General features: G+C 73.4%; 48 protein-coding genes and 1 pseudogene (2 of these 49 running past the window's edge). 31 read left to right on the top strand and 18 right to left on the bottom strand.

Going from position 1 to position 57,671, the window contains the following annotated elements; genetic code table 11:
- Window positions 1-114: the 5' portion of a DUF2631 domain-containing protein gene (locus tag ACFUUZ_RS01610; RefSeq protein ID WP_378691252.1), read on the bottom strand. The gene continues 156 nt to the left of window position 1, outside the view; 114 of the gene's 270 nt are visible here — the first part of the coding sequence; its start codon is at window positions 112-114; the stop codon falls past the left edge of the window.
- A gap of 90 nt (window positions 115-204) precedes the next feature.
- On the opposite strand from ACFUUZ_RS01610, the gene dxr reads away from it, so the two are divergent.
- The 5 genes from dxr to ACFUUZ_RS01585 all read left to right on the top strand — a co-directional run bounded on the left by dxr (window position 205) and on the right by ACFUUZ_RS01585 (window position 6,680).
- Complete coding sequence (gene dxr / locus ACFUUZ_RS01605) at window positions 205-1,353, top strand: 1-deoxy-D-xylulose-5-phosphate reductoisomerase (protein ID WP_378691249.1); 1,149 nt, start codon at window positions 205-207, stop codon at window positions 1,351-1,353.
- A 90-nt stretch (window positions 1,354-1,443) separates the two neighbouring features.
- Window positions 1,444-2,646 (top strand): M50 family metallopeptidase, encoded by a 1,203-nt coding sequence (locus tag ACFUUZ_RS01600; protein ID WP_378691246.1) that lies wholly within the window; start codon window positions 1,444-1,446, stop codon window positions 2,644-2,646.
- A 123-nt stretch (window positions 2,647-2,769) separates the two neighbouring features.
- Window positions 2,770-3,900: a flavodoxin-dependent (E)-4-hydroxy-3-methylbut-2-enyl-diphosphate synthase gene (gene ispG, locus ACFUUZ_RS01595; RefSeq protein ID WP_378691508.1), complete on the top strand. Its 1,131-nt coding sequence runs from the start codon at window positions 2,770-2,772 to the stop codon at window positions 3,898-3,900.
- Between the two features lie 60 nt (window positions 3,901-3,960).
- On the top strand, window positions 3,961-4,824 hold the full coding sequence (locus ACFUUZ_RS01590) for a GNAT family N-acetyltransferase (protein ID WP_378691243.1): 864 nt from the start codon (window positions 3,961-3,963) through the stop codon (window positions 4,822-4,824).
- 62 nt (window positions 4,825-4,886) lie between these two features.
- A complete protein-coding gene (locus tag ACFUUZ_RS01585) occupies window positions 4,887-6,680 on the top strand; it encodes a penicillin-binding transpeptidase domain-containing protein (RefSeq protein ID WP_378691239.1) in 1,794 nt (597 codons plus the stop codon).
- 71 nt (window positions 6,681-6,751) lie between these two features.
- On the opposite strand, the gene ACFUUZ_RS01580 is transcribed toward ACFUUZ_RS01585, so the two are convergent.
- The 5 genes from ACFUUZ_RS01580 to ACFUUZ_RS01560 form a co-directional block, all read right to left on the bottom strand.
- Window positions 6,752-7,237 (bottom strand): peroxynitrite isomerase, encoded by a 486-nt coding sequence (locus ACFUUZ_RS01580; RefSeq protein WP_378691236.1) that lies wholly within the window; start codon window positions 7,235-7,237, stop codon window positions 6,752-6,754.
- A gap of 26 nt (window positions 7,238-7,263) precedes the next feature.
- A complete protein-coding gene (locus ACFUUZ_RS01575) occupies window positions 7,264-8,640 on the bottom strand; it encodes an APC family permease (RefSeq protein ID WP_378691233.1) in 1,377 nt (458 codons plus the stop codon).
- Between the two features lie 57 nt (window positions 8,641-8,697).
- Window positions 8,698-9,570 (bottom strand): helix-turn-helix domain-containing protein, encoded by an 873-nt coding sequence (locus tag ACFUUZ_RS01570; RefSeq protein ID WP_378691230.1) that lies wholly within the window; start codon window positions 9,568-9,570, stop codon window positions 8,698-8,700.
- A 158-nt stretch (window positions 9,571-9,728) separates the two neighbouring features.
- Window positions 9,729-10,760, bottom strand: coding sequence for a hypothetical protein (locus ACFUUZ_RS01565; RefSeq protein WP_378691227.1), 1,032 nt, complete (start codon window positions 10,758-10,760; stop codon window positions 9,729-9,731).
- Entirely contained in the window at window positions 10,757-11,776 is a 1,020-nt protein-coding gene (locus ACFUUZ_RS01560) for a helix-turn-helix domain-containing protein (RefSeq protein ID WP_378691224.1), read from the bottom strand. The genes ACFUUZ_RS01565 and ACFUUZ_RS01560 overlap by 4 nt, the downstream gene beginning before the upstream one ends.
- A 483-nt stretch (window positions 11,777-12,259) precedes the next feature.
- Here ACFUUZ_RS01560 and ACFUUZ_RS01555 point away from each other — a divergent pair, with 483 nt between their 5' ends.
- Together ACFUUZ_RS01555 and ACFUUZ_RS01550 are read left to right on the top strand one after the other, a co-directional pair.
- The gene (locus ACFUUZ_RS01555; protein ID WP_378691221.1) at window positions 12,260-12,592 is read left to right on the top strand and encodes a hypothetical protein; all 333 of its coding nucleotides are present in this window, start codon (window positions 12,260-12,262) and stop codon (window positions 12,590-12,592) included.
- Between the two features lie 16 nt (window positions 12,593-12,608).
- Entirely contained in the window at window positions 12,609-13,532 is a 924-nt protein-coding gene (locus tag ACFUUZ_RS01550) for a TIGR03564 family F420-dependent LLM class oxidoreductase (protein WP_378691218.1), read from the top strand.
- Here ACFUUZ_RS01550 and ACFUUZ_RS01545 read toward each other — a convergent pair.
- Window positions 13,517-14,179, bottom strand: coding sequence for a hypothetical protein (locus ACFUUZ_RS01545; RefSeq protein ID WP_378691216.1), 663 nt, complete (start codon window positions 14,177-14,179; stop codon window positions 13,517-13,519). The two genes, ACFUUZ_RS01550 and ACFUUZ_RS01545, sit on opposite strands and share 16 nt — an antisense overlap.
- A 102-nt stretch (window positions 14,180-14,281) precedes the next feature.
- On the opposite strand from ACFUUZ_RS01545, the gene ACFUUZ_RS01540 reads away from it, so the two are divergent.
- The 4 genes from ACFUUZ_RS01540 to ACFUUZ_RS01525 all read left to right on the top strand — a co-directional run bounded on the left by ACFUUZ_RS01540 (window position 14,282) and on the right by ACFUUZ_RS01525 (window position 17,472).
- Window positions 14,282-14,875: a TetR family transcriptional regulator gene (locus ACFUUZ_RS01540; protein WP_378691213.1), complete on the top strand. Its 594-nt coding sequence runs from the start codon at window positions 14,282-14,284 to the stop codon at window positions 14,873-14,875.
- Window positions 14,876-14,971: 96 nt separating this feature from the next.
- Window positions 14,972-15,958 carry a TauD/TfdA dioxygenase family protein gene (locus ACFUUZ_RS01535; protein WP_378691210.1) on the top strand — a complete coding sequence of 329 codons (987 nt, stop codon included), beginning with the start codon at window positions 14,972-14,974 and terminating at the stop codon, window positions 15,956-15,958.
- 35 nt (window positions 15,959-15,993) lie between these two features.
- Window positions 15,994-16,977: a glycine betaine ABC transporter substrate-binding protein gene (locus ACFUUZ_RS01530; protein WP_378691209.1), complete on the top strand. Its 984-nt coding sequence runs from the start codon at window positions 15,994-15,996 to the stop codon at window positions 16,975-16,977.
- A 45-nt stretch (window positions 16,978-17,022) separates the two neighbouring features.
- On the top strand, window positions 17,023-17,472 hold the full coding sequence (locus ACFUUZ_RS01525; protein WP_378691207.1) for an SRPBCC family protein: 450 nt from the start codon (window positions 17,023-17,025) through the stop codon (window positions 17,470-17,472).
- On the opposite strand, the gene ACFUUZ_RS01520 is transcribed toward ACFUUZ_RS01525, so the two are convergent.
- From ACFUUZ_RS01520 to ACFUUZ_RS01510, 3 genes are read right to left on the bottom strand one after another with little or no spacing between them, the layout of a single operon-like run.
- Window positions 17,473-18,837 carry an FAD-binding oxidoreductase gene (locus tag ACFUUZ_RS01520; protein ID WP_378691205.1) on the bottom strand — a complete coding sequence of 455 codons (1,365 nt, stop codon included), beginning with the start codon at window positions 18,835-18,837 and terminating at the stop codon, window positions 17,473-17,475.
- Window positions 18,834-20,567: an AMP-binding protein gene (locus ACFUUZ_RS01515; RefSeq protein WP_378691202.1), complete on the bottom strand. Its 1,734-nt coding sequence runs from the start codon at window positions 20,565-20,567 to the stop codon at window positions 18,834-18,836. Before ACFUUZ_RS01515 ends, ACFUUZ_RS01520 begins: the two co-directional genes overlap by 4 nt.
- The gene (locus ACFUUZ_RS01510) at window positions 20,567-21,739 is read right to left on the bottom strand and encodes a thiolase domain-containing protein (RefSeq protein ID WP_378691201.1); all 1,173 of its coding nucleotides are present in this window, start codon (window positions 21,737-21,739) and stop codon (window positions 20,567-20,569) included. The genes ACFUUZ_RS01515 and ACFUUZ_RS01510 overlap by 1 nt, the downstream gene beginning before the upstream one ends.
- A 106-nt stretch (window positions 21,740-21,845) precedes the next feature.
- On the opposite strand from ACFUUZ_RS01510, the gene ACFUUZ_RS01505 reads away from it, so the two are divergent.
- From ACFUUZ_RS01505 to ACFUUZ_RS01495, 3 genes are all read left to right on the top strand, one after another.
- Window positions 21,846-23,051, top strand: coding sequence for a PucR family transcriptional regulator (locus ACFUUZ_RS01505; RefSeq protein WP_378691199.1), 1,206 nt, complete (start codon window positions 21,846-21,848; stop codon window positions 23,049-23,051).
- A 90-nt stretch (window positions 23,052-23,141) separates the two neighbouring features.
- Window positions 23,142-24,053 carry an NAD(P)-dependent oxidoreductase gene (locus ACFUUZ_RS01500; protein ID WP_378691197.1) on the top strand — a complete coding sequence of 304 codons (912 nt, stop codon included), beginning with the start codon at window positions 23,142-23,144 and terminating at the stop codon, window positions 24,051-24,053.
- Window positions 24,054-24,095: 42 nt separating this feature from the next.
- Entirely contained in the window at window positions 24,096-25,457 is a 1,362-nt protein-coding gene (locus ACFUUZ_RS01495) for an MFS transporter (RefSeq protein WP_378691194.1), read from the top strand.
- 138 nt (window positions 25,458-25,595) lie between these two features.
- Here the strand turns inward: ACFUUZ_RS01495 and ACFUUZ_RS01490 are convergent, their stop codons facing one another.
- Together ACFUUZ_RS01490 and ACFUUZ_RS01485 are read right to left on the bottom strand one after the other, a co-directional pair.
- Entirely contained in the window at window positions 25,596-26,471 is an 876-nt protein-coding gene (locus tag ACFUUZ_RS01490) for a serine hydrolase (RefSeq protein ID WP_378691505.1), read from the bottom strand.
- Window positions 26,472-26,719: 248 nt separating this feature from the next.
- Entirely contained in the window at window positions 26,720-27,601 is an 882-nt protein-coding gene (locus ACFUUZ_RS01485) for a LysR family transcriptional regulator (RefSeq protein WP_378691191.1), read from the bottom strand.
- Window positions 27,602-27,759: 158 nt separating this feature from the next.
- Between ACFUUZ_RS01485 and bla the strand changes: the two genes are divergently transcribed.
- The 3 genes from bla (at window position 27,760) to ACFUUZ_RS01470 (ending at window position 30,664) form a co-directional block, all read left to right on the top strand.
- Window positions 27,760-28,842, top strand: coding sequence for a class A beta-lactamase (bla, locus tag ACFUUZ_RS01480; RefSeq protein ID WP_378691188.1), 1,083 nt, complete (start codon window positions 27,760-27,762; stop codon window positions 28,840-28,842).
- 82 nt (window positions 28,843-28,924) lie between these two features.
- Window positions 28,925-29,797: a TIGR03619 family F420-dependent LLM class oxidoreductase gene (locus ACFUUZ_RS01475; RefSeq protein WP_378691185.1), complete on the top strand. Its 873-nt coding sequence runs from the start codon at window positions 28,925-28,927 to the stop codon at window positions 29,795-29,797.
- A gap of 423 nt (window positions 29,798-30,220) precedes the next feature.
- Window positions 30,221-30,664, top strand: a complete 444-nt coding sequence (locus ACFUUZ_RS01470; RefSeq protein ID WP_378691183.1) for a DUF4254 domain-containing protein — start codon at window positions 30,221-30,223, stop codon at window positions 30,662-30,664.
- 45 nt (window positions 30,665-30,709) lie between these two features.
- Here ACFUUZ_RS01470 and ACFUUZ_RS01465 read toward each other — a convergent pair whose 3' ends face one another.
- From ACFUUZ_RS01465 to ACFUUZ_RS01440, 6 genes are all read right to left on the bottom strand, one after another.
- Window positions 30,710-31,801 carry an NAD(P)/FAD-dependent oxidoreductase gene (locus ACFUUZ_RS01465; RefSeq protein ID WP_378691180.1) on the bottom strand — a complete coding sequence of 364 codons (1,092 nt, stop codon included), beginning with the start codon at window positions 31,799-31,801 and terminating at the stop codon, window positions 30,710-30,712.
- 125 nt (window positions 31,802-31,926) lie between these two features.
- A complete protein-coding gene (locus ACFUUZ_RS01460) occupies window positions 31,927-33,309 on the bottom strand; it encodes a hypothetical protein (protein ID WP_378691178.1) in 1,383 nt (460 codons plus the stop codon).
- 116 nt (window positions 33,310-33,425) lie between these two features.
- Window positions 33,426-34,196, bottom strand: a complete 771-nt coding sequence (locus ACFUUZ_RS01455) for an SDR family NAD(P)-dependent oxidoreductase (protein ID WP_378691175.1) — start codon at window positions 34,194-34,196, stop codon at window positions 33,426-33,428.
- A 73-nt stretch (window positions 34,197-34,269) separates the two neighbouring features.
- Entirely contained in the window at window positions 34,270-34,764 is a 495-nt protein-coding gene (locus tag ACFUUZ_RS01450; protein WP_378691172.1) for a DUF4254 domain-containing protein, read from the bottom strand.
- Window positions 34,765-34,856: 92 nt separating this feature from the next.
- Window positions 34,857-35,474 (bottom strand): hypothetical protein, encoded by a 618-nt coding sequence (locus ACFUUZ_RS01445; RefSeq protein ID WP_378691169.1) that lies wholly within the window; start codon window positions 35,472-35,474, stop codon window positions 34,857-34,859.
- 119 nt (window positions 35,475-35,593) lie between these two features.
- Entirely contained in the window at window positions 35,594-35,830 is a 237-nt protein-coding gene (locus ACFUUZ_RS01440) for a hypothetical protein (protein ID WP_378691166.1), read from the bottom strand.
- A 545-nt stretch (window positions 35,831-36,375) separates the two neighbouring features.
- Between ACFUUZ_RS01440 and ACFUUZ_RS01435 the strand changes: the two genes are divergently transcribed.
- The 14 genes and pseudogenes from ACFUUZ_RS01435 to ACFUUZ_RS01370 all read left to right on the top strand — a co-directional run.
- On the top strand, window positions 36,376-37,572 hold the full coding sequence (locus tag ACFUUZ_RS01435) for an alkane 1-monooxygenase (protein WP_378691164.1): 1,197 nt from the start codon (window positions 36,376-36,378) through the stop codon (window positions 37,570-37,572).
- A complete protein-coding gene (locus ACFUUZ_RS01430) occupies window positions 37,559-38,605 on the top strand; it encodes a hypothetical protein (RefSeq protein ID WP_378691161.1) in 1,047 nt (348 codons plus the stop codon). The genes ACFUUZ_RS01435 and ACFUUZ_RS01430 overlap by 14 nt, the downstream gene beginning before the upstream one ends.
- A gap of 134 nt (window positions 38,606-38,739) precedes the next feature.
- Window positions 38,740-39,225, top strand: coding sequence for a hypothetical protein (locus ACFUUZ_RS01425; protein WP_378691158.1), 486 nt, complete (start codon window positions 38,740-38,742; stop codon window positions 39,223-39,225).
- Between the two features lie 26 nt (window positions 39,226-39,251).
- Entirely contained in the window at window positions 39,252-39,989 is a 738-nt protein-coding gene (locus ACFUUZ_RS01420; RefSeq protein ID WP_378691155.1) for an ABC transporter ATP-binding protein, read from the top strand.
- Window positions 39,986-40,771, top strand: a complete 786-nt coding sequence (locus ACFUUZ_RS01415; RefSeq protein ID WP_378691152.1) for an ABC transporter permease — start codon at window positions 39,986-39,988, stop codon at window positions 40,769-40,771. The genes ACFUUZ_RS01420 and ACFUUZ_RS01415 overlap by 4 nt, the downstream gene beginning before the upstream one ends.
- A 10-nt stretch (window positions 40,772-40,781) precedes the next feature.
- A complete protein-coding gene (locus tag ACFUUZ_RS01410; RefSeq protein ID WP_378691150.1) occupies window positions 40,782-43,652 on the top strand; it encodes an ABC transporter ATP-binding protein/permease in 2,871 nt (956 codons plus the stop codon).
- Window positions 43,649-45,388, top strand: a complete 1,740-nt coding sequence (locus ACFUUZ_RS01405) for an ABC transporter ATP-binding protein (RefSeq protein ID WP_378691147.1) — start codon at window positions 43,649-43,651, stop codon at window positions 45,386-45,388. The genes ACFUUZ_RS01410 and ACFUUZ_RS01405 overlap by 4 nt, the downstream gene beginning before the upstream one ends.
- Window positions 45,389-45,551: 163 nt before the next feature.
- A pseudogene (locus tag ACFUUZ_RS01400) lies at window positions 45,552-48,935 on the top strand (amino acid adenylation domain-containing protein); the annotation flags it as partial.
- Between the two features lie 33 nt (window positions 48,936-48,968).
- Window positions 48,969-49,529, top strand: a complete 561-nt coding sequence (locus ACFUUZ_RS01395) for a GNAT family N-acetyltransferase (protein ID WP_378691502.1) — start codon at window positions 48,969-48,971, stop codon at window positions 49,527-49,529.
- Between the two features lie 9 nt (window positions 49,530-49,538).
- Window positions 49,539-51,320, top strand: coding sequence for an IucA/IucC family protein (locus ACFUUZ_RS01390; RefSeq protein ID WP_378691145.1), 1,782 nt, complete (start codon window positions 49,539-49,541; stop codon window positions 51,318-51,320).
- On the top strand, window positions 51,317-53,563 hold the full coding sequence (locus ACFUUZ_RS01385) for a penicillin acylase family protein (RefSeq protein ID WP_378691142.1): 2,247 nt from the start codon (window positions 51,317-51,319) through the stop codon (window positions 53,561-53,563). Before ACFUUZ_RS01390 ends, ACFUUZ_RS01385 begins: the two co-directional genes overlap by 4 nt.
- Window positions 53,560-54,954 carry a peptide synthetase gene (locus ACFUUZ_RS01380; protein WP_378691139.1) on the top strand — a complete coding sequence of 465 codons (1,395 nt, stop codon included), beginning with the start codon at window positions 53,560-53,562 and terminating at the stop codon, window positions 54,952-54,954. Before ACFUUZ_RS01385 ends, ACFUUZ_RS01380 begins: the two co-directional genes overlap by 4 nt.
- 15 nt (window positions 54,955-54,969) lie before the next feature.
- Window positions 54,970-56,508: a pyridoxal phosphate-dependent decarboxylase family protein gene (locus tag ACFUUZ_RS01375; protein ID WP_378691137.1), complete on the top strand. Its 1,539-nt coding sequence runs from the start codon at window positions 54,970-54,972 to the stop codon at window positions 56,506-56,508.
- A protein-coding gene (locus ACFUUZ_RS01370; RefSeq protein WP_378691134.1) for a lysine N(6)-hydroxylase/L-ornithine N(5)-oxygenase family protein crosses the window boundary here: on the top strand, window positions 56,501-57,671 show its 5' portion. Its footprint extends 134 nt past the window's final position; 1,171 of the gene's 1,305 nt are visible here — the first part of the coding sequence; it begins with the start codon at window positions 56,501-56,503; its stop codon lies beyond the right edge, outside the window. The genes ACFUUZ_RS01375 and ACFUUZ_RS01370 overlap by 8 nt, the downstream gene beginning before the upstream one ends.

Raw genomic sequence — 57,671 nt, 5'->3', positions numbered from 1 at the left:
GGTCCTCGGCGATTCACCGCTCCAGCCCCAGGCGGCCGACGGCACCTCGGCGGTGTCGACGCGGGGAACGACGGCGCGCTCGTTGTCGGCGGGTTCGAGTTCCGTGGCGGCCACGATCGCTCCTTCTGGCAGTGATACGGCTACTGCCCGTTATCGTGGCATACGACCGCATGTCGTAGCCAGCAGGGCTGCCACAATGGGGCGGTGTCCGACATCGTGAGAGTCCTGCTGCTCGGCAGCACCGGATCCATCGGAACCCAGGCGCTGGAGGTGATCGCCGCCAACCCCGACCGGTTCGAGGTGGTCGGGCTCGCCGCCCGCGGCGGGAACCCCGAGCTGCTCGCCGCGCAGATGGCGGCCACCGGCACCCGCAATGTCGCGGTCGCCGACCCGCGCGCCGCGCAGGCGCTGGAGCTGGAGCTGGCGGGCCCCGCCGCGGTGACCGAGCTGGTCCGCCGCACCGAGGCCGACGTGGTGCTGAACGCGCTGGTCGGCTCGCTCGGCCTGGAGCCGACGCTGGCCACGCTGGAGTCCGGCACCCGGCTCGCGCTGGCGAACAAGGAGTCGCTGGTGGCGGGCGGCTCGCTGGTGACCCGCGCGGCCGCGCCCGGGCAGATCGTCCCGGTCGACTCCGAGCACTCGGCGCTCGCCCAGTGCCTGCGCGGCGGCCGCGCCGACGAGGTGGACCGGCTGGTGCTCACCGCATCCGGCGGGCCGTTCCGCGGCTGGACCGCCGAGATGCTGGCGAACGTGAACCCGGCCGAGGCCAAGGCGCACCCCACCTGGGCCATGGGCCTGATGAACACGCTGAACTCGGCCTCGCTGGTGAACAAGGGGCTGGAGCTGATCGAGACGCACCTGCTCTTCGGCGTCCCGTACGACCGGATCGACGTCACCGTGCACCCGCAGTCCATCGTGCACTCCATGGTCACCTTCACCGACGGCTCCACGCTGGCGCAGGCCAGCCCGCCGGACATGAAGCTGCCGATCGCGCTGGCGCTGGGCTGGCCGGACCGGATTCCCGGCGCGGCGCCCGCCTGCGACTTCGGCACCGCCGCCACCTGGACCTTCGAACCGGTGGACAACGAGGTCTTCCCCGCGGTCGAGCTGGCCCGCCGGGCGGGCACGCTCGGCGGCAGCGTGACCGCGGTGTACAACGCCGCCAACGAGGTCGCGGTGCAGGCCTTCCTGGACGGCGCGATCCGCTTCCCGGAGATCGTGCGGATCGTCACCGAGGCCGTGGAGGGCGCGGAGCGGTGGCGGGCCGAGCCGGGCTCGCTCGCCGAGGTGCTCGCCGCCGACGGGTGGGCGCGCTCCTTCGCCGCCGCGGCGGTGCGCGGCCGATCGGCCTGATCGGCCGGGCTGGTACGGTGCCGCACCGCTACTGTTGATCGCAGGCGTCCGGCGCCGCGGGGCAGAATTCGCAGGAGGACTGGAGTTCAGATGGTGTTCGCGTTGGGCTTCGCCCTGTTCGCCCTCGGCATCACGATCTCGGTCGCGCTGCACGAGTGCGGCCACATGTGGGCGGCCAAGGCGACCGGCATGAAGGTGCGGCGCTACTACATCGGCTTCGGCCCGAGGATCTTCTCGTTCCAGCGCGGCGAGACCGAGTACGGCCTCAAGGCGCTTCCGCTCGGCGGCTTCTGCGACATCGTCGGGATGACCGCGCTGGACGAGGTGGAGCCGGAGGATCTGGACCGGGCCATGTACCGGCAAGCCACCTGGAAGCGCATGGTGGTGATGTTCGGCGGGATCGCGATGAACTTCCTGCTCGGCTTCCTGCTCATCGTGGTGCTCGCCGTCGGCTGGGGGCTGCCGCAGCTGGACCCGGTGGAGACCAAGCTCGGCGCGATGAGCTGCGTGGCGACCGCCAACCCGGACGGCACCCTGCAGGAGTGCACCGGCACCGGCCCGGCGCAGCGGGCCGGGCTGCAGCGCGGCGATGTCGTCACCGCGGTGAACGGCGTGCCGGTCAGCACCTGGAAGGACTTCCAGCGCGAGACCCAGAAGCAGACCGGCACCTTCGACTACACGATCGAGCGTGACGGGGCCGAGCTCACCGTCGCGGTGACGCCCGAGCGCACCACCCGCTACGACGAGCAGGGGCAGAACCCGCGCGAGGTGAGCGCGGTCGGCGTCGGCTCGTACGGCGCCGAGCCGCCGCAGAAGTACGACCTGCTCGATTCGGTCCCGGCCTCGCTCGTCTTCACCGGCGACATGTTCGTGCGCACCCTGGAGTCGCTGGCCCAGATGCCCGCCAAGGTGTCGGCGCTGTGGACCGCGGTGACCGGCGGCGAACGCGACCCGGAGACCCCGGTCAGCGTCTACGGCGCCAGCCGGATCGGCGGCGAGACCGCCGAGCGCGGGCTCTGGGGCATCTTCATCCTGGTGCTCGCCAGCCTGAACTTCTTCCTCGGCGCCTTCAACCTGCTCCCGCTGCTTCCCCTGGACGGCGGGCACATGGCGGTGGTGCTGTACGAGAAGGCACGCAACTCGCTGCGCGCCTGGCGCGGGCTCGCCCCCGGCGGCCCGGTCGACTACCTGAAACTACTGCCGCTCACCTACGCGGCGGTGGTCATCGGCGGGGCGTACATGGTGCTCACGCTCACCGCCGACATCGTGAACCCGGTGAAGCTGTTCCCCTGATCACGCCTGTCATCGGCCTCACACCGAGCGCACTTCCGGAGCGCGACTAAGCTCGATGGCGCAACGGCTCGACCACGCACGTGAGGAAGAAGGCAGCCGACAGTGACCACCATCGGATTGGGGATGCCCGCCGCGCCGGCGGCCGTCCTCGCACCCCGTCGCAAGACCCGCCAGCTCATGGTCGGCGGTGTCGGCGTCGGCAGCGATCATCCGATCTCGGTGCAGTCCATGACGACCACCAAGACGCACGACATCAATGCCACGCTGCAGCAGATCGCGGAGCTCACCGCCTCCGGCTGCGACATCGTCCGGGTCGCCTGCCCGCGCCAGGAGGACGCCGACGCGCTGCCGACCATCGCGAAGAAGTCGCAGATCCCGGTGATCGCCGACATCCATTTCCAGCCGCGCTACATCTTCGCCGCGATCGACGCCGGGTGCGCCGCGGTGCGGGTGAACCCCGGCAACATCAAGGAGTTCGACGGCCGGGTCAAGGAGGTCGCCAAGGCGGCCGGTGCCGCGGGCATCCCGATCCGGATCGGCGTGAACGCGGGCTCGCTCGACCAGCGGATGCTGGCGAAGTACGGCAAGGCAACGCCGGAGGCGCTGGTGGAGTCGGCGCTCTGGGAGGCGAGCCTCTTCGAGGAGCACGGCTTCGGCGACATCAAGATCTCGGTCAAGCACAACGACCCGGTGGTCATGGTGGAGGCGTACCGGCAGCTGGCCGCGCAGAGCGACTACCCGCTGCACCTCGGGGTGACCGAGGCGGGGCCCGCGTTCCAGGGCACCATCAAGTCGGCGGTGGCGTTCGGCGCGCTGCTCGGCGAGGGGATCGGCGACACCATCCGGGTCTCGCTCTCCGCCCCGCCCGCCGAGGAGATCAAGGTCGGCGGGCAGATCCTGCAGTCGCTGAACCTGCGGCCGCGCAAGCTGGAGATCGTCTCCTGCCCGTCCTGCGGGCGGGCCCAGGTCGACGTCTACACCCTCGCCAACGAGGTGACCGCCGGGCTGGAGGGCATGGAGGTGCCGCTGCGCGTCGCCGTCATGGGCTGCGTCGTGAACGGCCCCGGCGAGGCGCGCGAAGCCGATCTCGGCGTCGCCTCCGGCAACGGCCGCGGCCAGATCTTCGTCAAGGGCGAGGTCATCAAGACCGTCCCCGAGGCGCAGATCGTGGAGACGCTCATCGAAGAGGCCATGCGCATCGCCGAGGAAATGGGCGACGCCCAGTCCGGCGAGCCGGTGGTGACCGTCGGGTAGAAGGTCAAGGTTCGGTACTAGCTGTACCGCTGTGGCCCGGTTCGTGGCAGGCTGGGCTTCGTGCGGAGTCTGCTGGAGCCGGCGCGTCGGGCGCGGCACCCGGCCGCGCGACAGCTCGCGAACCGGGATCTCGCGCAGGTGCTGCGCGTCCTGGATACCGATCCGGTCGCGTCGTGCATGGTTGCGGCCCGATTGCAGGAGTACGGCCTGGACGCCAGGTACGGCTACGGGGAGCTGTGGAGCCGGGGCGACCCCGGCGAGTCGCTGTGCTTCTCCGGCGCGAACCTGGTGCCGCTGCGCGGCGACGCCGCCTCGGTGAAGGCCTTCGCCGAACGGGCGCTGCGCTTCCCGCGCATGTGCTCGTCGGTGGTCGGCCGCCGCGAGCTGGCGCTGCCGCTGTGGGAGGCGCTGGCCGGTCACTGGGGGCCGGAGCGCGAGGTGCGCGGCGTGCAGCCGCTGCTCGCCATGGCCGGGCAGGCGACCATCCCTGCCGACCCCGAGGTGCGCAAGGTGCGCCCGGACGAGCTGGACCGCTACCTCGAGGCCGCCATCGCCATGTTCATCGAGGAGGTCGGCGTCGACCCGAGGGCGGGCGACGGCGGCCGCGGCTACCGCAGGCGGATCGCCGGGCTGATCGAATCCGGGCGCGCGTGGGGGCGTTTCTCCGACGGCGAGGTCGTCTTCAAGGCCGAGGTCGGCGCGCTCTCCCGGCGCACCGGGCAGATCCAGGGCGTGTGGGTGCACCCCGAGCACCGCGGGAAGGGGCACGGCGCCGCGGGCACCGCCGCGGTCGCCAACGCGGTGGTCGCCTCCGGCCGCACCGCGAGCCTCTACGTGAACGACTACAACGGCGCAGCCCGCCGCGCGTACCGGAAGGTCGGCTTCCAGCAGATCGCCACCTTCGCCACCGTTCTGCTGGACTGAGCGGGCGAAACCCCGGTGTGTAACCGGGGTTTGCCGGGCGATCGCCGATTACCATCGGGCCGATGTGGATCCGGATGGTCACCACGCTCGCGGCGACGGTCTGCACGGTGCTCGCGGCCGTCGGCTGCTCGGCGGGCCCGCAGGGCCCGATCCCGGTCGCCGACGCCTTCGTCGCGGCCTTCGCCGAACGCCGCACCGACGACGCCGCCGCGCTCACCGGGCTCCCCGAGAAGGCCGCGGCCGCACTGGCCTCGGCGTGGAAGAACCTGCAGGCCGAGCGGCTCACCGCGACGACGGGGCAGGCCAGGGTCAGCGGCGACACCGCGACGGTCGAGTACACCTACGAGTGGACGCTGCCGAAGAACCGGATCTGGACCTACAGCGGCCAGCTGCAGATGGGCAAGATCGACGGCCGCTGGGCGGTGCGCTGGACCTCCGCCGACATCCACCCCAGGCTCGGCGACACCCAGACCATGGTGCTGCGCGCCGACGCGGCGCCCAAGGCACGGGTGAACGAGTCGTCGGGCAGCGACGTGCTGGTGCCGGGGAAGGTCTCCCGCGTCACCTTCGACACCGGCGCCGCCACCGACCCGAACAGCACCGCCACCGCGCTGGCCCGCGCGCTGCTGCGCTTCGACGCCGAGCTGACCCCGCCGAAGATCCTCGCCGCGGCCCGCGCCGCCCGCGGCCCGCACACCCTGATCGCGCTGAACGAGGTGGAGGCCAACCAGGTCACCAACGAACTCATCGGGCTGCCCGGCGTCACCCTGGTCCCGGAGTGGGACATGGTGGCGACCGACCGGAAGTTCGCCCCCGACCTGATGACCCAGGTGCGGCAGGCGGTGATCAGCGAGGTCGACGGGCGGGCCGGGTGGAGCGTCGTCACGGTGAACGCCAACGGCGCCGACACCGACGTGCTCACCGAGGTGGCCGCGCAGCCCGCGCCCTCGTTCGCGCTGAGCGTGGACCGGTTCGTGCAGAACGCGGCGCAGCGCGCGGTGGACGTGCGCCGCGACGAGCAGACCATGATGGTGGTGGTCCGGCCGTCGACCGGCGCGATCCTGGCGGTCGCGCAGAACGAGGCCACCGACCGGGACGGCCCGATGGCGACGATCGGCCAGTACCCGCCCGGCTCGATCTTCAAGACGGTGACCGCGACCGCCGCCATGACCGCCGGGCTCGCCGACCCGGACACCGTGCTGCCCTGCCCGAGCCGGATCACCATCGGCGAGCGCACGATCCCGAACTACAACCTCTTCACCGTCGGCAGCGTGCCGATGGCCACCGCGTACGAGCGGTCCTGCAACACCTCGTTCGCCAAGCTCGCCAGCGAGCTGCCCGGCGACGCGCTGCACAGCGCCGCCGCCTCGCTCGGGGTCGGCGCGACCTACACCGTGCCCGGGCTGCCGACCTTCTCCGGCTCGGTGCCGCCCGCCGACGAGCTGGTGCAGCGCACCGAGGACGGCATCGGCCAGGGCCGGGTGGTGGTGAGCCCGTTCGGCATGGCGCTGATGGCGGCGACGGTCGCCACCGGGCGGGCGCCGACGCCGTGGCTGATCGGCGGCCGCACCACCGAGGTCGAGGGCGAGCGCCCCGACCCCGCGCCGGAGGCGATCGACGGGCTGCGGACCATGATGCGCAAGGTGGTCACCGGCGGCACCGCCGAGCGCATCGTCGACCAGGGCGAGGTCTACGGCAAGACCGGCGAGGCCGAGGTGGACGGCGGCTCGCACTCCTGGTTCGTCGGGTACCGCGGCGACCTCGCCTTCGCCACCCTGCTGGTGAAGGGCGGCAGCTCGGACAATGCCGTCGCGGTGACCAGGGACATGTTCACGGCCCTGCCGCCGGAGTACTGACGCGCCCGGCGCGGGCCACGCGAGCGGGGATCCGGCCGTCGTGGTTACGGCGGGGATCCGGCCGCCGCGGGTTACGGCTCGGCGCGGTGCAGCGTGGCCGCCAGGTGGTGCTGGAGCGGCTCGCCGACCGCCGCCATGCGCACCGTGTAGTCCAGCGCGTCGTCCCGGACGGTGAACGAGCGGCCCATCGCGGTCACCGACTTCGCGGTGCTGCTGAGCCCGATTCCGGTGGTCTCCAGTTCCAGCCGGACGACCCCGTCATCGAGGCCGAGCGTGCCCTCGTAGATCTCGGTGATGCCGGTCGGGTGGGCCAGGATCAGCTCCACCCGGTCCGGCGCGGGGCAGCGCAGGTAGCCGGTCTCGGCGTGCAGCGGGCGGCCGTCGTCGGCGGCGCGCGTGCGCTGCCGGTAGGTGAGGAACGGGCGGCCGATGTGCCCGAACTCCACCTCCTCGAGGTAGTCGAAGGAGTCGATGGTCGGGTACTCGCCGTGGCCCCGGCCGCGCCAGATCCCGAGCAGCGGGGCCAGCGAAGCGAGGGCGGGGTGCGGGGCTGCCACCGGTCGAGGGTAGCCCCCGGCCCGCCTCACCCGATCGAGGCGGGCTTCTCGGTCTCCGGCTGCCTGCGCAGCGCGACCTGGTTCACCGCCCACAGCAGCGCGCCGACGCCGAGCAGAATGCCCGCGATCAGGTACTGCTCCGGGTTCCGGTCGGTGAACGGGGTGACCAGGAATCCGCAGGTGAGTGCGCCGATGACCGGCAGGAAGGTGGGGGTGCGGAAGTGCTTGTGCTCGACCGGGTCGCGGCGCAGCACCAGCACGGCCACGTTGACGATGGTGAAGACCGCGAGCAGCAGCAGCGCGGTGGTGCCGCCGAGTTCGGGGACCTGGCCGACGAACAGGATGAGCGCCAGCGCGAGCAGCGTGGTGAAGACGATCGAGATGTGCGGGGTGTGCCTGCGCGGGTGCACCGCCCCGAAGGCGCGCGGCAGCACGTGCTGGCGCGCCATGCCGTAGAGCAACCTGCTGGCCATGAGCATGTTGATCAAGGCGGAGTTGGCAACGGCGAACATGGTGATGAAGGCGAAGATCTCGGTCGGGAAGCCGGGGGCGCCGATCTCGACGACCTTCAGCAGCGGGGTGTCGCCCGCGCCCAGCTCGCCCGGCTCGACCAGCGCCACCGCGGTGATGGAGACCAGCACGTAGATGAGCCCGGTCAGCAGCAACCCGCCGAGCAGCACCTTGGGGAAGATCTTGCTCGGCTGCTTGCACTCCTCGGCCATATTCACCGAGTCCTCGAAGCCGACCATGGCGTAGAAGGCGAGCGTGGTGGCGGCGATGACGCCGCCGAGCGCGGAGCGGTCACCGGTCTCGAACTCGGTGACCCGGCCGAAGTCGCCGTTGCCGTAGCCGAGCGCCCACAGCCCGATGGCGATCACGATGAGCAGCCCGGTCAGCTCGATGCAGGTGAGCACCACGTTCAGCTTGACGCCCTCGCTCACCCCGCGCAGGTTGATCGCGGCGACCACGAGGATGAAGGAGAGCGCCACCAGCGTGATGCCGATGCCGTCGCCGATGCCGAGCTCGAAGGCCTCGGCGAAGTTGGCGGCGAAGGCGCGGGCCGCGGTCGAGGCCGAGGTGATGCCGGAGCTCATCACCGCGAAGGCCACCATGAAGGTGACGAAGTGGATGCCGAAGGCCTTGTGCGTGTACAGCGCGGCGCCCGCGGCGTGCGGGTACTTGGTGACCAGCTCCAGGTAGCTGAATCCGGTGATCAGCGCGACCAGGAAGGCGACCAGGAACGGCACCCAGACGGCGCCGCCCACCTCGTTGGCGACCTTGCCGGTGAGCGCGTAGATCCCGGTGCCGAGGATGTCGCCCACCACGAACAGGAGCAGCAGCCCCGGACCCATGACGCGCTTCAGCTCGGGTTCGGCGGCGCTGTCGGCGGTGACCTCGGCCATGGCGCACCTCCTTCAGCACTCGGTGGTGCAGAGGGGATTACCCATTCCGCGGCCGGATCAGTCGCCGATCTCGGCCAGTTCCGCCGCGGCGGCGGCGATCATGGCGGCGGAGTCGCGCGGGCTCAGCGCCATGGCGCGGAGCTGGTCGAAGATGACGCCGAAGCGGCGGATCTCGGTGTGGCCCTCGATCAGCTCGTCGCCCGCCAGCCCCTCGACGTAGACCAGCTCGGGGTCGGCCGGGTTCGGGAAGTCGAGCAGGGTGAAGGCGCCCGCCATGCCGGGGTGCGCGCCCGCGTCGAAGGGCAGGATCTGCAGGATCACGTTCTTGCGCTTGATCTCCTGCAGCAGCCGCTCCAGCTGCCCGTGCATGGTGACCGGCCCGCCGACCACCCGGCGGATGGCCGCCTCGTCCATCACCACCCAGAGCTCCAGCGGCTCCTCCTTGGTGAGGTTGACCGCCCGGTCCATCCTGGCCTTGGCCCTGCTCTCCATCATCGCGGCCTCGAGCTTCGGCATGGAGGTGTCGATGACGGCGTTGGCGTACTCGTAGGTCTGCAGCAGCCCGGGGACCGTGGAGGTCTGGTAGTGCCGCGCCGAGAGCGCCTCGGACTCGAAGTTGATGTAGGCCGCGTAGACCTCGGAGACGCTGCCCTCGTAGGCCCTGGCCATGCCGGGCTTGAGCGCGGTGCTGAGCAGCTCGACGGCCTCCTCGCGCTGCTTGTCGTCGACGTCGTACAGGTCGAGCATGGCCATCAGCGTGCGCCGCTGCGGCCGCGCCTGCGCTGTCTCGATCCGGTACAGCGTGGTGATGTTGATGCCGGTGCGGGAGCTGACCTCTTCCTTGCCGAGCTGCGCGTCCTCCCGCATCTCGTGCAGCATCGCCGCCAGCCGGCGCAGCCCCACGGTGAGCACCGTGCGCTTGCCTGCCATGCCACCCCTTCCCTGCGAGCCCGCGCGCGGCACGGGTGCGGCGCGGGCGGTACTCCACGGTACCGCTCGGGCGGCGCGGCCACGAACGGGTCGGTCCACATGTCGGCGGGTCGGCATCCGGCCTGCGGAACCGGGCGCTGCGGACCCGTCGGATTCCTTCAGTTCTGCTGCACCGTCGGCGGCTCGCCACCGGCCGCGAGCCGCAGGATGGTGGCGGCCGCGGCCGCCGCGTAGGCGTGGCTGGCCTCGGCGGGGCGCGCCGCCGGGTAGTTGCTGCGGTGCGTCACGGTGACCCCGTTCGCCAGGGTGTGGGTGGTGTCGCGGCGGGTGGCGCTGCAGTTGCCGCCCGCCTTGGCGGCCAGGTCGACGACCACGCTGCCGGGGGCGAGCAGGGTGAGGGCCGCGTCGTCGAGGAGCAGCGGGGCGCGTTCGCCGCGGTGCAGGGCGGCGCAGAGCACGATGTCCGGGCGGACCTCGGCGAGCAGGTCGTGCAGGGCGGCGGGGTCCGCCGAGGTGGCGTAGCGCCGGACACCGGCGGCGTGCGCGGCCGCGGCCGTGCCGTCCCGAGCCCCGACCACGGCCGGAGCGGCGTCGCCCGCGGCGACGGCCGCCGCGAAGGCGGCGCGGCCCGCGGCGCCGAAGCCGAGGATCACGGCGCGCGGCGGAGTTCGCCGGGGTCCGGCGGGCAGCAGGGCCATGGCCTCGTCGTAGGCGATCGCGCCCGCCAGCCTGCTCATCGGGGTGAGCGCGTCGAACTCGGCGGCTTCCGCTGCCCGCGGCGCGAATTCGAAGACGACGGAGCGGATTCCGGCCTCGGCCAGTGCGGCGATCTCGGCGGTGCGGTGGTGCGGGTCCTGGAAGCCGACCAGGGTGGTGCCCGAGCGGAGCCGGAGCGTCGCGAGGTCGAAGGCGGGTGTCTTCACCCAGGCCACGATGTCGGCGCGGGCCACCGCGGCCGCCTCCGCCCCGATCGTGGCGCCCGCGGCTTCGTAGCTCCGGTCCGGAAACCCGGCGGCCGCACCGGCATTCGTCTCGACGACCACGCTCAGGTCGTGCCGGACGAGCTTGCGCACCGCGTCCGGGGTGAGCGCGACCCGCCGCTCGTCCCGCGCGGTCTCGCGCAGCACGCCGACCGTGCGGATCGCCCGCCCCTGGCTGCGGGCACCCGCGAGCAGTGCGGGTGCGGTCACTCCGCGGCCCCGTCGAGGTCCGCCTCGAGCCGGGCCCAGCGCTCGGCCAGCGCATCCCGGAACTGCATCCGGCAGTCGCCGTCCGAGAGCCGCCGGTAGCCCGCCAGCGCCGGGGTGGCCATGACGTCGTTCACCGCGACCGCGGTGCCGGTCTCGCGGAGCGCGTACAGCTTCTCGAAGCGCTTCACCGCGAAGGCGACGTCGTGCTTGAGCACGGAGAACCGGGTGGCGACCCGGGCCTGCTGCGAGTAGTCGTACTCGCCGATGGCGACGTAGCGGTCGTCCACCACGAGCATGCCCTGGGCGTTGCGGGCGTGCTCGCGCTTGATCAAGACGCTCTGCACACCCGCCCTGGTCTGCCGCCAGAGCTTGTCGTCGTAGCTCCAGACGTCGCTGATGTCGTCCAGCACGTACATCCGGCGCACCTCGACCCGCGGCGGGTGCGCCTCGTCCGCGAGCCGGAGGATGGCGGCGTGGTAGTCGTCGCCGACATCGCCGCCGATGGTGCCGAGGTCGACGGTGTGGATGGCGCGCACCGAGACCGTCGCCCGCTCCAGCAGGGTGAGCAGGTCGCTCACGGTGTTCCACTCCCAGACCGTCGCGCTGCGCGACGGGATCTGGGTCAGGATCTCCTCGGCCCGCTCCAGCTGCCGGTCGGCGAGCTGCCGCAGCGGCTCGATCTCGTCGCGCACGTGCGCCGCGTCCAGCAGGCTCTGCGCGATCCCGAGCGCCCGCTCGACCACCGCGGGGTCCTTGCCGAGCAGCACGTTGAAACGCATGCGCAGCTCGTGCAGCGCGCTGTCGCCGGATTCGGCGGGCGCGCCGGGCAGCTCCTCGCCGAGCGCGAGGCTGAGCCGCTCGCGCAGCGCGAGCGGCGGCACCCGCGAGCCGTTCTCGATCTGCTGCACCAGGCTGCGCGAGCAACCGGCCCGCTGCGCCAGCTCCGCCTGGGTAAGGTTGCGCTCGATCCGCAGCCTGCGCACGAGCGCGCCGATGGGTTCGCCCTGGTCGCTCATCGGGTGCCCGCCCGGTGGGGAGCACAGCGAAGCACACGAAGTGTCACGGAGCGTGAGCTTAGGACACGCGGCGCCGGACGTCGCTTCGGAGCCCTGCGCGTCGGAAACAGCGGTTCGGACGTCGCGGGCGGGAGCGGTGGTTCGAATGCGCGATCGCGATCGGAATCAGGCACAGAACCTCCTCGGAGACGCACAACGGCCATCTCCAGTATCGGGAGAAGCCTACAAAGTGTCACGGAAAAGCTTCTATGCACAATTGACGGCACAACAAGGCGCTCGGTAGCATAGGTAAACAATCCGCCCCCGGCAGCGAGGAGGTACCGACCACGGACACCTCGCCGCAGCAGGAGGCCGGTTCCCGGCGCTCCCGGTGAACTTCCGCTCGATCCCCCTGCTGCCCGTCCTCGGACACGCGAATCACCGGCCCGCCCCAGACACCGGCGCGGTCGCGATCGAGCAATCGCAGCGCGAACGGAGGGGACCATGGCACTGCACAGCACCGCGACCACGATCACCAGCACGGTCAGCCCGGAACAGGCCCGGCTCGACGAATTCGGCGCCTGGCGGCTGGACTGGCTGCCCGACATCCCGCTCACCCGCGAACAGGCCGTGAGCGGCATGGTCCTCGACGAGGTGCTCAGCGACCCGGCCACCGTGCACGACGCCATGGCGATCGAGCTGGCCCAGCTCCGCGCCGCCGACCTCGGCCTCGACCTCACCCTGGTGCTGCTCCGGCTCTTCCTCCGCATCGAACAGCGCGACGCCGCCCGCCTAAGCTGGCTCGCGGAACCGGCGCGGGCGAGCACGCCCGCCTGAGCGGAGGAGACGGATCGTGCGGATCGGCATCTTGCTCGGCGAGACCTCGGGCCCCGACGCCCTCACCCGGATGACCGACGACCTGGCGGCCGCCGCCGAGGCGGGCTTCGCCTCGGCGTGGCTCTCGAACATCTTCGGCCTGGACGCGCTGACCGCGATCGCCGTCGCGGGCAGCCGGGTGCCCGGCATCGAACTCGGCACGGCGGTGGTGCCGAGCTATCCGCGGCACCCCGCCGCGCTCGCCCAGCAGGCGCGCACGACCGCGCTCGCGCTCGGCGGCAACCGGCTCACGCTCGGCGTCGGGCTCTCGCACCGCCCGGTGATCGAGGACATGTACGGCTACGACTTCGCCCGGCCCGCGCACCACATGACGGAGTACCTCGAGGTGCTGCTGCCGCTGCTGGACAACCGGCCCGCCTCGTTCCGCGGCGACACGGTCAGCGCCGAGCTCGCGCTCACCGTGCCGAACGAGGGCCGGGTCCCGGTGCTGCTCGCCGCGCTCGGCCCGCGCATGCTGCGGCTGGCGGGCCGCGAGACCGACGGCACCACCCTGTGGATGACCGGCCCGGCCACCATCGCCGCGCACATCGCGCCGGTGATCACCGAGGCCGCGGCGGCGGCGGGCAGGCAGGCGCCGCGGATCGTCTGCGCGCTGCCGGTCTGCGTCACCGACGACGTCGAGGAGGCGCGGACCAGGGCGGGCCGGGCCTTCGGCTTCTACGGCGACCTGCCCTCCTACCGCGCCATGATGGACCGCGAGGGCGCCGCGGGCCCGGTCGACCTGGCGCTGATCGGCAGCGAGGAGCAGGTGGCGGCGCGGATCGCCGAGGTCGCCGCGGCGGGCGCCACCGATTTCGTCGGCGCGCTCTTCACCCGCGGCGAGACCGCCGAGCGCACCCGCGCGCTGCTGCGCGAGCTGGCGGGTCAGGCCAGCAGGTAGCGGCTGGTCGGCACCACGTCGAGGTCGCGGTCGGCGCCGAAGGCGGCGACGCTGCGCAGCATCCGGCCGGTCCTGCGCCCCAGCTCGGCATCGTCGCCGCCGCTGCCGTAGAAGGCGTGCGGGTCGGTGAGTGCCTCGATCGGGAAGAGCTCCTCGACGATCGCCGCGACCTCCGGCGCGCCGTCGGTGGCCGGGCCGAGCACCCGGTTCTGCACGTAGCCGAAGGTCGCCTGGGTCTCGATGGCGACCGCGGTGTGCTGCTCCAGCCACGCCGCACGCCAGGTGTCGTAGGGCAGCTCGGCCGGGCGGCGCAGGAAGGCGATGTTCGCCAGCCCCGGCGCGCGCTCGCCGAGCGGGACCGCCGGCGGCGGCAGCGGCAGGTGCTCCTCGACCCACCAGCCCGCCACCCGCTCGGCGAAGCCGGTGAGCACCGCGGAGACCCTGGCTCCCGCGGCCTCGTCCGGGACGTGCGTGGCCACCACGGCGGTCACCGGTTCGTCGAAGGTGGTGAGCCGCAGCAGGGCTCGGGCCACCGCGGCGTCGGCGAGGTTCACCTGGAGCCGCTCCGCCCCGGCCGAGCGCAGCCCGGTGCGGGCCGCGTCGCCGAGCAGCTCACCCGGCCCCCAGAGCGCGTGCACCAGCTTCATCGCCGCCACCACTTTCTGTAACCTGTTCCAATTTTCGGGGCAGCGTACCCGGGTGCGGCGATTGGTAACACGGTTACCAGGTAACGAAGTTACCGTAAGGGGGTGGCGAGAGGGCAGGACACCGAGGCGCACCGGCAGATCGTCGCGGTGGTGCTGGAGCTGCTGCAGACCGAGGGGTACGACGCGGTGCAGCTGCGCGTCGTGGCCAAGCGCGCGCACGTCTCGCTGACCACCGTCTACAAGCTCTTCGCCACCAGGGACGAGCTGATCGTGCGGGCCATCCAGGACTGGATGGCGGCCGAGGCCTACGCCGAGCTGGAGCCCGCCCCGCCGGACGAGTCCACCCGGGATTCGCTCATGCGGGTGCTGCGCTCGGTCTTCGAGCCGTGGGAGCGGCAGCCGCGGATGCTGGAGGCCTACCACTACGCGCGGCAGGGGCCGTGCGGGCAGCTGCTGGACGAGCAGGGGCTGACCGTGCTGCTCCCGGTGATCGCCGAGGCCATCCAGAACCTGGACCCCGGCTACCTCGAGGACGTCGCGGTGATCCTGGGCAATGTGGTGCTCTCGCTGATCGGCCGGTTCGCCACCGGCGCGGTCGAGATCTCCACCATCCTGCCGACCCTGGAGCGCGCGGTGTACCGGCTCACTGCCGACAACGCGGCCGAGGCGGCGGGTAAACCGGCACCTGCCGGATAGCACTATTCGCGCACGCTGATCGCAACCGTTCCGCGGGCTCGGCGGCCTCCCTAGATTCCGGGGGACTGCTTGCTTTCGAGTTCGAGGAGGAACCTGATGACGGCCGTGGCGCCCCTTCCCCGCGCAGCGCTCACCCGGGACGACCTGCCGGTCCTCGACATCCGCAAGGTCGGCGGCGCGCTCGGCGCCGAGGTGCGCGGCCTCGCGCTCGGCGCGCAGCTGGACGACGCGACCGCCACCGCGATCCAGGTGGCGCTCGCCGAGCACCAGGTGCTCTTCTTCCGCGACCAGCACCACCTGGACCGGGAGACCCAGTGGGAGGCTGCCGCCCGGCTCGGCACCCCGACCGAGCCGCACCCGACGGTCAAGTCGCGCGGCGCGCTGCTGCTGGAGCTGGAGGGCGCCGCCAACGCCTGGCACTCCGACGTCACCTTCGTGGACCGGGTGCCCAAGGCCTCGCTGCTGCGCGCCGTCACCCTCCCCCCGTACGGCGGCACCACGGTCTGGGCCTCCACCACCGCCGCCTACGACGCGCTGCCCGCCCCGCTGCAGGTGCTGGCCGAGGAGCTGTGGGCGCTGCACACCAACCGCTACGACTACGCCGAGCACGGCCGGGAGAGCAACTACGGCGAGAACGCCTACTACCGGGAGTTCACCAGCGAGCGGTTCGAGACCAGGCACCCGGTGGTCCGGATCCACCCGGAGACCGGCCGCAGGTCGCTGGTGCTCGGCCAGTTCGTGGCGCAGCTGCTGGACGTCTCGCCGCGCGATTCGCGCGCGCTGCTCGAGCTCTTCCAGCACCGGATCATCCGGCTGGAGAACACCGTGCGCTGGGACTGGCGCAACGGCGACGTCGCGCTCTGGGACAACCGCGCCACCCAGCACTACGGCGTCGCCGACTTCGGCGAGCACCGCAGGCAGCTGCACCGGGTGACGCTCGCGGGCGACATCCCGGTCGACGTCCGCGGCAGGCGCAGCCGGACCGTCGCGGGCGACCCGGAGAACTACTCGCCGGTGGTCGCGGCGCCGCTGCTGCCCGGCGTGGGTGCGTCTTCCCCGCCGGAAGCGCCCGGTCTCGGCTAGGCTCGGACGCCACCTGAGGATCGGAGGGCAGCACCGTGCGCCGACGCAGGATCTTCGCGCCGCTCGTCGGCGCACTCGCCGTGGTGGTCGCCGTGGCTACCGGCTGCGGCCTGCAGGCGGGCTCGACCCTTCCCTTCGACGTCGGGCCCGCGGGCATCGCCACCGACGAGGAGCTGGACGGCGTCGAGCTCACGGTGGGTTCGAAGGAGTTCACCGAGCAGGTCATCCTCGGCTACATCCTGGCGTTCTCGCTGCAGGCGGCGGGCGCCGACGTGCGCGACCTGACCGCCATCGTCGGTTCGCGCAGCACCAGGGACGCGCAGATCACCGGGCAGGTCGACCTCACCTACGAGTACACCGGCAACGGCTGGATCAACTACCTCGGCCACGAGGACCCGCTCAAGGACCCGCAGGAGCAGTTCGTCGCGGTCCGCGAGGAGGACATCGCGGAGAACGGCATGGACTGGGTCGCGCTGGCGCCCATGGACAACACCTACGCCCTCGCCGCCAACCGCGCCGTGGTCGAGCGCACCGGCGTGACCACGCTGTCGCAGTACGCGGAGCTGGCGAAGCGCGACCCGGCCGCCGCCACGACCTGCGTGGACACCGAGTTCAACGTGCGCAGGGACGGCTACCCGGGGATGGCCGCGGCCTACGGCTTCGACCCGAACACCGTGCAGCGGCCGGTGCTGCAGACCGGCATCATCTACAACTCCACCGCGGCGGGCACCGACTGCCCGTTCGGCGAGGTCTACACCACCGACGGCCGGGTCAAGGGGCTGGACCTGGTGGTGCTCACCGACGACCTCGGCTTCTTCCCGCACTACAACCCGGCGGTCACGCTCCCGGTGGAGCTGGCGGCGAGGTACCCGCAGATCGAGCGGATCATGACGCCGGTCTCCGACGCGCTGACCAACGACGAGATCACCGAGCTGAACCGCAGGGTCGACGTGGTCGGCGAGGACCCGGCCGACGTGGCGCGGGACTGGCTGCGGGACCGGGGTTTCGTCGCCGCGTGAGCCGAATGGTTGCCGGGCGCGGCGTCCGGTGCTTGCATCGAGGTCGTGACCGAGACCCGCATCGTGCAAGCCTCCCGTGAGATCGCCGCGCCCGCGGCGGAGCTGTTCGAGCTCATCGCCGACCCGGCCGCCCAGCCGAGCTGGGACGGCAACGACAACCTCGCCGAATCCGCCCCCGGACACCGGGTGCGCGCGGTGGGCGAGGTGTTCAGCACCACCCTCACCGTCGGCGCGGTGCGGGAGAACCACGTGGTGGAGTTCGCGGAGGGCAGGCTGATCGCCTGGAAGCCCGCCGAGCCGGGCGGCGAGCCGATCGGGCACCTCTGGCGCTGGGAACTCGCCCCGGCGGGCGAGGGCCGCACCACCGTGACGCACACCTACGACTGGACGGATCTGCACGACGAGAAGCGCCACGTGCGCGCCCGCGCCACCACCGCCGACAAGCTCACCGCCTCGATCGACCGGCTCGCCGTCGTCACCGAGAAGCGCGGCTGATCAGAGCACGACGCCGGGGTTCAGGATCCCGTCCGGGTCGAAGACCCCGCGCAGCGCGCGCTGCACGGCCAGGTTCACCGGGTCCAGCTCCCTGGTGAGCCAGCCCGCCTTCAACCGCCCGACCCCGTGCTCCCCGGTGATGGTGCCGCCCAGCTCCAGCGCCGCCGCGGTGATCGCGTCGAACGCCCGCCGCGCGGCCGCCGCGGAGGCGGGGTCGGCGCCGTCGAAGACGATGGTCGGGTGCAGGTTGCCGTCCCCGGCGTGGCCGAAGACGCCGATCGTGAGGCCGGAGTCGGCGGCGATCCGCTCGACCGCGAGCACCAGGTCGACGATCCGGCCGCGGGGCACGCAGACGTCGTCGAGCAGGTGGTCGCCGAGCCGCTCCAGTGCGGGCAGCGCCATCCGGCGCGCCGCCATGAGCAGCGCCGACTCGGCGGCGTCGGCGCTGCGCGCGACCTCGCCGCCCGCCGCGGCGCAGATCTCCGCGACGGCGCCGAGCACCGCGTCGGCGTCCGCGGAGTCGGCCTGCACCAGCAGCATGGCGGCGTCGTCGGCGAGCCCCATGTGGGTCAGCGCGTCGACGGCGCGCAGCGTGGTGCGGTCCAGGATCTCGACCGCCGAGCAGCCGGGGGCGGCGGCGTCGATGCCGGTGACCGCGGCGCTCGCGGCCGCGGGGGTGCCGAAGGTGGCGACCAGGGTCTGCGGCGGGCGCGGCGCCGGGCGGAGCCGCACGGTGACCTCGGTGATCACGCCGAGCGTTCCCTCGGAGCCGACGAGCAGCCGGGTCAGGTCGTAGCCCGCGACGCCCTTCACCGTGCGGGTGCCGGTGCGCAGCACCCGGCCGTCGGCGAGCACCACCTCGAGCGCGGCCACGAAATCGCCGGTGACGCCGTACTTCACGCAGCACATGCCGCCCGCGTTGGTGGCGACGTTGCCGCCGATCGAGCAGAAGTCGACGGAGCCGGGGTCCGGCGGGTAGAAGAGGCCGTGCTCGGCGACGGCGGCGCGGAGGTCGCCGGTGAGCACGCCGGGCTGCACGACCGCGAGCCGCTCGGCGGGGTCGATGTGCAGGACGGCGTTCATCCGGTGCGTGGAGAGCACGACCGCGCCGTCCACCGCGTTGGCGCCGCCGCTGAGCCCGCTGCCCGCGCCGCGCGTCACCACCGGGATCCGCGCGGCGTGGCAGGCGCGCAGGCACTGCGCGACCTCCGCGGTGCCGCGCGGGGCGAGCACCGCGAGCGGCGAGCCGCTGTCGGTGAACCGGGAGTGGTCCCGGCGGTAGGACCGCAGGATGTCCGGGTCGGTGACGGCGATGCCGTCCGGCAGGCCGGCGAGCAGGTCCGGCGTGGGTTGCAGCGTCGTCATCGGCCCAGCACCGGAACAGCGGGCTCGCAGGGCGCTTCGCCGTGTCCGGCGGCCGCGTCCGACGCGCCGCTCTCCGCCGGGCCGTGCGTGGCGGCCGGGACGGGCACGGCGACCCTCGGTTCGGCAGCGACGGGTGCGGCGGCCCCCGGCCCGGCCGGGGAAGAGTCCGGCCACCCCTGGTCGAGGAGGGTGGTGCGCAGCGTGCGCTTGACGATCTTGCCGTACCCCGATTTGGGCAGTGCGTCCCAGACCACGAAGTGCCGCGGCATCTTGTACCCGGCGAGCTTGCCGCGCAGGAACTCGCGCAGCTCGTCGTGGTCCAGACTGCGGCCGGCGCGCGGCACGCAGACGGCGACGCCGACCTCGCCCCACTTGGCGTCCGGCATGCCGAGCACCGCGACCTCGTGCACCGCCGGGTGCTGCAGCAGCTTCTCCTCGATATCGCGCGGGAAGACGTTCGAGCCGCCGGAGATGTACATGTCCGAGGCGCGCCCGGTGACGTACAGGTACCCGGATTCGTCCAGCAGCCCGAGGTCGCCGGTGCGGAACCAGCCATCCCGGAAGGCGGCGGCGTCGGCGGCCGGGTTGTCCAGGTACCCGTGGCAGACCGCGGGACCGGCCACGCAGATCTCGCCGCGCTCGCCGGGCGGCAGCTCGCGGCCCCGCTCGTCCTGGATGCTCACCTGGATCCCGGTGCGCGGGTACCCGCAGCTGCCGATCTCGACGTCCGCAGGCCGCGGCCTGCCGTGCTCGCGCGGGGGCAGCACGGTGATCGCCCCGGTCACCTCGCCGAGGCCGTAGTACTGCACCAGCACGTCGCCGAGCACCCCCCGCGCGCGCTCCTGGTCCGCGATGGCCATCGGCGCCCCCGCGTAGATCACCGAGCGCAGCGAGGAGTGGTCGCGCGCTTCCGCCGCGGGATGCTCGGCGAGCATGGTGAGGATGGTCGGGACGGTGAACATGTTGCTCACCCGCTCCCGCTCGACCAGCTCCCACACCTCGGCCGGGTCCAGCCCGGGCGCGGTGGGCAGCACGGTGCGCGCGCCGCGGGCGATCTGCGGCAGCAGGTGGATGCCCGCCCCGTGCGAGAGCGGCGCGACCGCCAGCGAGGCGTGCTCCTCGGTGGTGCCGGGCATGAGGTCCGCGAGGTGGTTCAGCGTCACGAACCCCATCTGCTCGTGGGTCAGGACCGCCGCCTTGGGCGTGCCGGAGGTGCCGGAGGTGAAGAAGTACCAGGCGGCCTGCCCGACCGGCACGTCCTGGTCGCCGAGCGCGGGCCCGTCGGCGGGCAGCGCGGCCACCGAGCCGTCGCCATCGGCGCCGATCAGGAGCGTGCCCGCGCGTAGCTCGGTCGCGGCCGCGATGGCGGGCAGCTGCTCGACGAGGCTCGGGTGGATCAGCGCGAGCACCGGGCGGCACACCCCGGCGATCACCGCGACATCGGCGGCGGTGAGCCGGAAATTGGTGGGCGCCAGCGCCGCCCCGACCCGCCAGACCGCGAGCATGGCCTGGATGTACTCGGGGTGGTTGGGGCTGTGCAGCAGCACGCACTCGCCGGGCCCGACGCCGCGGCGGCGCAGCTCGGCGGCGAGCAGCGAGACCCTGGTGTCCAGCTCGCGCCAGCTCCAGCGCAGCTCGCCGTGCACGACGGCGTCCCGGTCCGGGAAGCGCCGCGCGGTCTGGGTGAGGAAGTGCGCCAGGTTCATCGCCCTGGTGGGGACGGTGGTCATCACGCCACCGCCAGCACGGAGGCGTAGTTGGCGACGGCAGCGCCGCCCATGTTGAAGACGGCGGCGCGCTCCGCCTTCGGCAGCTGCATGTCGCCCGCCTCGCCGGTGAGCTGCATGGCGGCCAGCACGTGCTGCGAGACCCCGGTCGCCCCGATCGGGTGCCCCTTGGCCTTGAGCCCGCCGGAGACGTTCACCGGAAGCCTGCCGTCCGGCTGCGTGGTGCCTTCGGCCAGCACCGTGGCGCCCTTGCCCGGCTCGGCCAGCCCGAACGCCTCGTACTGGATGAGCTCGGCGAGGGTGAAGCAGTCGTGCGTCTCGATCAGGCTCAGCCCGGCCAGGTCGGTGCCCGCCTCGGCGAGCGCGGCGGCGAAGGCGCGGCGCGCCCCGTCGAAGGCGATCGGGTCGGCGCGGTTCGCGATGGCGAAGACGTCGTTGGCCTGCGCGCGGCCCGCCACCCGGACCCGGCGGCCTGCGCCGCTCGCGACGTCCGCGCTGGTGACCACGAGCGCGGCGGCGCCGTCGGAGACCAGCGAGCAGTCGGTGCGCAGCAGCCGCCCCGCGGTGACCGGGTTCTTGTCGGACGGCGCCGAGCAGAACTCGACGCCGAGGTCGCGGCGCAGCTGCGCCCACGGGTTCGCCACGCCGTTGCGGTGATTCTTCGCCGCGATCAGCGAGAGCGCCTGGCGCGGGTCGCCGTAGCGGTCGGCGTAGACATCGGCGAGCTGCCCGAAGAGCGCGGCGAAGCTGCCCGCCCCCGCCTCGGTGCGCCGGTAGCTGGCGCCGAGCAGCGCGTCGTTGACCACGTCGTTGCCGACCCCGGTCATCTTCTCCGCGCCGACCACCAGCGCCACCCGGCCGCGGCCGGACTGTACGTGGTCCATGGCGGCGTGCAGCGCGGCGCTGCCGGTGGCGCAGGCGTTCTCGTGCCGGGAGGCGGGAATGCCGGCCAGCTCGGGGCGGCCCGCGCCGAGCAGCGCCGCCTCGAAGCTCTGCCGAGAGAAACCGGAGTTGAAGACGCCGACGAAGGCGGCGTCGACGTCGGCGACGGCCAGCCCGGCGTCGGCGATCGCGGCGGTGGACACCTCGGCCATGAGTTCCTCGACGCCGACCTCGGGGGCGGTCTTGCCGAAGGCCGTGTGGGCCCAGCCGATCAGGAAGGGATCCGTGCTCATGCCGCCCAGTGTGTGACAGCGGCCACGTCGCCCGACACCGCGCGCCGATGGGATCTGCCCGTGCCCTTTCCTCGTTCTGTAGGAACGCCGTGCCAGAGTGGGTGGCATGGCACAGCGGGAACTCCAGCGTCTGGTGGACACCCTCGCCGAGCGGCTCGGCCGCTCCGTCGTGCTGGACGACCCCGAGGTGAACCTGCTGGTCGCCAGCAGGCACTTCGGTGACGCCGACGAGCAGCGGGTGCGCGCGGTGCTGCAGCGCGACGTCGGCGGCCCGGCGATCGGGCACATCCTGGCCCAGGGCGTCGCCCGCTGGACCGCGCCCGGCGTCATCCCGGCCCGCCCCGACCTGGGGATGGACAGCAGGCTCTGCCACCCGGTGCGCTGGCAGGGCAGGCTGCTCGGGCTGCTGCTGGTGATCGACGCGGACGAGTCGATCACCGAACCCGAGCGGCAGGAGGTGGTGCGCACCGGCCGCGAGCTGGCGGTGCTGCTGCTCGGCGAGGCGCTCGGCCAGGACCGGCTGCGCGGCGAGACCGAGGCCGTCGTCGCCGACCTGCTCGGTACCGACCGGCCGCGCCGGGACGCCGCGGTGAGCGCGCTGGACCGGCTCGGCGTGCTCCGGGTCGCCGGGCAGGTCACCGTGACCGTGGTCGAGCCGACGCCGGAGCCGGGCGTGCTCGACCCCACCGAGATCGAGCCCGCGCTGCGCATCGCCACCGCGAGCGTGGCCCGCTCGCGCTCCGGCCGCGCCACCGGTGTCGTGCTCGGCGGGCGCGGGGTGCTGCTGGAGACCTGGGACCGCCCGCCCGGCACCGAGCGGCTGCGCGAGCAGGCCGCCGCGCTGCGCGACGTGGTGCACCGGGTGCTCGGCACCGACGGCTCCGCCTCGGCCGCCGGGGTGGGGCGGCCGTACCAGGGGCCGGGGGAGGCGTACCGCTCCTACGACGGCGCGCTGGTCGCGCTGCGCGCGGCCCGCCGGGTCGCCGCGCTGGACGGGCTGGCGCTCGCCGCCGAGCTCGGCCCGCTCGATGTCGTGCTGCGGGTGCCCGCCTCCGAGCTCACCACCGCGCTGGTGCCGGAGCCGCTGCTCGCGCTCCGCGCCGCCGACCCGCACGGCAGGCTGCTCGCGACGCTGCGCAGCTACCTGGAGCACGGCGGCTCGGCGCCCGCCACCGCGGCCGCGCTGCACCTGCACCGCACCTCGCTCTACTACCGGCTGGAGCGGATCGAACAGGTGACCGGGGTCGACCTGGCGGACGGCCGGGTCCGGCTCACCCTGCACCTCGGGCTCTGTGTCCTGGACGTGCTCTGACGGGCTTTCCTACAGCGAGTGGAAAAGTCGCGGGGAGATCCCGACGCCGGTCGGTCGTGACCGGGGTCACAGCAGGCGCACGATCGTGCGGTGACCCACACCGATGCCGAACCACGACCCACCTCCGCCGCCGCGCTGCCCACCGTCTCCGTCGTGGGGGCGGGGGCGATGGGGTTCCCCATGGCCGTCCGGCTGCACGACCGCGGCTTCCCGCTCCGGGTGGTCGACCTCGACCCCGCGCGGGTCGAGGCGGCGCGCGGGATCGGGCTGGCCGCCGACACCGAGCTCGCGAGCATCGCGGGCAGCGATGTCGTGCTGGTCATGGTGGCCACCGGGGCGCAACTCGCCGAGCTGCTCGCGGCGCCGGTGGTCACCGGCGGCGGGCTGGCGGGCGCGGTGCTCGTGGTGCTGAGCACCGTTGGGCCGGAGGCGCTGCACGCGGCGCGCGGCCCCGCCGAGCGGGCGGGCGTCCGGCTGCTCGACTCGCCGGTCACCGGCGGCGTCGCGGGCGCGGTCGCGGGCACGCTCACCCTCTTTACCGCGGGCGACCCGGCCGCGGTCGCGGCCGCCGCGGCCGCGCTCGGGGCGGTCGGCGTGGTCAGGGTGGTCGGCCCGAACCTCGGCGACGGGCAGGCGTTCAAGCTGGTCAACCAGATGCTCACCACCATCCACCTGGCCGCGGCGGGCGAGGCGATCGCCTTCGCCGAGCGGCTCGGGCTCGACCTCGCGGTGGTCGCGGAGCTGCTGCCCACCGGGGCGGGCAACTCCTGGATGTTCGCCGACCGCGCCCCGCGCATGGTGCGCCCCGCCGCCGAGCGGCGCACCGAGACCAGGCTCGCCGTCTTCGTCAAGGACAGCGGGCTGGTCGCCGAGGCGGCGGCGTCGGCGGGGGCGCACGCCCCGCTCACCGCCGCCACGCACGGCGTCTGGCAGCGGGCCACCGAACTCGGCCTCGACGCCGGTGACGACTCCGGCGTCGTCGAGGTCTTCCGCCGCGGCTGACTCCCCGCGGCACCCCCTCCCTACACTGCGAAAGAGCCCATGATGTCCACAACCACGGCCGGCGACGTCCGGTCCAGCCTGCGCCGCAAGGTTCTGCTGCGGCTGATGCCGTTCCTGCTGCTCTGCTACTTCGTGAACTACCTGGACCGCAGCAATATCGGCATCGCAGGCCCGAACGGCATGAACGAGGCGCTCGGCCTCACCGCCACCATGTTCGGCATCGCCTCCGGCATCTTCTTCATCGGCTACATCCTGCTCGAGGTGCCGAGCAACCTGGCGCTGCACCGGTTCGGCGCCCGCAAGTGGATCGCCCGCATCCTGGTCAGCTGGGGCATCGTCGCCGCGCTGACCGCCTTCGTGCAGAACGCGCCGATGCTCTACGCCCTGCGCTTCCTGCTCGGCATCGCGGAGGCGGGCTTCACCCCCGGCATCCTGCTCTACCTGACCTACTGGTTCGCGCAGCGCGACCGGGCGCAGGCCTTCGCCTTCTTCCTGGTCGGCATCCCGCTCTCCTCGACCATCGGCTCGCCGCTCGCCTCCTGGCTGGTGCAGAGCGGCGACGGGATCTTCGGGCTGGAGGGCTGGCGCTTCATGATCCTGGTGACCGGGCTGCCCGCGGTGCTGCTCGGCATCGCCTGCCTGACGCTGCTGCCGGACCGCCCGGCCGACGCGCGCTGGCTCACCGACGCCGAGCGCGCGGCGCTCGCCGACGACCTGGCCGCCGAGGCGCCGGAGCGGGCGGACCACAGTGTGCGCGGGGTACTCGGCAACGCCAAGGTGTGGGTGCTCGGGCTCGGGTACTTCGGGCTGGTCTACGGCCTGTACGCGATCAGCTTCTTCCTGCCGACCATCATCAAGGAGTTCCAGGCGCGCTTCGACGTGACCTACTCGATCTTCGAGATGGGGCTGCTCACGGCGATTCCGTACGGCTGCGCCACCCTGTTCACGCTGTTCTGGGCCTGGCACTCGCGCAGCCGGGACGAGGTGCCGCTGCACGTGGCGGGCTCCGCGGTGCTCGGCGCCGCGGGCATCGTGCTGGCGATCTGGGCGAACTCGCCGTACCTGGTGCTGGTCGGCGTCTCCATCGCGGCCATGGGGCTGTGCTCCGGCATTCCGCTCTCCTTCGGCATGTCCACGAAGTTCCTGGCGGGCACCGCCGCCGCGGCCGGGCTGGCGCTGGTGAACACCATCGGCAACCTGGGCGGGTTCGCCGGGCCGTACGTCTTCGGCTGGGTCAAGGACCTCACCGGCGGCGACCGGGCCGGGCTCTACCTGATCGCCGGGCTGTGCCTGATGTCCGCGGTGATCGCGGTGGCGGTCTCGCGCTGGCGCTCGCTGGAGCGCGGGGCGCCGGTCGGCGAGGTGCCCGCCGCCGAGCCGGAGCGCGAGCCCGCCCTGCGCTGAGCTCCGCTATGGCGCCCCGGTTCCCGCCGGGGCGTCATCGGCGCGCCGGTTCGCGGCGCGAAGCAGGTACCGCACTGGTCCGCGCCGGCGCTCGGACGAACTCCGCGCGCTGCGGGCGGCCGCACCGCTCCGCGCCGGCTACTCCGGCAGCGGGGCGCGGAGCGCCGTCACGGCGATCCGGGCGGCCTCCGCGATGGCGGCGTCGACGACCGGGAGCACCGGCTCGGCGCGCGCCGCGCGCGTGAAGACCGCGACCGCGACCGGGTGCTCGCCGGGGAACTCGACCACCGCCGCCTCGTTGCGGATGGTGCCGATGGTTCCGGTCTTGCCCGCCACCGCGACCCCGCGGTGCGGGAAGGCGGCGGCGATCCGGTGCGGCCACACCTGCCTGCGCATGACCGACTGCACGAACGCCGTCTGCCCTGGCGAGAGCACCGCGCCCGCCCAGACCGCGCGCAGCAGCCTGGTCGTCTCCTCGGGGGTGGTGGCGCTGGTGAAGGCCGGGTCGTAGGCCGAGACCGACCACGCCTCGTCGAGGTCGGCGAGCGCGGCGAAGGCCTCGGCGGTGCTGTGCGTGTCGGTGTCCCGGACCAGGGCGCGGTGCAGGTCGGCGGTGCCGCCGACGATCCTGGTGGCGGAGAGGCCGAGCTCGTCCAGCAGGTCGTGCAGCGCGCCGATGCCGAGCTCGCCGAGCAGCACGTCGGCGGCGGCGTTGTCGGAGACGGTCATCATCGAGGTGGCGAGGTCGCGGCGGCTCAGCGTCACCGGGTCGTGCAGCGCGGCGATCCCGGTCGGGCCGGTGGTGCACTCCGCCGGGTCGACGGTGCGCCGTTCGGTCGGGTCGATCCGGCCCTCGTCCACCGCGCGGCAGAAGGCGAGGACCAGCGGCAGCTTGTAGACCGACGCCGTCACCACCCGCTCGGTGCCGCGCACCGTGACCTCGGCGGCCGAGCCGTCGCAGCGGCGGGCGTGCAGCCACCCGGTGCACCCCGCGTCCGCGAAGACCGCGCGGATACGGTGCGCCGCGTCGTCGTGCGCCGGGTTCGCGTTGTCGCGCCGCGCAGAGTCGTCGGGCGCGGGCTGCGCCGGGTCCGCGTGATCATGCTGCGCGGCGCCGTCGTGCGCGGGGTTCGCGTGGCGCCGCCGCGCGGCGGCCTCGTGCGTCGAGTTCGCCGAGTCACGCCGCGCGGCGTTGTCGTGCGCGAGGTGGGCGGAGTCCGCGTTGTCGCGGGGGGCCGCATGCCGGCGCGCGGGTCGCGGCCTCATCGCAGCCGCTCGCGGAAGAGGACGGCGTCGAGCGCGGCGGCGGCCGCCTCGGCGCCGGGGCGGTGGATCACCCGGACCCGCAGCGCGGTCGCCTCCGGCGCCAGCCGCAGCCAGGCCACCCCCGGCGTCTCGACCGGCGGCAGCGCGCTGAACCCGAAGCCCGCGCCCGCGGCGACGGCGGCGAGCAGGGCGCGGTCGTCCTCGGCGGTGCCGAGCGGGACGTCGAGCCCGCGCTCCCGGAGCAGGTCGCGGGCGGCGTCGTGCGCGGGCGGGTTCCCGGCCCGCGCCGCGGTGAGGAACGGCAGCCCGGCCAGCATGGCGAAGCCGGGCCGCGCCGCCGCCGCGCTGCGGTGCTCGCGCGGGACCGCGACCGCGCGCGGCAGCTTCACCACCGGCCCCGCGACCACGCCGTCCACCAGCGCCGGGTGCTCCAGCACGGCGGCGTCGCAGCCGCCGGAGCGGACCTGCGCCACCAGCTCGACGGTGCTGCCGGTCACCGTCACCACCGTCGGCGCCGCCGGTGTCGCCCGCAGCGCCGCCACGCAGGCGGTGACCAGCGCGGGCGGCAGCGCGGGGATGGCGCCCCAGCGCACGCTGCCCCTGGTCCGCGCGATCCGCGCGGCCTCGGCGCGCAGCAGCTCGGCGTCGTCCACCAGCAGCCGGGCGCGGGGGAGCAGGGCGGTGCCCGCCGCGGTGAGCACCGCGCCCTGCGGCGTGCGCCGGATGAGCTCCACCCCGAGGTCCCGCTCCAGCCTGCGCAGCCCCTGGGAGAGCGGCGGCTGCGTCATGTCCAGCGCGGCGGCGGCGCGGCCGAAGTGGCCCTCGTCCGCGACCGCGACGAAGAACCGGAGGTGGCGGAGCAGGTCCATGCCATGCATTGAAGCAGCGGTGTTCCCGGCGGCTGGCCCGTCGAGGTGCCGCGGGGCAGCGCAGCCGTGGACCCGACGCCGCTGAGCTGCGGCGATATCCGGCGCGACCGGCCCGCGCCGGGGCTGCGTATTGGCCCGCGCCCGCGGTCCGGTGCTTCGCTGAAGCGGTGACCGACTCCCGCCCCGCCCCGCTCACCCAGGCAGACTCCCGCTCCGTGTCGCTCGCCGCGGTGGACTCCCGCCCCGCGCCGCCTGTCCCCGCGGACCCCCGATCCGGGCCGTTCTCGCCGACCGCCACCCCCTCGGCCCCACCCGGTGCACCCGCGGCCACTCGAACCCTGCATCGAACGAGCCGCCGCGGCTTCCTCGCCTCCGTTCTCGCCGCGGGCGCGCTCGCCGCCTGCGGCACCGAGCCTGCCGCCCCGACTCCGGCGGCACCGACGACCACGGCGGACACCGCGGCACTCGACCGCGAACTCGCCGCGATCCAGGACCGGTACGCCGTGCGCCTCGCGGTGTACGCCCGCTACCGCGACCGCACCGTCGCGCACCGCGCGGGCGAGCCCATCGCGCTCTGCTCCACCTTCAAGGTCTACGCGGCCGCCGCCATCCTCCGGCTGGAGTCCGAAGGCGCGCTCGACCTGGCCGAGACCGTCCCGGTGCGCCCGGCGGAGATCGTGGTGAACTCCCCGGTCACCCAGGCCGCGCAGGGCACCGAGCTCAGCTACGCCCAGCTCTGCGCCGCCGCGCTCACCCGCAGCGACAACACCGCGGGCAACCTGCTGCTGCGCCGGATCGGCGGCCCCGCCGCGCTCACCGCCTTCGCCCGCACCGTCGGCGACCGCGCCACCACCCTGGAGCGCTGGGAACCCGAACTGAACCGCGCCGAACGCGGCTCGCTCGCCGACACCACCACCGCCGAGGCGCTGGCGACCGGCTACGACGCCCTGCTGCTCGGCACCGCGCTCCCGCAGGCGCAGCGCCGCACCCTGACCGACTGGATGGCCGCCAGCACCACCTCCGCCCGCCGGATCCGCGCCGCGCTCCCGCCGGGCTGGACCGCCGCGGACAAAACCGGCGGTGGCGACTTCGGCACCGTCAACGACGCGGGCGTGCTGTGGGCACCCGACGGCACCCCGCTGCTGCTGGCCCTGCTCACCGACAGCACCACCGGCGACCCCGACGCCACCCCCGCCGATGCTGCGTTGGCCGCGGCGACCGCCGCCGTCGTCGCCGCGCTCACCGCCTGAGCTCTTCGCCCGAATCGCGGACGCCCCGCCGCCCCCGATGATCGAATGACGCCTGACGCCGATCGAACACGGAGGCCGAGCGATGCGGTTCACCTACGCGGAGACGATGACCGACCCGTCCTACTACGTCCCGCTGGCGCGGGCCGCGGAGGCCGCCGGGTACACCTCGATGGCGATCGCCGACAGCGTCGCCTACCCGCGCGACTCCGACGCCACCTACCCGTACACCCCGGACGGCAGCCGGGAGTTCCTCGAGGACAAGCCGTTCGTCGAGACCTTCGTCCTCGCGGGCGCGCTCGCGGCGGCGACCAGCACGCTGCGCTTCACCCCGTTCGTGCTCAAGCTGCCGATCCGCCCGCCGGTGCTGGTCGCCAAGCAGGCGGCCTCGGTGGCCGCGCTGAGCGGCAATCGCCTCGGCCTCGGCGTCGGCATCAGCCCATGGCCGGACGACTTCGAGATCTTCGACGTCCCGTTCGAGAAGCGCGGCGCCAGGATGGACGAGTGCCTCGACATCCTGCGCGGCCTCACCGCGGGCGGGTACTTCGAATTCCACGGCCAGTTCTACGATTTCCCGCCGATCAAGATCTCCCCGGTGCCGACCGAGCCGGTCCCGCTGCTGATCGGCGGGCACAGCAGGCCCGCGCTGCGCCGCGCCGTCCAGCGCGGCGACGGCTGGATGCACGCGGGCGGCGACCCGGACGAGCTCGACCGCCTGCTCGTCGAGATCGACGCGCTGCGCACCGAATACGGCGCGAGCGAGGACTTCGAGATCCACGTCATCTCGGTGGACGGCTTCACCGTCGACGGCGTGCGCAGGCTCGCGGACAAGGGCGTGACCGACGTGATCGTCGGCTTCCGCAACCCGTACACCCGGGAGCAGGACACCGAGAGCCTGGACACCAAGATCGCGAACCTGTCCCGGTTCGCCGAGCGGGTCATCGCGCACACCGGCTGACCCCGGTCCGCCTGCCGGACAGAGCGATCGGGCGGAATCGAACTCTCGCGGCGGTGCGGGCGCGCCCGCGGCCACGGGATTGATCGATCCGGCCCCGCACGCGTCGATTCCGCATCGGGCGGTGTGCCGCGCCACCGGGTACCGCGCGGTCGTCCCGGCTCGGAAACTGTTACCGGGCCGGAATGCTCGTGCACGTGGGATCGCCGCGCGGCGGGTATGTTGCACGCATCCGGCCGCCGCGCGGCGGCCGGTGAACACGCCGGGATGTGCTGCACATGTGTGCATTTGCAATGTTGCGTTCTTGCATTGGTGAGAGCATGATCCGTGTCACCCGACGGGTGACCGAGGCGACCGGACTAGGGAACGAGAGCCGATCATGGGCCAGCGCGCAGCAGTGGTGACGGGTGAGCGCGGGGTGCTCCGGTGAGCGCCCCCACGGTCGGCGGGTTACCGACCGCGCCGCAGTTGTTGTCCGCGTTCCAGGGCCGCCGGATGAGCGAGCACGAGCCGTTCCGCTCCGCGCACGCCCTGGCCGACCTGCACGAACGCCGGTTGGAGCTGGGTGACCCCGGCGCGGTGGCCGAGCTGGACGCGCACCGCGCCGCGCTGGTCGAGCTGATCGACGAGTGGATCGCGCGAGAGGCGCCGGAGCATCGCGACGGGGCCGCGCTGCACACCGAGACGCTCGGCGCGGTGGTGGATCGGATGGCGCGCAGCTGGGTCGCCGCGAACCGGGCGATCGACGCCGAGGGCGCGCGGAGCGACAAGACCCATAAACACTGGTACCACCTCGCCGAGCTGGTCGACGGGTACACCGACCTGGTCACCGACGTGGCGGGCGGGCGCAGGCGGCTCCCCGGTCAATAGGGGCCGGTCCGTCCGACCGGAAGCCGAGGCGCCGCGCGGGCGGGTTCAGAGGCCGAGGTGGTGCGCGGCCTGCTCCGCGACGGCGGGGGCGAGCAGCGTGCCGTCCGGTCCGGCGCTGCCGAGCACCAGGATTCGCCCGCTCGGGGCGAGCCACGGCGGGCTTTCGGTGGCACCGGTGATCTCGGCCCAGCGGCCGCGCACGGTGAGCTCGGTCGACAGCAATTCACCGGTGACGGCGAGCAGGTGCTCGGCGGCGGGCTCGGCGAGCTCGGCCGGGAACGGCTCGACCTCCCTGGTCGCGCCGAGCGTCAGGCCGCCGTCCAGCCGCGGCACCGCGAGTACGTGCATGCCGAACTCGGCGGCCGCCGCGGTCTGCGCCTGCTCCGCGGCCAGCAGCGCGACCGGCTCGGGCGGGTAGCCGGGGCGGTGCCGGAACTGGTCGCCGTCGGCGAGGATCGCGTCCGGTCGCCGCTCCAGCGGGCCGGTGCGCAGCCGCTGGACCCGCAGCAGCGGCGCCGGTGCGGTGCCGGTCAGCTCCCCGGCGAGCGCGTCCCGGGCCGGGCCGGGGCAGAGCAGCGCGACATCGGCGGCGAGCTCCGAGCCGTCGTCGGCCCGGATCAGCACCCCGGCCGCGGTCTCGGCGAGCGTGCGGGCCAGGCAGCTCCGCGCGCTGAACCGACCGGTCCCGGCCAGGTGCGCGCGGAGCGCGGGGACCGTCTGCTGCGGGGTGAGCACGGCATCCGCGCCGCAGTGCAGCCCGGCCAGCAGCGAACCGCGCAGCGCCGGTTCCAGCGCGCGTGCCCGCTCCGGCTCCAGCAGCGTCAACTCCCGCGCCGCCGCGTCCGCGCCGGTCGCCGCCGCCTCGGCGACGGCCAGCTCGGCGGCGGTGCGCGCGACGGTGATCGATCCGCTCAGCCGGAACCCGACCCCGGGCACCCGGCCGCCGATCTCCCGCCACAGCCACAGTGCGTGCGCCGCGCGCTCCAGGTCCGCCGCGGCGACCGAGCCGGCGCGCAGCGCCCCCGAACCCGCGATCGGCGCGCCGTCGTCCAGGTGCGTCACCGTGTGACCGCGTTGCACCGCCGTCCACGCGTGTACCGCCGCAGGCACCCCGCCGCCGATGATCGCCACTCGCACGAGCAGCCATTCTGCGCCGCTGCCGGTACGCGCCGGTGGCGCGGGTGTGAACGGCGGCTGTCCCGCGCCCCGCCGAGGTCGCGGGACCGGCGGGAATCAGGCCGAAGCCGCCGTCTCGAGCGCGGTCAGCGCGCCCGTTCGGCCGCGCGCCCGCGCTGGGTCGGGCTGAGCGCCTCCGGCCGGTAGTAGCGGTCGTAGAACTCGGTGTCCACGTGGCTCGCCTGGTAGGCGAGCACGGTGCGGAACGGGCCGCTGCCGCTGGGGATCCTGCCGTACCTGCGGAACAGGTACTCGCAGCAGGCGATGGTGGCGGCGATGGTGTGGTCCGCGTACTCGGCGATGCCGGACTGCACCGCGGGCGCGTCCAGGAATCCGCTCACCGCGCCACCGTCCCGGAAGGTGCCGCGCGCGGCGTCGTACTTGAAGTCGACGAAGGCGAGCACCGCCTCCTCCATGGAGCGGTAGGCCGGCGGGCAGTACGGCTGAAGCAACGCCGTGCCCCCGCGGTTCAGCCCGACCGCGGTCGGGAACGGGATGTCCCGCCGGGTGAGCTTGAGCGCGGCGGTCATCAGCGGATTCCCGCCGATGGTGCGGGAGAACGGGATCGGCTTCATGTGGAAGCCGAGCGCCTCGAACCAGGCGTACGGGTGCGCGGCGAAGTGCGGGAAGCCGCCGAGCCCGAGCGCCTGCGCCATCAACCCCAGGTTCTGCAGCATGGCGCCCTGCTGCACCGCGACGAATTCGTACAGCCAGTTCTCGATCATGCTGACCGTGCCGACCCGGCCCGCGGCGAGATCGTCGTCGAGATGCCCGCCCTTCGAGCGCGCGAACTTCCCGAGCCCGGCGGGCGCGAAGCGGTTCCGGTCGTCCAGCAGGAAGTAGGACATGTCGTCGCCGAAGGCCGAGAGCATGAGGTTGATCGCGAGCGCGGTCAGCTCGGCGACCGGCAGGAAGTAGGTGGTGCCTGGAACGTTCGCCGAGTAGTGGTTGAAGGGCGGGGTGAACGGCACCTCGCGGGGCAGCTCCGGCCGCCGGTCCGCGATCCGCACCCGCATCCGCTCGTACAGCGGCACCAGCTTGCCCTCCCTGGCCAGCTGGATCAGCTCGGGGATCTCGGTGCGCTCCAGCTCCTGCGGGCGGCGCACCAGCCAGGCGCCGTCGTCGTCGATCACGATCAGCGCGACATCGTGCACGGAGTCGCCGCTCGGGATGGTGCGGCCGATGAACTGCATCATGATGTTGCCCGAACCCGTTGCGCCGTAGGGCAGCTCGGAGAGCGAGTGGCCGGTGATGCCGCAGGCCGCGAAGGCGAGCGCCGCCTGCTCCTCCAGGGTCAGCGGCCGCGGCGGCGCGGTGCTGGCGTGCGCGAGCGGCCCGGTGCCGAGCGTCATGCCGGGGGCGAAGCGCCGGGACCGCCGCCACAGCAGCGCGTCCATCAGCGGGTACTCCCGCAGCCGGGCGGACACGTCGAGATCGGGGTGGTGGTGCGATGGAATCTGCGTGGTCACTCTGCGCCTTTCCTCGGTTCGGGAAGAACGTAGAGTTCGTTATGGCGCAACGGGTTAACGTCGCGCTACACCTTCGAAACGTCTCACCATCGCAGCGATGACGGCATGTCAGGCGCTCAGCGCGCGACGGTGCCGCCGTCCACCAGCAGGCTCTGCCCGGTGATGAAGCTGCCCGCGTCCGAGCAGAGCAGCAGCGCCGCCCCGACCAGCTCGTCCGGGCGCGCGATCCGGCGCAGCAGCGGCACCTTCGCCATGGCATCGATGAACTCCGGCGGGTTCTTGCGCACCATGTCGGTGTCGACCGCGCCCGGCACGATGGCGTTCACCCGGATGCCGTCGGCGGCGAACTCGGCCGCCATCGAGCGGGTGAAGGAGAGCAGCGCGGCCTTGGCCGCGGCGTACATCGAGAGCCCGGGCGCGAACTGCAGCGCCGCCACCGAGCCCAGGTTCAACACCGCCGCGTGCTCGCTGGCGCGCAGCTGCGGGAGCGCGGCCTGGACCAGGAAGAGCGGGCCGTACACATTCACCCCGAAGGATTTCTGCACCGCGTCCGGCTGCATCGCGGCCAGCGGCTGGGCCAGTGCGTTGGCCGCGTTGTTCACCACGATGTCGATGCCGCCGAAGGCCTGCACCGCGGTCTCGACCAGGGTGTGCAGCGCGTCGAGTTCACCGAGGTGGGTGGGAACGCCGATGGCGTCGGCGCCGAGCTCGCGCAGCCGCGCGGCGGCCTGCTCGCACGCCTCCGGCTTCCGGCTCGCCACCACCACGCGCGCCCCCGCGCAGGCGAAGCCCTCGGCGAGCGCGAGGCCGATGCCCCGCGTCCCGCCGGTGACGACGGCGGTCCGCCCGCTCAGATCGAACAACTGCCGGAAGGACGCCTGATCCACGGGAACACCTCTCGCCACGCGGGCACCGCTGCCCGTCCCGGCCAGTTGTATCACCCGGGTGCGCGGCGGCGCGTCAGCGATCCACCTCGGGGGCGGGCAGCCTGCGCTGGCCGCGCATGACCTCGACCACCAGGTCCTGGTAACCGACGAAGAGCTCGGCGACCTGGGTCCACGCGGCGTGCACCGCGGGGTCGGCGGCGTCGTGCCGCGCCATGGCCCGCTGGAACCGCGCGTAGGCGCGGGCGATGCGGTCCACCACCGAGCCGACGGTCTCGGTGTGCAGCCTGGCGCCGTTGCGGTGCTGCGGCACGTGCCCGATGGTCCAGACGTCGATGGCGTGCATGATCTCGGTGCGCCGCTGGGCCAGCCCGGCGGCCCAGGTGTCGTCCTGCTGGTGCAGGGTGAGCAGCTCGACACACCAGCGGGCGATCGGGTGCTCGGCGGGGCGGCTGCCGCTGATCGCGGCGAGCAGCTCGGTCATCGGGAACAGCGGCTCGATGTCCTCGAACCGCCCGAACCGTTCGTCGCGGCCCGTGCCGCGAACCTGGATCACTCGCGGCACTGCCATGAACTACTCCGGTGTCTGGTCCCCTGACGGGTTTCAGACTGTAGTCTATCACCGCGAGAATGACATTCTCAATTTCGTTGAATTAGATTTCGTCAGCGGTCGATCGAGGTGGCCGCCGGGTGCGGCCCGGCCGGGTCGAGGTCGGTGGCGATCGGCGCGTGCACCGTCGCTCCGCTGCGGAAATCCTCCACCGGCCCCGCGGCGGCGGCGAGGCCCGCCGAGGCCATGGCCCTGGTCTTGAAGGCCCGGGCGGCGCGGCTCAGCCGGTACTCGACCGGGCTGAGCAGCTCCGCGCTCGCGGGCGGCGGGCGCTCGCCCCACACCACGACCTCGAGGCCGCGGTCGAGCAGCGCGAGGTGCAGCCCCTCGTCCGCCTGCGGCAGGCGCAGGCAGACGCCCGCCGCCATGGCGATGGCGTGCGGGGTGCGGCCGCGGCCGCCGGTAGCCAGCGCGTGGTCGAGGCTCGCGACCTGGACGCCGAGAATGCGCAGCGGGGTGTCGTCGGCGACGCCGGGGACCAGGACCGTGACCTCCCAGCCCGCGGTCGAGCGGTCGAACATCCAGCCGCCCGCGTGCTGCACCGCGTCGGCGACGCTCAGCGCCACCACGTCGAGGCGGTACTTCACCAGGCCCCAGTCCCACAGCGTCCGGGTGGCGAGGGGCGTGCGGCGCACGTGCTGCACGCTGCCGCCAGGGGACGGGCCGCCCATCGCATCTCCATCGTCGGCGCTCCGCTCTCCGGTGCCGCCGGGCTGATCGGCGACGGAAAGCTTCCTCACCATACGGTCAGCTCGATGATGTGACAAGGGTCACAGGCCGGGTGGCACGGTCAGGCCGGGCGCGAGCGCGGCTCGGGATCGGCGAACTCCGGGCTCCACCGGGCGTCGGCGCCGACCGGTCGCGTCTCGGCCGCGCGGGCCCAGCCCGCCACCGCGTCCGCCGCGCGCAGCACCACATCCGGCGTGGCGGTCGGCGCGGGCGCCCGGTGCGGGCTCGGGGTGCGGCGGGGCAGCGGCGGCCGCGGGTCGCCGAACTCGTCCTGATCGGAGGGCGGATGGCTGTGCACGATGCTCCCGGTGGGGTCGGCGAGTCGGTGACTCGGTGCGGAAACGTTCGGCTCCGGCTCGGTGCGTACGCGCGTAACCTCCGGAACGCCGCCAACGATAGTGCACGGCGCGGCTCTCCCGTCCTGTCGAGTTTCCTTGCTGCTCAGGCGAATATCCCGCCGGAGAGACTCGGGTCATGCCGCGGCCGGGGCTGCTATGGATACGCGGGGCCATCGGTGGTGACCGGTGGGTACCGCCCGCTCGCGGCTCGGTGAAAGGTCCCAAAACTCGCGCGTTTCGGTTTGCGGGGTTCGGCGTCCGAATGGGTCAATGGCGTGGTGGCGGGGCTCCGAAGGCGACCCATCCGGGCGATCATTGACATGTCTCGCCAGATCAATGGGATTCTGTAACATCGGGAATCGGCCCGCACGCTGGCGTGACCGCCGCGGTGGGGTGCTCCCGTTTTCCCGAACCCGATCCGGGCAGGGGGCGGAAACCTTAGGGTCGTCGCGGTCGGTCCGGATGCGCACAAGGACGTGGGCACGTCGTTCGGGCCGGCCGTCCCATGCTGTGGTTCGAGTGGACGGTGTCGTCGCTCCGGAAATATCGAGGTGACGCCGTGCCCGACCGGGCTGTTGACCCGAAACGACACCTCTGGGTTCTGGGGTTGATCGCGCCGGCCTCGGCGTTGTTGCCGTCGCAGTTGGTGTTGCAGACGGGGTCGCCGGTGTTCTGGTGGATCGGGCCGTTCATCGTGTTGGTGGCGATCCCGCTGTTGGATTGGGTGGTGGGGGAGGACGGGTCCAACCCTCGCGATGAGGATTACGAGCGGCTCTCCGCGGACCGGTTCTACCGGTGGTGCACGTATCTGTTCCTGCCGATCCAGCTGATCGGATTGTTGATCGCGTGTGCGATGTGGGCGGGCACGGAGCTGAGCGTGGTCGACAAGGTCGGGCTCGCCACCACGTTGGGGTTGGTGTCGGGGATCGGGATCAACGCCGCCCACGAGTTGGGGCATCGGGTCGAGCATCTGGAGCGGTGGTTGGCGAAGGTCGCGTTGGCCCAGTCGGGGTACGGGCATTTCTTCGTCGAGCACAACCGCGGCCACCACGCACGGGTCGCCACCCCGGAGGACCCGGCCAGCGCCCGACTGGGGGAATCGCTGTATTCCTTCCTGCCGCGCAGCGTCGCGGGTGGGTTCCGGTCGGCGATCGAGATCGAACGCCGACGGCTGGCGCGTAAGGGGTTGGGTTGGTGGTCCCCGCGCAACCACATCCTGCAGGCGTGGGCGATGACGCTGGTGTTGTTCGGTGGGTTGACCGCGGTGTTCGGGTGGGCGGTGTTGCCGTGGCTGTTTCTGCAGGCGGTGATCGGTGCCGCGTTGTTGGAGACGGTGAACTATGTGGAGCACTACGGGTTGTTGCGGGAGCGGAAGGCCGATGGTCGGTGGGCTCGGTGTTCGCCGCGGGATTCGTGGAACAGTGATCGTTTGGTGACGAATATTTTCCTGTTCCATTTGCAGCGGCACAGTGATCATCATGCGAATCCGGGGCGGCGGTATCAGACGTTGCGGACCTCGGAGGTGGCGCCGCAGTTGCCTGCGGGGTATGCGTCGATGATCGTGTTCGCGGCGGTGCCGCCGCTGTGGCGGCGGATCATGGACCATCGGGTCCTCGCGCATTACGGCGGCGACATCACCAGGACCAATCTGCACCCGGGCGCTCGGATCCGGCTCGCGGAGCCCGCCGATGCTGTGGCGTGACGTCCGCGGGGTCTTCGAGGCGAGGGTGGGGGAGCGGGTGGTGCGCGGCTGGGCGCCCACCGTCGAGGACATGGCCGCCCTGCTCCGCCGCTACGGCGCCACCGCCACCACCGGGCCGGTCGTCTCGCTCGCCCCCGCCGCCGCGCACCTCGACCACGTGCGCGCCGGGCACCTGGACCAGGACCCGGGCTGGCCCCGGCTGCTGCGGGCCGCCGCCGACCGCCCGCAGCGGGACATCCTGCGCGCCGGGCTGGTTCAGCTGCGCGACCGGATCCCGGCCGCCGAGCCCGAGCTGCGGGACTGGCTGCACGCGCGGATCGCCGCGGTCGACGCGGCGGCACCGCTGGTCGAGCGGATCGCGGTCTTCGACGGCACCCCGCCGGTGCCCTACCTGCCCGCCGACGGCCCGCAGGCGGGGGCGCAGAGCCTGGACTGGATCGACCCGCGCACCGTCCTCGCGCTCCCCGCCCGCGCCCGCGAGGTGGGCGACGACGACCGCTGGTCGCTGGCCGGGTTCTGCCGCACCCTGCGCGCCGTGGGCGGCGAGCCCGAGCTGCGCTCCTGGATGGACGATTTCCTGCTCGGCGGCCGCACTCAGCCGATCCGGCTGGTCCGGGTCGAGGGCCCGGCCGGACCGGTGTACGAGCTGCGCGCCGACGGCGCCCGCAGGCTGCAGTTCGCCCGCGTCTTCGGCCTGCCCGTGCTCGCCCTGGTCCGAGCCGCGCAGCTGCCGCGCCCGCTGCTCCCCGCGAGCACCCCCGCCGCCACCGGTTTCGACCGGTGGGGCGAGCTCTGGCAGGGGCTGCGCAGGCACCGGCTGCTCGATGTCGCCGAGGACGCCGCGCACACGCCGCCGCGCTGGAACCCGGCCCGCCTCACCGCCGAATGGCTGCTGCTGCCGCCCGCCGTCGCGACCGCCGCCAACCGCGCCTACGACCGGCTGCACCCCGGTGGCCTCGCCCGCGCCACCGGCCTCCCCGACGCCGTCCTCTTCGACGCCGACCGCTGGGCGGGCACCCTGCTGACCGGCTGACCGGGCCGCTCACCGACCCCGAACCGCGCATTAACTTAGGTTTGACTTACCAAACTTTCCGCGGTTATCGTTGGCAACGCTCGGCCGCCGATTGTGGCGCCGCGTTCTCCTGTGGGTCCGTCGGAAGGTGTGTCATGGTCAAGACGATCAGGGCCGGTATCGTTCTCTTCACCGCCCTCGTGGCGAGTCTCGTGCTGGCGGCCGGGCCTGCCACCGCGGACGTTTCGATCCGCGACGCCAAGGCGGGCGACCTGTACGTCCGCGCCGAGCAGCCGAGCCTGGACCAGCTGGAGCGCCAGTTCGCGGCTTTCTGGAACCCGAACATCGGCATCGACCCCAAGGTCGAGGTGAGCTACAACGGCCCCGGTGCGCGCGCCGAGCTGGAGAAGGTCATGCAGTACAGCCGGACCATGGACTTCTTCTCGCTGCAGGGCCGCGCGATCGGGCCGGTGCAGAACGACGGCAAGACCCTCTCGGTCACCGTGCACGGCCTGATGGCGGGTATCCCGGCGCAGACCACCACCTACCACTTCATCCGGGACGCCGGGCTCTGGAAGTTCGACTGGAAGCGGATCTGCCAGCAGCTGCAGTGCGCGGGCAACCCGAGCTTCGGCTACTGAGCAGCTGACGAACGCGGGGCCGCAGCATGATCAGCGTCGAGGGTGTCACCAGGAGCTTCGGTGACCGGGTTGCCGTCGGGGAGGTGAGCTTCACCGCCGAGGACGGGGCGATCACCTACCTGCTCGGGCCGAACGGCGCCGGGAAGACCACGGTCATGCGGATGATCGCGGGCCTGGTCCGCCCGGATTCCGGACGGATCCGCATCGACGGCAAGGGGTTACCCGAGCTGGCGAGCACGCTCGGCACCATCGGCTTCGCCCTCGGCGCCTTCGCGCGCAACCCGCGGCACACCGCCGAGCAGCACCTGCGCTGGCAGGCCGCGCTCGGCGGTATCCCGCGCGCCGACGTCGGCGCGCTGCTCGACCGGGTCGGGCTCGGCCCGGCCGCGAAACGTCAGGTGGGCCGGTTCTCCTACGGCATGCTGCAGCGGCTCGGAATCGCCGCCGCGCTGCTCGGCGAGCCGGGCACCATCGTGCTGGACGAGCCGGCCAACGGGCTCGACGTCGAGGGAACGCTGTGGCTGCGCGAGCTGCTCACCGGGCTCGCGGCGGACGGCACCTGCCTGCTGGTGGCCTCGCACGACCTCACCGAGGTGGCGATCACCGGCACCAGGATCGTGGTCATGGGCGCGGGGCAGGTGCTCTGGGACGCGAGCCGCGACGAGACCGTCGCCCGCGGCTCCGGCGAGCGTCCGCTGGAGGCCGCCTACCTGGAGATCACCAGGGGCAGCGTGGAGTACGCGGCGAGCGGAGCAGCGCGGTGACCCTGCTGATCAACGCGGTGCGCAGCGAGTTCGCCAAGCTCTCCGCGCGCAGCCCGCTCTGGTACACGGTGCTGCCGCTGGCGGTGCTGATCCCCACCGCGCTCAATTTCGGCATCGCCAAGGCCGTGGAATCCAACCAGCTCAACGGCGGCGGCGGCATGGACACCGACAATGCCGCCTACTGGATCCTGGTCTTCTCCACCTTCATCCTCATGGTCGGCGCGGTCTCCGCGCTGGCCGGTGAGTTCAAGGACGACACCGCGCAGATCGTCTTCCGGATCCAGCCGCGGCGCTGGCTGCTCCCGGTGGCGAAGCTGGTGGTGTACGGCCTGATCGGGGCCGTCACCGCGGCGCTCACGACGCTGCTCATGCTCGGCGGGTTCCCGCTGCTCTTCCCGGAGATCTGGGGGCGGGTGGACATCCTCTCCGCCGACGGCATCCGGCTCTGGGTCGGCATCCCCCTGTTCACCGTGCTGGTCTGCGCGCTCGGGCTCGGGCTCGCCGCGCTGCTGCCCAAGCCGGGGCTGGTGGTGATCATCGTGCTGCTCTGGAAGTTCGGGGTGGAAACCTTCGTCACCTTCGTCCCCGGTGACCTCGGGATGACGCTGCAGCAGCTCTCGCCGTTCAAGAACGGGGAGCTCGGGGTCGGGCAGATGGCCACCTTCGACAGCGCCTTCGGTGGGGAGAACGGCTCGCTGCTGTACTTCGCCGCGATCTGCGTCGCGATCTTCGCCGCCGGAACCGTGCGGCTGACCCGCACCGACGTGCAGAACGACCAGTAAAGGAAACGGCATGGCTCGCAGAGGTTTCCAGGGTGCGGTGCTCCGCGGCTTCGGCGTGGTGTACCACACCGCCACGGTGCTCGGCACCGAGCAGACCACCCCGCGGCTGCTCCGCGTCTGGCTGACCGCGCCGACGCTCTTCGCCGAGATCAGCGTGGAGCCGACCGCATGGCTGCGGTTCTGGTTCCCGGACCCGGAGGGCTCGGAGAGCGAATTCCAGCGCGGCTACACGATCGCCGAGGCGGAGCCCGAGACCGGGCGCTTCGCGGTCGATTTCGTGCTGCACGAGCCCGCCGGCCCCGCCTCCGCCTGGGCGAGCAGGGTGACCGGCGGCGAGACCATCGAGGTCACCTCGTTCGGCTCCAAGAACTTCACGGTCGGCGACGACCTGCCCGCCGGGTACCTGCTGATCGGCGACTCGGCCTCGATCCCGGCCATCAACACCATCCTCGCCGCGGTGCCGCCGCAGGTCGCCGTGGAGGTGTACCTGGAGCTGCACCACGACGACGACCTGCTGATCCCGCTCACCCCGCACCCGCTGGCCCGGGTGCACTGGGTGCCGCGCAGCTCGGAGTCGGCGCTCGCCGAGGCGCTGGAGACCCGCGACTGGGCGAACTGGTACGCCTGGGCCGGGCCGGAGTCGGCCTCGCTCAAGCACGTCAAGGCCAGGCTCAAGGAGTTCGGCTTCCCCAAGACCGACATCTACGCCCAGGCCTACTGGGTGCACGGTCGCGCCATGGGGAAGTCGCGCGATGCCGCCGAGCGCGAGGCGGAGCTGGCGGGCGCCGCGGGCAGCGGCGCCGGTCGCGCCGGCGGCGCGGGCTCGCGCGCCGGTACCGCGCACCCGGCGGCCGGCGCCGAGCCGGGCGCCGTGCCGACCGGCATCGCCGAGCCGACGTCCGCTGCCGCGGCGGTCACGAACGGCCCCGGCGCGGTGACCGATGCCGCCGCAACGGCGACCAACGGCGGTGCCGCAGCGGCCACGAACGGCGCTGCGGCAGCGGTCCCGAACGAGGGTGCCGCCGCGGTGCCGAACGGCGCTGCGGTGCCGAACGGCGCTGCGGCGAGGGGCCCGAACGTCGAGGTCCTGCGGCCGGATGCCGCTGCCGCCGGACCTGCCGCCGCGGCCGCGGCACCCGCCACCCCGGGACGCTGGCGTTCGCAGGCGGGCACCCGGCTCTTCGACGAGATCCGCGCCAAGCTGTGGGTCGCCGGGGTGCTGCAGGTGGTGCTCACCCTGCTCCAGCTCGCGCCCTACGTGCTGCTCGTCGAGCTGGCCAGGAACCTGCTGTCCGGCAGCGACAGCGGGACGCTGTGGTCGCTCGGGCTCTGGGCGCTCGCGCTCTTCGGCATCGGCACACTGCTGGAATCCGCGCTGCAGCTCTGGCTGCACGCGGTGGACGCCGGGTTCGGCCGCGACCTGCGCGCCCGGCTGCTCGGCACGCTGGCGAAGCTGCCGCTCGGCTGGTTCACTGCGCGCAGCTCGGGGCAGGTCAGCAAGCTGATCACCGGCAACACGCTGTCGCTGCACTACCTGGTGACGCACGCCGTCACCGACGCCGTCGCCGCGGTGGTCGCGCCGCTGGCAGTGCTCGGCTACCTCATCTGGGTGGACTGGCGGCTCGGGCTGATCCTGCTGATCCCGGTGCTCGGCGCCGTGTTCACCATGCTCACCATGATGGCCCAGTCCGGGCCGAAGACCGTGCAGTCGCAGCGCTGGGCCGAGCGGATGAACGCCGAGGCCACCTCGTACCTGGACGGCCAGCCGGTGATCCGGGTCTTCGGCGGCGCCGCGGCCTCCCCGTTCCGGCGCAGCCTGGACGGCTACATCGGCTTCCTGGACGGCTGGCAGCGCCCGTTCGTCGGCAAGAAGTCGCTGATGGACCTGATCACCCGCCCGGTCACCTTCCTCTGGCTGATCGCGCTCGCGGGCACCGCGCTGATCACCTCCGACCGGCTGGACCCGGTCGACCTGCTCCCGTTCCTCTTCCTCGGCACCACCTTCGGCGCCCGGCTGCTGAGCATCGGCTACGGCCTCTCCGGGCTGCGCGAGGGCAGGCTGGCCGCGCGCGACATCCAGATCACGCTGGACGAGCCCGCGCTCGAGGTGCGGACCGGCGGCGCCGAGCGCGCCGACGAGCCCGCGGGCCGGGTGGTCTTCGACGACGTCACCTTCGGGTACCGCCCCGGCGTGCCGGTGGTGCGGGACATCGCGCTCACCCTCGAACCGGGCACGGTCACCGCGCTGGTCGGGCCGTCCGGGGCGGGCAAGTCCACGCTGGCCGCGCTGCTGGCCCGGTTCCACGACCTGGAGTCCGGCGCGATCCGGGTCGGCGGCCGCGATATCGCCACGCTCACCCCGGACGAGCTGTACACCCGCGTCGGCTTCGTCTTCCAGGACGCGCAGTTGGTGCACGGCACGGTCCGGGAGAACATCGCGCTCGCGGTGCCGGACGCCGACGCCGCCGCGGTCGAGCAGGCCGCCCGCGACGCCCAGCTGCACGACCGGATCCTGCGGCTGCCGCAGGGGTACGACACCGTGCTCGGCGCGGACACCGCGCTCTCCGGCGGCGAACGCCAGCGGCTCACCATCGCGCGGGCGCTGCTCGCCGACACGCCGGTGCTGATCCTGGACGAGGCCACCGCCTTCGCCGACCCGGAGTCGGAGTACCTGGTGCAGCAGGCGCTGGACCGGCTCGCCGCAGGCCGCACCGTGCTGGTGATCGCGCACCGGCTGCGCACCGTCACCGAGGCCGACCGCATCGTGGTGCTCGACGGCGGCGCGATCGCCGAAACGGGCACCCACCCCGAGCTGCTCGCCGCCGACGGGCGCTACGCCCGGCTGTGGAACGCCGCCGAGACCAAGGAGTTCGCGCGATGATCCGCACCATCCTGGCCCTGATCCCGGCCGCGCGGCACCGGCTCTTCGCCGGCTACCTGGCGCTCACCGTCGGCTCCACGCTGCTCCGCGCGGTCGCCGTGGTGCTGCTCGTGCCGCTGGTCACCGCGCTCTTCGGCGCCGACCCGGCGGAGGCGTGGCCCTGGGTGGGCGCGCTCACCGGCGCGGTCGCCGCGGGCTGGATCGTCGACTCGATCGCCTCCAGGGTCGGCTTCGACCTCGGCTTCGGCATTCTGGACTCGGCGCAGCGCTCGGTCTCCGCGCAGGTCGCGCGGATCCCGCTGCGCTGGTTCGGCGAGGAGAACTCGGCCATCACCCGGCGGGCCATCGCCGCCACCGGGCCGGAGCTGGTCGGCATGGTCGGCTACCTGATGACCCCGGTCATCCAGGGGCTGCTGCTGCCGATCGCCATCGGGCTCGCGCTGCTGCCGATCGCCTGGCAGCTCGGCGTGGTCGCGCTGCTCACCGCGGTGCTGCTGCTCGGCGCGCTCTGGGCGACGCTGCAGCTCACCAGGAAAGCCGACCGGGTCGCCACCGACTCCAACAGCGTGCTCACCGCGCGCATCCTGGAGTTCGCCCGCACCCAGGCGGCGCTGCGCGCGGCCCGGCGGGTGGCCCCGGCGCGCAGCGAGACCGGGGCGGCGCTCGACGCCCAGCACGGCGCGACCGTCCGGCTGCTGCTGCTCAGCATCCCCGGACAGGTGCTCTTCGGGCTGGCGAGCCAGCTCGCGCTGCTCGCCCTGGCGGGCACCACCGCCTGGCTCGCCGTGCGCGGCAGCATCGGCCTGCCCGAGGCCATCGCGCTGATCGTCGTGGTGGTGCGGTTCCTGGAGCCGTTCGCCGCCATCGGCGACCTCTCCGGCGGGCTGGAGAGCGCGCGGAACACGCTGCGCGACATCGAGACCGTGATCGACGCGCCGGAGAAGGCGTCCGGCGCCGCCGAGCTGCCCGACGTCCCGGCGGGCGCCGGTGTCGAGCTGCGCGACGTGCACTTCGGCTACGGCGACGACCGGGTACTCAGCGGGGTGGACATCGAGTTCGGCGCCGGGCAGGTCACCGCGATCGTCGGTCCCTCCGGCGCGGGCAAGAGCACGATCCTCGCGCTGGTCGCGGGGCTGGAGGCGCCGGGGCAGGGCAGCGTGCTGGTCGGCGGTGTCGACCTGGGCACGCTCGACCCCGCGGTACGCCCCGCGGCGGCCTCCGTGGTCTTCCAGCAGCCGTACCTCTTCGCCGGGACCATCAGGGAGAACGTGCTCGCGGGCGACCCCGGCGCCGACGAGGAGCGGCTGGCGGCCGCGCTGCGGCTGGCCCGGGTCGACGAGTTCGCCGACCGGCTGCCCGACGGCCTGGACACCGTGGTCGGCGAGGCCGGAACGGCGCTCTCCGGCGGTGAGCGGCAGCGGGTTTCGATCGCGCGGGCGCTGCTCAAGCCGTCGGCGGTGCTGGTGGTGGACGAGGGGACGAGCGCGCTGGACGCCGAGAACGAGGCGGCGGTCGTCGCCGCGCTCGCCGACGACCCGCAGCGCCGGACCCGGATCGTGGTGACGCACCGGCTCAGCACGATCGCGGGCGCCGACCGGGTGCTGTTCGTCGAGGGCGGCCGGGTGGTCGAGGACGGCACCGTGCCCGAGTTGCGTTCCGCCGGAGGACGATTCGCCGAATTCTGGCGACAGCAGAACGATGCCGCGGGCTGGCGGATATCCGCAGGCGTCGGCTGAGGCGCACAACCGAAGAAACTGTCGAACGGGCCGGTAGCGGCGCGGGGTATCCGCGCGCCCGGACGAGGTGAATTCTGTTGCGTCGCAACAGATCACACTCGACAGAAGGTGAAATTAGGGTACCCTAATCAAAAGTCTGCGAGAGGCGTTGTCGATGGTGGTCATGCGTTCGGAGACGGATCTCGACGTCCGGGCGGAAGTCGGATCGGTCTTGGGAATCGCGCCGGAGTCGCTGGATTTCGAGGGTGATCTGATCCAGCAGGGGTTGGACTCCCTGCGCATGATGCGGCTCTCCGGGAAGTGGCGGAAGCGCGGGCACGACATTGATTTCGCGCGGCTCGCCGCCGATCCCACGCTGCGCGCCTGGACCACGCTGCTGGTCGGCGAGGCCCCCGCCGCGCCCGCGGCCGCGCTGCCCGAGGTGGATCCGGCCGCGCCGTTCCCGCTGGCCCCCATGCAGCACGCGTACTGGATCGGGCGCTCGCACAGCCACGCCTTCGGTGGGGTCGCGGCGCACCTGTACATCGAGTTCGACGGCCGGATCGCGGACGCGCCGCGGTTCGAGGCCGCGGTGGCCGCGCTGCTGGAGCGGCACCCCATGCTGCGGGTGCGGGTGCTGCCGGACGGCACCCAGGTGGTCGGCCCCGCGCACCCGGAGGCGATCGCCGTGCACGACCTGCGCGAAGCCCCCGACGTCGAGCGGCTGCTGGCCGAGCGGCGCAGCGCGGGCACGCACCGCGCGCTGCCGATCGAGGAGGGCGCGGTGCTGCGCGCCGAGCTCAGCCTGCTCCCGGGCGGGCGCACCCGGACCCACCTCGACGTGGACATGATCGCCGCCGACGCCATGAGCTACCGGGTGCTCGTCGACGACCTGGCCCGGCTCTACCGCGGCGAGGAGCTGCCGCCGCTCGGCGTCGCCTTCCCCGCGCTGTCCGCGGCGCGCACCGGCCGCGCGCAGAAGGAGGCCGACCTCACCTGGTGGCGGGAGCGGATCCCGCACCTGCCCGGCCCGCCGGAGCTGCCGCTGAACGAAGCGGCGCGGCGCGGCGCGGGCGAGCCCGCCACCGTGCGGCTGCACCACGCCATCGACGCCGCCGACCGCAAGCGGCTGGAGGAGCACGCGCACCGGCGCGGCACCACCCCGGCGGCGGCGGTGGCCGCGGTCTTCGCCGAGGCGGTCGGCGCCTGGTCGGCGAGTTCGCGCTTCCTGCTCACCGTCCCGCTCTTCGACCGCGATCCGGTGCACCCGGACGTGGAGCGGGTGGTCGGCGACTTCACCTCCTCGCTGCTGATCGACGTCGACCTCAGCACCCCGCAGACGCTCGCCGAGCGGGCGGCCACCATGCGCACCGCGCTGCACGAGGCGGCCGCGCACGGCAGCGTCGGCGGGTTGGACGTGCTGCGCGAGCTGGGCAGGCACCGCGGCGAGCCGGTCGTCTCGCCGGTGGTCTTCACCAGCGCGCTCGGGCTCGGCGAGCTGTTCTCGCCCGCCGTCACCGAGGTGCTGGGCGAGCCGTCCTGGATCGTCTCGCAGGGCCCGCAGGTGCTGCTCGACGCGCAGATCACCGAGCTCGCGGGCACCCTGCTGCTGAACTGGGACGTGCGCGCCTCCGACCTGGAGCCCGGTGCCGCCGAGGCCATGTTCGGCTACTACGTCCGGCTGCTCGACCTGCTCATCGCGGGCGAGTGGGACGTCACCGCCCCCGACCCGCTCGGCGCCGAGGTGCGCGCGCAGCGGCTCGCGGCCGAGCGGCCGCTGCCCGCCACCACCGACTTCGACGGCACCCTGCACGGCAGGGTGCTGGCCCTCGCCGAGCAGCGCGGCGCCGCCCCCGCGGTCGTCGCCGACGACCGCACCCGCTCGCACGCCGAGCTCGCCGACGAGGCCCGCCGGATCGCGGGCGCGCTGCGCGCCGCCGGGGTGCGCACCGGCGACACCGTCGTCATCGACCTGCCCAAGGGCGGCGACCAGGTCGCGGCCGCGCTCGGCGTGCTCACCGCGGGCGCGGCCTACGTCCCGCTCGCCCCGACCCAGCCCGCCGCACGCCGGGAGCGCATCGCCGCGGTGGCCGCGCCTGCCGCGGTGCTCACGAACCGCCCCGCCGCCTGGCCGGACGCGGCGGCGCTGGAGATCGGCACCGCCCGCGCGGCCGAGCCGGCCGAGCCGGTGCCGGTGTCCCCGGACGACCTCGCCTACGTGCTCTTCACCTCCGGGTCGACCGGGCTGCCGAAGGGCGTGCAGGTGCCGCACCGGGCGGCGGTCGCCACCCTCACCGACCTGGTCGGGCGGTACGAGCTCGGCGCGGACGACCGGACGCTGCAGGTCTCCTCGCTGGAGTTCGACCTCTCGGTCTTCGACATCTTCGCCCCGCTCGCCGTCGGCGGCGCCGTCGTCGTCCCCGGAGACGACGAGCACACCAGGGTGGACACCTGGGCCCGGCTGCTCACCGAGCAGTCGGTGACCGTGCTGAACTGCGTGCCGTCGATCCTCGGCATGCTGCTCGACCTGGCCCCGCTGCCCGCCTCACTGCGGGTGGTGCTGCTCGGCGGCGACAAGGTGGACGTCGCGCTGCTCGACCGGGTCGCGGCGCAGCTCCCGGACTGCCGGGTGGTCGGGCTCGGCGGCACCACCGAGACCGCCATCCACTCCACCGTCTGCGAGGCGCCGCAGGTGCCCGCGGGCGCCGCCTTCGTGCCCTACGGCACCCCGCTGGCCGGGGTGCGCTGCCGGGTGGTGGACTCGGTCGGCCGGGACCGACCGGACCTGGTCCCCGGCGAGCTGTGGATCGGCGGCGCGGGTGTCGCCGACGGCTACCGCGCCGACCCGGAGCGCAGCGCCGACCGCTTCCTGCTGCGCGACGGCGTGCGCTGGTACCGCACCGGCGACCTGGCCCGCTACCTGCCCGGCGGCTTCCTGGAGTTCCTCGGCCGCGCCGACCACATGGTCAAGGTGCGCGGCTACCGGGTCGAGCTCGGCGAGGTCGAGGCCGGGCTGCTCGGCCTCGACGCCGTCACCGCGGCGGTGGCCTGGTCGGACGGGCGCGAGCTGCGCGCCGCGGTCGTCGGCAGCGCCGAGGGCGAGGCGCTGCGCACCGCGCTCGCCGATGTGCTGCCCCCGCACATGATCCCGCGCTCGATCACGGTCGTGGAGGCACTGCCGCTCACCGCCAACGGCAAGTACGACCGGGCGAAGATCCGCGAGCTGGCGGGCGCCGATGACCGCGCCGTCGTCGAGCCGCGCACCCCGCTGGAGCGCGCGCTGGTCACCGTGCTCGGCGAGATCCTGCCGACCCGCCCGCTCGGCGTCACCGACGACTTCCTCGCGCTCGGCGGCGATTCCGTGCTCGCCACCGCCTTCGTGGCGCAGGCCAGGCAGTGGCTGGACACCCCCGACCTCACCGTCGCCGACATCTTCGTGCGCCGCTCGGTGGCCGGGCTGGCCGCGCGCATCACCGAGCTGGAGGGCGAGCGCGCGGGCCGGGTCGCCGAGACCGTGCTCGCCGTGCTGCGGCTGACCGACGCCGAGGTCGAGGACGAGATCGTCGGCGCAACGCCGCACTACCCGTTCGAGTCGCGGCCGATGGAGATCGAGCGGGACGCGGAGATCGCGCACGGCTGGCTCACCGACCCCAAGGCCGAGTACTGGGGGATGCTGAACAGCACCGTCGCCGAGGTCGAGGAGCTGATCCGGCACAGCGCGGAGATCGGCGGCGCCCCGCAGTACGGGCTGCGCATCGGGTCCTACGAGGGCAACCCGGAGTTCCTCTTCGAGCTCTACAACCCCGCGACCAGCGAGCTGGCCGAGCCGGGCACCGGCTATGCCGCCGAGCCCGGTGACATCGGCATGCACCTGCTGGTGGCGAGCACCGACCGCAGGCTCAGCGGCTTCACCGGCGCGGTGATGCTGCACATCATGCGCACCGCGTTCTTCGAGCTGGGCGCGGAGCGCGTGGTGGTGGAGCCGGACGTCCGCAACCTGGATGTGCAGCGGCTGAACGCCGCGGTCGGGTTCGCGGTGGCGGGCGACTACCCGGTGGGCGAGAAGGTGGCGCGGCTGAGCTACTGCACGCGCGCCGATTTCGTCCGGGTCACCGGCAACGGCCGCTTCCTCGCCCCCGCCTTCCGGCGCACCGATTCCTGAGAGGCCGACGTGTCCCCCTCTTCGTACTGGCCCGCCTACCACCGCAGGACGGCGGTCAAGGTGTTGGCCGAGCTCTGCCACGAGCGTTTCCTCCGCCCGGAGGCCGCGGCGCCGGGGGAGTACCTGGTGCGCTCCGGCGACGGCGGCACCGAGTACACCTTCCGCGCCGAGGTGCTCGCACTGGACAGCTGGAACATCGACCACGGGTCGCTGCGCCGCACCCGCGACGGCGTCGAGCTGCCCATCGACGCCATCGCCCTGGTGATCGACCTGGGCCCGGCGCTCGGCATCGCGCCCGAGGCGCTGCCGGAGTACCTGGAGGAGTTCCGCAACACCCTGCTGATCGGCGCGGGCCGCCCGGACGAGCGCCGGATCCCGGCGGCCGAGCTGGCGGCGGCGGACTTCCAGACCATCGAGCGCACCATGACCGAGGGGCACCCCTGCCTGCTCGCCAACGCGGGCAGGCTCGGCTTCAGCGCGGACGACGTGCGGCGCTACGCCCCGGAGTGGGGTGCGCGGTTCGCGCTGCCCTGGCTCGCGGTGCTGCGGGCGAACACCGACTTCGCCGCGATGTCCGGCGTCGACTACCGCGGGCTGGTCGAGGCCGAGCTCGGCGCGGAGACGCTGGCGCGGTTCACCGCGGTCCTCACCGACCGCGGCCTCGACCCGGCCGACTACTACTTCATGCCGGTGCACCCGTGGCAGTGGACCGAGAAGATCCAGCGGATCTACGCCGTCGACCTCGCCGAGCAGCGGATCGTCCCGGTCGGCGAGAGCGCCGACCGCTATCAGCCGCAGCAGTCCATCCGCTCGCTCTTCGACATCTCGACGCCGGAGCGGCACTACGTCAAGCTGGCGCTCTCCATCGTCAACATGGGCTTCACCCGCGGCATGTCGGCGGACTACATGCGCACCACGCCACTGATCAACGACTGGGTGCGCGAGCTGATCGCCTGCGACCCGTACCTGGAGGCGCTCGGCTTCGCGGTGCTCTACGAGGTCGCCGCCATCGGCTACCGGAACACCGAGCTCACCGCGCTCACCCGGCCGGGCTCGGAGTACCGCAAGCTGCTCTCCGCGCTGTGGCGGCAGAGCCCGGTCCCGCTGGCCCGCGCGGGCGAGCAGCTCACGACCATGGCGGCGCTGCTGCACATCGACCACGAGGGAACGCCGCTGGTGCGCGCCTTCGTCGAGCGGTCCGGGCTGCCCGCCGAGGAGTGGCTGAGCCGCTACCTGCGCTGCTACCTGCACCCCATCGTGCACCTGCTGTACCGGTACGAGCTCAAGTTCTCCCCGCACGGCGAGAACCTGATCCTGGTGCTGGACAACGGGGTTCCGGTGCGCGCGGTGCTCAAGGACATCGGCGAGGAGGTCTCGATCTTCGGCGATGCCGCCGGGCTGCCCGAGGCGGCCCGCCGGGCGATCACCGAGGAGCCGGACGAGATCCGCGCCATGGGCATCCTCTCCGACGTCTTCGACGACTTCCTGCGGCACCTGGCGCTCATCCTGCACGCCGACGGCCTGCTGCCGGACGACCGGTTCTGGGCGCTGGTGGCGGCGAGCCTGGTGGAGTACACCGAGCAGCACCCGGAGCTGGCCGAGCGGTTCCGCCGCTGGGACCTCTTCGTGCCCGCCTTCCCCGCCATCCACCTCAACCAGCTGCAGCTCGGCAACAACCGGCGCATGGTCGACCTCGGCAACTCCTACGCCACCCTGGTCGCGGGCGACCACGCGCTGGCCAACCCGGTCGCCGCCCACCGCCCCGCCGAGCGGGAGGTCGCGGTCCCGTGACGATCGAGATCATCCGCGACGCCAGCGGCATCCCGCACATCAGCGCGGAGTCGGCCGCCGGTGCGCTGTACGGGCAGGGCGTCGCCGCCGGGGTCGACCGGGCCTGGCAGCTGGAGTTCCTGCGGCTGCGCGCCGAGGGCCGCACCGCCGAGGTCTTCGGCGCGGGCACCGTCGGCTGGGACGAGTTCGCCCGCCGCTCCCGGATGGACGCCGCCGCCCGGCGCATCTTCGAGGCATCCTCGCCGCGCACCCGGGAGCTGGTCACCGCCTACGTGGACGGCGTGAACAGCACCCTGGACACCGCGGAGGCCCCCGAGCTCACCGAGTTCGAGCACCGCCCCGCGCCGTGGCAGCCGTGGACCCCGATCGCGGTGTTCCTGGTGCACCACATCCTCTTCGGGCGCTTCCTGACCAAGCTGTGGCGGCTGCACGCCTGCCGCGCGCTCGGAACCGACGCGCTGGCGCTCTTCGACTGCGAGGGGGTCGACCCCGGCGAGCCGACCGTTCCGGCGCAACCGGACGCGGCGTTCCTCGCCGAGCTGCTCGGGCACTTCACCGAAGCCGCTGCGGGACAGCCTGATCCGACGACCTTCGGCGATCCGATCTCCGGCAGCAATGCCTGGGGCGTCGCGGGCGCGCGCACCGCGAGCGGTGCGCCGCTGATCGCCGGTGACCCGCACCGGTTCCTGGAGCTGCCCGGCATCTACCAGCAGTTCCACCTGGCGGCGCCGGAGTTCGACGTGGTCGGCTTCGCCTTCGCGGGCGTGCCCGGGCTGCCGCACTTCGCGCATGCGGGTTCGGTGGCGTGGGGGATCACCAATGCCATGGGCGACTACCAGGACCTCTACCTGGAGAAGCTCACCAGGACCGCGGACGGCGTGCTGGCCGAGACCGCGGACGGGGCCGCGGCGGCCGCCGTGCACACCGAGCAGATCCTGGTGCGCGGCGCCGACCCGGTTCCGGTCGAGGTCGTGGTCACCGGCAACGGCCCGGTGATCATCGGCGGCCCGCAGGCGGCCTGCGCGCTGAGCCTGCGCACCCCCATGCTCTGCGACCCCGACACCACCTTCGACGCCGTGCTCGACCTGCTCTTCGCGACCAGCACCGGCGAGGTCGAGGCGGCCGTGCGGCAGTGGTCCGAGCCCGCCAACCGGATCGTCGTCGGCGACACCGCCGGGCGGGTGACGCACCACGTCACCGGCCGCATGCCGGAGCGCGCCGCGGAGAACTACTGGCTGCCGGTCCCCGGCTGGGACGCCAGGTACCAGTGGCGCGGCTACGCCACGGAATCGGTGCGGGACACCGATTTCGACGCCGCCGTTCCGGAGCACTCGGTCATCGCCAACCAGCGCATTCCCGGCGTGCCCCCGCTGCAGCCGGTCACCACCGAGTGCGTCCCGCCGTTCCGCGCCGACCGGATCGACGCCCTGCTGGCCGCGAACCCGGCCGTCGGGGTCGCCGACTGCGCGGCCATCCACGGCGACGTCCGGCTGGACCAGGCCGCGGCGCTGCTGGACCGGATCCGTGCGCTCGCCGAGCTGAGCCCGGCGGCCGAGAAGCTCCGCTCCCGGCTGCTCAGCTGGGACCGCGAGATGGCGGCCGAGAGCACCGACGCCTACCTCTTCGCCGAGGTCAGGTCCCGGCTGGTCGCCGGGGTCGTGCGCGACCCCGCGCTGGCGGGGCTCGCCGAGCCGCACGCCTTCCCGCGGGTCTTCGACCCGTGGTTCGTGGCGGGTACCAGGCTCGCCGCCGCGCTGGACTCGGTACTGGCGCACGGCCCGCGGCTCGGGGTCGCGATCGACGCGGCGCTGACCGCGGCAGTGGAGGCGGTCGCCGCGCTGGAGACCGTGCCGACCTGGGGCGAGGTGCACGTGCTCACCCCCATCCACGGCATGGACCTCGCCGGGGCCACCCCGCGGCACCCGGAACTCTCCGCCGCCGTCCGGCCCGCCAGGTACCCGCTCGGCGGCGACGCCGAGTGCGTGTTCGCCAACGCGAGCGCGGTCGGCTTCTCGCACGCCTGCGCCACCGGCTCGGCCGCGCGCTACGTCTGGGACCTCGCCGACCGGGACGCCGGGCGCTGGATCGTGCCGCTCGGCGTGAGCGGCGACCCCCGCTCACCGCACTTCCAGGACCAGGCGCCGCACTGGTCCCGCGGCGAGCTCATCGACATCGTCAGCGACTGGACCGTGCTGCGCGCGAACGCCGCCGCCGTCCACCGGTTCACGCAGGGAGAAGCATGACCGTACTGACCGACACCCGGCTGGAGCTGGTGCGCAGGCGGCTCGCCGCCGCCGGGCTCGCGGGCGGGCACCGCTTCGCCGCCCCGGCGCTGCCGCGGGTGGACACCGGCGAGTTCGGCATCGCCGAGCGCCGCATGTGGAAGATCTACGAACTCGACCCGGAGTCGCTCTCGCACACCATCGGGCTGATCCTGCGCTTCGACCGGTCCTACACCGTCGGCGGGCTGGTCGACGCGGTCGAGCTGGTGGTGCGCGAGGCCGCGGTGCTCGGCTCGCTGGTCGCCGTCGACGGCTCCGGCATCCCGCGCCGGGTGCCGGGCGCGACCACCGGGGAGTGGTTGGAGCCGGGCGCGATGTGGAGCTGGAACGCGCCGGCCGCGACCGCGGACGAGCTGGTCCGCATCCCCTTCCGGCTCACCGAGGAGCCGCCGCTGCGGGTCAGGGTGGAGGCGACCGCGGACGGTGTCACCGTCCTCTTCGTGGTGCACCACCTCGCCGTCGACGACACCTCGTGGCCGCTGTTGCTCGGCACCCTGATCTCCGGCACCTGGCCGGACGCCGCCGCGGTGCCGCCGGTCCTGCGGCCGACCCCGCAGGTGGAGCGCGCGGTCGAGCACGCGACGCAGACCTGGGCCGCCGAGGGCATCCGCTTCCCGCTCTCCGGCGAACTCCCGGCCGTCACCCCGGCGGAGAGCTGGCTGGCTCCCCTGGACGAGGACGCGGGCGCAAAGCTCACCGAGCCGGTCGACCCGGCCGCCGTCGCCGCGTTGGACGCGGTCGCGCACGAACTCGGCGGCACCGCGAACGCCCTGTTCATCGCGGTCACGGCGCTCGGCGTGCACGCGCTCACCGGCGCCGAGGACCACGTGCTGCTCGTCCCCGCGGACAACCGGCAGCCCGGCGACCGCCCGGACCGCGTCGGCTACAGCGGCAATATCGTGCCCATGCGCTTCGCCGTCGACCCGGCGGCGAGCGTGCGGGAGACGCTGCGCGCCGCGGTCGCCGTCGTCTACCGGGCCATGGAGTTCGCCGGGGTCGACTACGGCACCGTGCTCACCGCGCTGCGCGGGGCGGGCGGCCGCTTCCCGGTCGCCGAGATCATGGCCTCGGTGCGCACCGCGCCGCTGCGCGGCATCCCGGTGCCGGACGGCGCCAGGGTCACCTGCGAGTCGGTCTTCACCGGCATCGCCCCCTACCCGCTGACCTTCGCCTTCGAGCTCGCCCCCGACGACGGGGTGCACCTCGAGGTCGACCACCAGCTCGGCACCGTCGACGCGGACTTCGCGCGGCGCGCCGCCCGGCTGCTCACCACCCTGGTCGCCCTGGTGCCCACCGCGCTGGACGGCACCGTGGCCGCCCTGGTGCGCGAGCTCACCGAACCGAACCCGTGAATCGAGGACTCCGACGTGTCACCTGAATCCGTGCCCCCGTGGGGGAGAGCGTCCCAGTTCGCCGGTCCCGGCGCGGGCTGGGCCGAGGTCGGCACCGGGCTGGCGCAGGTCGCCGCCGCGGTGCGGGACCGGCACCACGGCACCCCGCTGCCGTCGGGCGACCCGCTCGCCATGCTCGCCGCCGTCGCCGATGCGCTCGGCCCCGAGCGGATCCCGGAGCGCGGGGTCGGCCCGGCCACCGCGCTCAGCACGCTCGCCGAGCTGGTCGCCGCCTACGGCCTCGACCTGACACACCCGCTCACCGCCGCGCACCTGCAGCCGCCGCCGCTCACCGTCGCCGTGGTGGCGGACGCGCTGGCCAGCGCCACCAATGCCTCGCTGGACACCTACGACTCCGGCCCGGCCACGCTCGCCATCGAGCAGTGGACCATCAACGCGCTGGCCCGGCTGGCGGGCTTCACCGAGACCGCGGGCGGGGTCTTCGGGCCCGGCGGCTCCTACTCCAACCTGCTCGCGCTGCTCATCGCCAGGGACTACACCGCCGCCGGGCACGGCGTGAACACCAGGCAGGACGGGGTGGCCGGGCTGCACCGCCCGATCGTGCTCTGCTCCAGGGTCGCGCACTTCTCGGTGCACCGGGCCTGCGCCGCGCTCGGCCTCGGCGAGGCCGCGGCCATCCCGGTCCCGGTCGACGCCGAGCACCGGATGATCCCGGAGGCGCTGGACGCGCTCCTCACCGAGCTGGGCGCGAGCCACACCCCGGTCGCGGTGGTCGCCACCGCGGGCACCACCGACTTCGGCAGCGTCGACCCGCTGCCCGCCATCGCCGAGATCACCGCGCGGCACGGGGTCTGGATGCACGTCGACGCCGCCTACGGCTTCGGCTCGCTCTTCTCCGACCGGCTCGCCGGGCTGCTCACCGGCATCGAGCGCGCCGACTCCATCACCCTCGACCTGCACAAGGTGGGCTGGCAGCCCGCCGCGGCGAGCGTGCTGCTCCTCGCCGACCAGCAGCGCTTCGCCTCGCTGAACCGCTCGGTGGCCTACCTGAACCCGGACGACGACGTCGAGGCGGGCTACGGCGGGCTGCTCGGCCAGACCCTGCAGACCACCCGGCGCCCGGACGTGCTCAAGGTCGCCGCCACCTTCCTCGCCTACGGCCGCGGCGGGCTCGGGGCCATGCTGGAGACCTGCCACGACCTGGCCCGGTACGCCGAGCGGCGGATCGCCGCCGAGCCGCAGCTGGAGCTGGTCGCCTCGGTCACGCTCACCACCGTCGTCTTCCGCTACCGCTGCGAGGACCTGGACCTGGACCAGGTCAACGGCGAGCTGCGCAGGCGGCTGATCAGCTCCGGCACCGCGCTCATCGGCCGCACCCAGGTGCGGGTCGGCGGCGAGGGCGAGCCGCGCACCTGCGTGAAGCTCACCCTGCTCAACCCGGAGACCGCGGAGTCCGACATCGACGCGCTCTTCGACGAGCTGCTCCGGGTCGCGCTCGAGGTCGAGTCCGAGGCGCTGGAGCGCAGCGACGATATGGTGACGATCCATGAGTGATGTCGACATCCTCGCCGTCGGCTGCGGGCCGTTCAACCTCGGGCTGGCCGCGCTGGCCTCCACCGTCGACGACCTGAGCGTGCTCGTCGTCGACTCGGCGGACGAGTTCCGCTGGCACCCGGGGCTCATGTTCGACGAGGCCAAGCTGCAGGTCAGCTTCCTCTCCGACCTGGTGTCGCTGGTCGACCCGACACACCCGCTCTCCTTCCTCGGCTACCTCGCCGACGTGGACCGGCTCTACCCGTTCCTGGTGCGCGAGGACTTCTTCCCGACCCGGCGCGAGTACGAGGCGTACCTGCTGTGGGTGGTGCGGCGGCTGCCGTCGCTGCGCTGGCGTACCACCGTGGAGGAGGTGCGCTGGCTCGACGAGGACGGCGTCTTCGAGGTCACCGTGCGCTCGGCGGGCAACACCTCGACCATCAGGGCCGGGCACGTCGTGGTCGGCATCGGCACCGAACCGGCGCTGCCGCAGGCGCTCACGACCAGCTCGCCCGCGCTGGTGCACAGCGCCGACTACCTGGACCACCGGGAGCGCGCGCACGCCGCGGGCGCGGTGACGGTGATCGGGTCGGGGCAGTCCGGCGCGGAGATCGTCGCCGACCTGCTCGAGGCGAACATGTCCGGCGGCCCCGCGGTGCGCTGGTGGACCAGGACCCCGTGGTTCGCCCCGCTGGACTTCACCAAGCTCTCGCTGGAGATGACCACGCCCGCGTACATGGACTACTTCCACGGCCTGCCCGAGGAGACCAGGGACCAGGTGCGCGCCGGGCACTGGCAGTTCCACAAGGGCATCTCCTCGGAGACCCTGGAGCGGCTGCACGACCTGCTCTACCGCAGGCAGCTGCTGGAGAAGCTGCACCCGGTGCAGCTGCGCCAGGGCGTCGCGGTCGAGGGGCTCGACGTGCTCGACGACGGCGGGCTGCGGGTCCGCGGCAGGCACCTGGACACCGGCGCCGCGCTGGCGCACAGCACCGACCTGGTCATCGCCGCGACCGGGTACCAGCCACGACAGCCGGAATTCCTCGCGCCGCTCACCGACCGGCTGCACCGGGACGGCCGCGGCCGCCCGGTGATCGAGCGCAACCACTCGGTCGCCGCCGAGCCCGCGCTGGCGAACCGGCTCTTCGTCGCCGCCTCGGAGGCGCACGCCATCGGCGTCTCCG

Origin of the sequence: Nocardia sp. NPDC057353 (assembly GCF_042667085.1) — a bacterium.
Taxonomy (GTDB): Bacteria; Actinomycetota; Actinomycetes; order Mycobacteriales; family Mycobacteriaceae; genus Nocardia.
This window is presented reverse-complemented; position numbering and strand designations above follow the sequence as displayed.

Excerpts from the sequence above, each read along its gene's own strand:
- ACFUUZ_RS01600 (WP_378691246.1), top strand. The coding sequence starts at position 1,444 with ATGGTGTTCGCGTTGGGCTTCGCCCTGTTCGCCCTCGGCATCACGATC.
- ispG (WP_378691508.1), top strand. The coding sequence starts at position 2,770 with ATGCCCGCCGCGCCGGCGGCCGTCCTCGCACCCCGTCGCAAGACCCGC.
- ACFUUZ_RS01585 (WP_378691239.1), top strand. The coding sequence starts at position 4,887 with ATGTGGATCCGGATGGTCACCACGCTCGCGGCGACGGTCTGCACGGTG.
- ACFUUZ_RS01575 (WP_378691233.1), bottom strand. The coding sequence starts at position 8,640 with ATGGCCGAGGTCACCGCCGACAGCGCCGCCGAACCCGAGCTGAAGCGC.
- ACFUUZ_RS01570 (WP_378691230.1), bottom strand. The coding sequence starts at position 9,570 with ATGGCAGGCAAGCGCACGGTGCTCACCGTGGGGCTGCGCCGGCTGGCG.
- ACFUUZ_RS01560 (WP_378691224.1), bottom strand. The coding sequence starts at position 11,776 with ATGAGCGACCAGGGCGAACCCATCGGCGCGCTCGTGCGCAGGCTGCGG.
- ACFUUZ_RS01555 (WP_378691221.1), top strand. The coding sequence starts at position 12,260 with ATGGCACTGCACAGCACCGCGACCACGATCACCAGCACGGTCAGCCCG.
- ACFUUZ_RS01545 (WP_378691216.1), bottom strand. The coding sequence starts at position 14,179 with ATGAAGCTGGTGCACGCGCTCTGGGGGCCGGGTGAGCTGCTCGGCGAC.
- ACFUUZ_RS01535 (WP_378691210.1), top strand. The coding sequence starts at position 14,972 with ATGACGGCCGTGGCGCCCCTTCCCCGCGCAGCGCTCACCCGGGACGAC.
- ACFUUZ_RS01520 (WP_378691205.1), bottom strand. The coding sequence starts at position 18,837 with ATGACGACGCTGCAACCCACGCCGGACCTGCTCGCCGGCCTGCCGGAC.
- ACFUUZ_RS01515 (WP_378691202.1), bottom strand. The coding sequence starts at position 20,567 with ATGACCACCGTCCCCACCAGGGCGATGAACCTGGCGCACTTCCTCACC.
- ACFUUZ_RS01510 (WP_378691201.1), bottom strand. The coding sequence starts at position 21,739 with ATGAGCACGGATCCCTTCCTGATCGGCTGGGCCCACACGGCCTTCGGC.
- ACFUUZ_RS01505 (WP_378691199.1), top strand. The coding sequence starts at position 21,846 with ATGGCACAGCGGGAACTCCAGCGTCTGGTGGACACCCTCGCCGAGCGG.
- ACFUUZ_RS01495 (WP_378691194.1), top strand. The coding sequence starts at position 24,096 with ATGTCCACAACCACGGCCGGCGACGTCCGGTCCAGCCTGCGCCGCAAG.
- ACFUUZ_RS01485 (WP_378691191.1), bottom strand. The coding sequence starts at position 27,601 with ATGCATGGCATGGACCTGCTCCGCCACCTCCGGTTCTTCGTCGCGGTC.
- ACFUUZ_RS01475 (WP_378691185.1), top strand. The coding sequence starts at position 28,925 with ATGCGGTTCACCTACGCGGAGACGATGACCGACCCGTCCTACTACGTC.
- ACFUUZ_RS01450 (WP_378691172.1), bottom strand. The coding sequence starts at position 34,764 with ATGGCAGTGCCGCGAGTGATCCAGGTTCGCGGCACGGGCCGCGACGAA.
- ACFUUZ_RS01445 (WP_378691169.1), bottom strand. The coding sequence starts at position 35,474 with ATGGGCGGCCCGTCCCCTGGCGGCAGCGTGCAGCACGTGCGCCGCACG.
- ACFUUZ_RS01435 (WP_378691164.1), top strand. The coding sequence starts at position 36,376 with ATGCTGTGGTTCGAGTGGACGGTGTCGTCGCTCCGGAAATATCGAGGT.
- ACFUUZ_RS01430 (WP_378691161.1), top strand. The coding sequence starts at position 37,559 with ATGCTGTGGCGTGACGTCCGCGGGGTCTTCGAGGCGAGGGTGGGGGAG.
- ACFUUZ_RS01425 (WP_378691158.1), top strand. The coding sequence starts at position 38,740 with ATGGTCAAGACGATCAGGGCCGGTATCGTTCTCTTCACCGCCCTCGTG.
- ACFUUZ_RS01420 (WP_378691155.1), top strand. The coding sequence starts at position 39,252 with ATGATCAGCGTCGAGGGTGTCACCAGGAGCTTCGGTGACCGGGTTGCC.
- ACFUUZ_RS01410 (WP_378691150.1), top strand. The coding sequence starts at position 40,782 with ATGGCTCGCAGAGGTTTCCAGGGTGCGGTGCTCCGCGGCTTCGGCGTG.
- ACFUUZ_RS01405 (WP_378691147.1), top strand. The coding sequence starts at position 43,649 with ATGATCCGCACCATCCTGGCCCTGATCCCGGCCGCGCGGCACCGGCTC.
- ACFUUZ_RS01395 (WP_378691502.1), top strand. The coding sequence starts at position 48,969 with ATGGAGATCGAGCGGGACGCGGAGATCGCGCACGGCTGGCTCACCGAC.
- ACFUUZ_RS01380 (WP_378691139.1), top strand. The coding sequence starts at position 53,560 with ATGACCGTACTGACCGACACCCGGCTGGAGCTGGTGCGCAGGCGGCTC.